The 56,061-nt window shown below is 50.2% G+C and carries 64 protein-coding genes (1 of these 64 only partly in view); 27 read left to right on the plus strand and 37 right to left on the minus strand.

Going from position 1 to position 56,061, the window contains the following annotated elements; genetic code table 11:
* Positions 1-163: 163 nt before the first annotated feature.
* The 8 genes from IE055_RS11715 to IE055_RS17865 all read right to left on the minus strand — a co-directional run bounded on the left by IE055_RS11715 (position 164) and on the right by IE055_RS17865 (position 5,869).
* Positions 164-559, minus strand: coding sequence for an HNH endonuclease (locus IE055_RS11715; RefSeq protein ID WP_189401246.1), 396 nt, complete (start codon positions 557-559; stop codon positions 164-166).
* A gap of 107 nt (positions 560-666) precedes the next feature.
* Positions 667-1,209 carry a hypothetical protein gene (locus tag IE055_RS11720; protein WP_189401250.1) on the minus strand — a complete coding sequence of 181 codons (543 nt, stop codon included), beginning with the start codon at positions 1,207-1,209 and terminating at the stop codon, positions 667-669.
* Positions 1,210-1,683: 474 nt separating this feature from the next.
* Positions 1,684-2,025: a hypothetical protein gene (locus IE055_RS11725; RefSeq protein WP_189401252.1), complete on the minus strand. Its 342-nt coding sequence runs from the start codon at positions 2,023-2,025 to the stop codon at positions 1,684-1,686.
* 95 nt (positions 2,026-2,120) lie between these two features.
* On the minus strand, positions 2,121-2,585 hold the full coding sequence (locus IE055_RS11730) for a hypothetical protein (RefSeq protein WP_189401254.1): 465 nt from the start codon (positions 2,583-2,585) through the stop codon (positions 2,121-2,123).
* A 338-nt stretch (positions 2,586-2,923) separates the two neighbouring features.
* Positions 2,924-4,297 carry a hypothetical protein gene (locus IE055_RS11735; RefSeq protein ID WP_189401257.1) on the minus strand — a complete coding sequence of 458 codons (1,374 nt, stop codon included), beginning with the start codon at positions 4,295-4,297 and terminating at the stop codon, positions 2,924-2,926.
* Between the two features lie 140 nt (positions 4,298-4,437).
* Entirely contained in the window at positions 4,438-4,965 is a 528-nt protein-coding gene (locus IE055_RS11740) for a hypothetical protein (RefSeq protein WP_189401260.1), read from the minus strand.
* A gap of 137 nt (positions 4,966-5,102) precedes the next feature.
* The gene (locus tag IE055_RS11745) at positions 5,103-5,378 is read right to left on the minus strand and encodes an FkbM family methyltransferase (protein ID WP_373299205.1); all 276 of its coding nucleotides are present in this window, start codon (positions 5,376-5,378) and stop codon (positions 5,103-5,105) included.
* Positions 5,336-5,869 (minus strand): FkbM family methyltransferase, encoded by a 534-nt coding sequence (locus tag IE055_RS17865; protein WP_373299206.1) that lies wholly within the window; start codon positions 5,867-5,869, stop codon positions 5,336-5,338. The genes IE055_RS11745 and IE055_RS17865 overlap by 43 nt, the downstream gene beginning before the upstream one ends.
* Before the next feature lie 168 nt (positions 5,870-6,037).
* On the opposite strand from IE055_RS17865, the gene IE055_RS11750 reads away from it, so the two are divergent.
* Complete coding sequence (locus tag IE055_RS11750; RefSeq protein ID WP_189401263.1) at positions 6,038-6,769, plus strand: helix-turn-helix domain-containing protein; 732 nt, start codon at positions 6,038-6,040, stop codon at positions 6,767-6,769.
* An 89-nt stretch (positions 6,770-6,858) separates the two neighbouring features.
* Here the strand turns inward: IE055_RS11750 and groL are convergent, their stop codons facing one another.
* From groL to IE055_RS11770, 4 genes are all read right to left on the minus strand, one after another.
* Positions 6,859-8,499 (minus strand): chaperonin GroEL, encoded by a 1,641-nt coding sequence (gene groL, locus IE055_RS11755; RefSeq protein WP_189401266.1) that lies wholly within the window; start codon positions 8,497-8,499, stop codon positions 6,859-6,861.
* A 73-nt stretch (positions 8,500-8,572) separates the two neighbouring features.
* A complete protein-coding gene (gene groES, locus IE055_RS11760; RefSeq protein ID WP_189401269.1) occupies positions 8,573-8,860 on the minus strand; it encodes a co-chaperone GroES in 288 nt (95 codons plus the stop codon).
* Positions 8,861-8,991: 131 nt separating this feature from the next.
* Complete coding sequence (locus tag IE055_RS11765; RefSeq protein WP_189401272.1) at positions 8,992-9,483, minus strand: FxsA family protein; 492 nt, start codon at positions 9,481-9,483, stop codon at positions 8,992-8,994.
* Between the two features lie 144 nt (positions 9,484-9,627).
* Positions 9,628-10,419, minus strand: a complete 792-nt coding sequence (locus IE055_RS11770) for a beta/gamma crystallin family protein (protein WP_189401275.1) — start codon at positions 10,417-10,419, stop codon at positions 9,628-9,630.
* 177 nt (positions 10,420-10,596) lie between these two features.
* Between IE055_RS11770 and hisC the strand changes: the two genes are divergently transcribed.
* Positions 10,597-11,655, plus strand: coding sequence for a histidinol-phosphate transaminase (gene hisC / locus IE055_RS11775; protein WP_189401279.1), 1,059 nt, complete (start codon positions 10,597-10,599; stop codon positions 11,653-11,655).
* Between the two features lie 14 nt (positions 11,656-11,669).
* Here the strand turns inward: hisC and IE055_RS11780 are convergent, their stop codons facing one another.
* Genes IE055_RS11780 through hisB form a run of 10 tightly spaced genes read right to left on the minus strand, consistent with a single transcriptional unit; the run spans position 11,670 to position 17,516 of the window.
* A complete protein-coding gene (locus tag IE055_RS11780; protein WP_189401283.1) occupies positions 11,670-12,563 on the minus strand; it encodes a bifunctional 5,10-methylenetetrahydrofolate dehydrogenase/5,10-methenyltetrahydrofolate cyclohydrolase in 894 nt (297 codons plus the stop codon).
* A 14-nt stretch (positions 12,564-12,577) separates the two neighbouring features.
* Positions 12,578-13,333: a twin-arginine translocase subunit TatC gene (tatC, locus tag IE055_RS11785; protein WP_189401286.1), complete on the minus strand. Its 756-nt coding sequence runs from the start codon at positions 13,331-13,333 to the stop codon at positions 12,578-12,580.
* 60 nt (positions 13,334-13,393) lie between these two features.
* Complete coding sequence (gene tatB / locus IE055_RS11790) at positions 13,394-13,708, minus strand: Sec-independent protein translocase protein TatB (RefSeq protein ID WP_189401289.1); 315 nt, start codon at positions 13,706-13,708, stop codon at positions 13,394-13,396.
* A 9-nt stretch (positions 13,709-13,717) separates the two neighbouring features.
* Positions 13,718-13,921: a Sec-independent protein translocase subunit TatA gene (gene tatA / locus IE055_RS11795; RefSeq protein ID WP_189401292.1), complete on the minus strand. Its 204-nt coding sequence runs from the start codon at positions 13,919-13,921 to the stop codon at positions 13,718-13,720.
* A 46-nt stretch (positions 13,922-13,967) separates the two neighbouring features.
* A complete protein-coding gene (locus IE055_RS11800; protein WP_189401295.1) occupies positions 13,968-14,309 on the minus strand; it encodes a phosphoribosyl-ATP diphosphatase in 342 nt (113 codons plus the stop codon).
* Positions 14,299-14,685 (minus strand): phosphoribosyl-AMP cyclohydrolase, encoded by a 387-nt coding sequence (gene hisI, locus IE055_RS11805; protein WP_189401298.1) that lies wholly within the window; start codon positions 14,683-14,685, stop codon positions 14,299-14,301. The genes IE055_RS11800 and hisI overlap by 11 nt, the downstream gene beginning before the upstream one ends.
* Before the next feature lie 19 nt (positions 14,686-14,704).
* On the minus strand, positions 14,705-15,487 hold the full coding sequence (gene hisF, locus IE055_RS11810; RefSeq protein ID WP_189401301.1) for an imidazole glycerol phosphate synthase subunit HisF: 783 nt from the start codon (positions 15,485-15,487) through the stop codon (positions 14,705-14,707).
* 26 nt (positions 15,488-15,513) lie between these two features.
* Positions 15,514-16,251 carry a 1-(5-phosphoribosyl)-5-[(5-phosphoribosylamino)methylideneamino]imidazole-4-carboxamide isomerase gene (gene hisA, locus IE055_RS11815; protein WP_189401303.1) on the minus strand — a complete coding sequence of 246 codons (738 nt, stop codon included), beginning with the start codon at positions 16,249-16,251 and terminating at the stop codon, positions 15,514-15,516.
* A 12-nt stretch (positions 16,252-16,263) separates the two neighbouring features.
* Positions 16,264-16,905: an imidazole glycerol phosphate synthase subunit HisH gene (hisH, locus tag IE055_RS11820; protein WP_229794266.1), complete on the minus strand. Its 642-nt coding sequence runs from the start codon at positions 16,903-16,905 to the stop codon at positions 16,264-16,266.
* An 8-nt stretch (positions 16,906-16,913) separates the two neighbouring features.
* Positions 16,914-17,516: an imidazoleglycerol-phosphate dehydratase HisB gene (hisB, locus tag IE055_RS11825; protein WP_189401305.1), complete on the minus strand. Its 603-nt coding sequence runs from the start codon at positions 17,514-17,516 to the stop codon at positions 16,914-16,916.
* 224 nt (positions 17,517-17,740) lie between these two features.
* Here hisB and IE055_RS11830 point away from each other — a divergent pair, with 224 nt between their 5' ends.
* A complete protein-coding gene (locus tag IE055_RS11830) occupies positions 17,741-18,004 on the plus strand; it encodes a hypothetical protein (protein WP_229794267.1) in 264 nt (87 codons plus the stop codon).
* Positions 18,005-18,020: 16 nt separating this feature from the next.
* The gene (locus IE055_RS11835) at positions 18,021-18,428 is read left to right on the plus strand and encodes a hypothetical protein (RefSeq protein ID WP_189401308.1); all 408 of its coding nucleotides are present in this window, start codon (positions 18,021-18,023) and stop codon (positions 18,426-18,428) included.
* Between the two features lie 381 nt (positions 18,429-18,809).
* Here the strand turns inward: IE055_RS11835 and IE055_RS11840 are convergent, their stop codons facing one another.
* The 6 genes from IE055_RS11840 to bufA1 form a co-directional block, all read right to left on the minus strand.
* Positions 18,810-19,670 (minus strand): fructosamine kinase family protein, encoded by an 861-nt coding sequence (locus IE055_RS11840; protein ID WP_189401311.1) that lies wholly within the window; start codon positions 19,668-19,670, stop codon positions 18,810-18,812.
* Positions 19,667-20,536, minus strand: coding sequence for a tRNA glutamyl-Q(34) synthetase GluQRS (gluQRS, locus tag IE055_RS11845; protein WP_189401314.1), 870 nt, complete (start codon positions 20,534-20,536; stop codon positions 19,667-19,669). Before gluQRS ends, IE055_RS11840 begins: the two co-directional genes overlap by 4 nt.
* Before the next feature lie 23 nt (positions 20,537-20,559).
* Positions 20,560-21,000, minus strand: coding sequence for a DoxX family protein (locus IE055_RS11850; protein ID WP_189401318.1), 441 nt, complete (start codon positions 20,998-21,000; stop codon positions 20,560-20,562).
* Positions 21,001-21,049: 49 nt separating this feature from the next.
* Positions 21,050-22,654, minus strand: a complete 1,605-nt coding sequence (bufB, locus tag IE055_RS11855; protein WP_189401320.1) for an MNIO family bufferin maturase — start codon at positions 22,652-22,654, stop codon at positions 21,050-21,052.
* Between the two features lie 5 nt (positions 22,655-22,659).
* Positions 22,660-22,950, minus strand: a complete 291-nt coding sequence (locus tag IE055_RS11860) for a BufA1 family periplasmic bufferin-type metallophore (RefSeq protein WP_189401323.1) — start codon at positions 22,948-22,950, stop codon at positions 22,660-22,662.
* A 149-nt stretch (positions 22,951-23,099) separates the two neighbouring features.
* A complete protein-coding gene (gene bufA1, locus IE055_RS11865; protein WP_189401326.1) occupies positions 23,100-23,501 on the minus strand; it encodes a BufA1 family periplasmic bufferin-type metallophore in 402 nt (133 codons plus the stop codon).
* Between the two features lie 117 nt (positions 23,502-23,618).
* On the opposite strand from bufA1, the gene IE055_RS11870 reads away from it, so the two are divergent.
* The 3 genes from IE055_RS11870 to IE055_RS11880 all read left to right on the plus strand — a co-directional run bounded on the left by IE055_RS11870 (position 23,619) and on the right by IE055_RS11880 (position 27,015).
* On the plus strand, positions 23,619-24,566 hold the full coding sequence (locus tag IE055_RS11870; RefSeq protein WP_189401329.1) for an MBL fold metallo-hydrolase: 948 nt from the start codon (positions 23,619-23,621) through the stop codon (positions 24,564-24,566).
* A gap of 89 nt (positions 24,567-24,655) precedes the next feature.
* Positions 24,656-26,398: an arginine--tRNA ligase gene (gene argS / locus IE055_RS11875; protein ID WP_189401332.1), complete on the plus strand. Its 1,743-nt coding sequence runs from the start codon at positions 24,656-24,658 to the stop codon at positions 26,396-26,398.
* Between the two features lie 23 nt (positions 26,399-26,421).
* Positions 26,422-27,015 (plus strand): SPOR domain-containing protein, encoded by a 594-nt coding sequence (locus IE055_RS11880; RefSeq protein ID WP_189401335.1) that lies wholly within the window; start codon positions 26,422-26,424, stop codon positions 27,013-27,015.
* On the opposite strand, the gene IE055_RS11885 is transcribed toward IE055_RS11880, so the two are convergent.
* The 3 genes from IE055_RS11885 to lpxD are packed head-to-tail and all read right to left on the minus strand — an operon-like array spanning position 27,012 to position 29,191.
* Complete coding sequence (locus IE055_RS11885; protein ID WP_189401910.1) at positions 27,012-27,485, minus strand: arsenate reductase ArsC; 474 nt, start codon at positions 27,483-27,485, stop codon at positions 27,012-27,014. The two genes, IE055_RS11880 and IE055_RS11885, sit on opposite strands and share 4 nt — an antisense overlap.
* A gap of 9 nt (positions 27,486-27,494) precedes the next feature.
* A complete protein-coding gene (locus IE055_RS11890) occupies positions 27,495-28,154 on the minus strand; it encodes a lysophospholipid acyltransferase family protein (RefSeq protein ID WP_189401338.1) in 660 nt (219 codons plus the stop codon).
* Positions 28,154-29,191 (minus strand): UDP-3-O-(3-hydroxymyristoyl)glucosamine N-acyltransferase, encoded by a 1,038-nt coding sequence (gene lpxD, locus IE055_RS11895; protein ID WP_189401341.1) that lies wholly within the window; start codon positions 29,189-29,191, stop codon positions 28,154-28,156. The genes IE055_RS11890 and lpxD overlap by 1 nt, the downstream gene beginning before the upstream one ends.
* Before the next feature lie 170 nt (positions 29,192-29,361).
* Between lpxD and IE055_RS11900 the strand changes: the two genes are divergently transcribed.
* From IE055_RS11900 to IE055_RS11920, 5 genes are all read left to right on the plus strand, one after another.
* Complete coding sequence (locus IE055_RS11900) at positions 29,362-30,390, plus strand: TAXI family TRAP transporter solute-binding subunit (protein WP_189401344.1); 1,029 nt, start codon at positions 29,362-29,364, stop codon at positions 30,388-30,390.
* A 1-nt stretch (position 30,391) separates the two neighbouring features.
* Complete coding sequence (locus IE055_RS11905; RefSeq protein WP_189401347.1) at positions 30,392-31,021, plus strand: carbonic anhydrase; 630 nt, start codon at positions 30,392-30,394, stop codon at positions 31,019-31,021.
* Between the two features lie 30 nt (positions 31,022-31,051).
* Positions 31,052-31,729 (plus strand): TIGR00153 family protein, encoded by a 678-nt coding sequence (locus IE055_RS11910; protein ID WP_189401350.1) that lies wholly within the window; start codon positions 31,052-31,054, stop codon positions 31,727-31,729.
* A 54-nt stretch (positions 31,730-31,783) separates the two neighbouring features.
* Positions 31,784-33,067: an inorganic phosphate transporter gene (locus IE055_RS11915; RefSeq protein ID WP_189401353.1), complete on the plus strand. Its 1,284-nt coding sequence runs from the start codon at positions 31,784-31,786 to the stop codon at positions 33,065-33,067.
* Between the two features lie 61 nt (positions 33,068-33,128).
* On the plus strand, positions 33,129-33,851 hold the full coding sequence (locus tag IE055_RS11920; RefSeq protein WP_189401355.1) for a DUF3581 family protein: 723 nt from the start codon (positions 33,129-33,131) through the stop codon (positions 33,849-33,851).
* Here IE055_RS11920 and IE055_RS11925 read toward each other — a convergent pair whose 3' ends face one another.
* Positions 33,852-34,148, minus strand: a complete 297-nt coding sequence (locus IE055_RS11925) for a hypothetical protein (RefSeq protein WP_189401358.1) — start codon at positions 34,146-34,148, stop codon at positions 33,852-33,854.
* Between the two features lie 80 nt (positions 34,149-34,228).
* Positions 34,229-34,687: an MgtC/SapB family protein gene (locus tag IE055_RS11930; protein WP_189401361.1), complete on the minus strand. Its 459-nt coding sequence runs from the start codon at positions 34,685-34,687 to the stop codon at positions 34,229-34,231.
* Positions 34,688-34,801: 114 nt separating this feature from the next.
* Between IE055_RS11930 and IE055_RS11935 the strand changes: the two genes are divergently transcribed.
* The 6 genes from IE055_RS11935 to IE055_RS11960 all read left to right on the plus strand — a co-directional run bounded on the left by IE055_RS11935 (position 34,802) and on the right by IE055_RS11960 (position 44,650).
* Positions 34,802-36,649, plus strand: coding sequence for a cation:proton antiporter (locus tag IE055_RS11935; protein ID WP_189401364.1), 1,848 nt, complete (start codon positions 34,802-34,804; stop codon positions 36,647-36,649).
* A gap of 109 nt (positions 36,650-36,758) precedes the next feature.
* On the plus strand, positions 36,759-38,219 hold the full coding sequence (locus IE055_RS11940; RefSeq protein WP_189401367.1) for a sigma-54-dependent transcriptional regulator: 1,461 nt from the start codon (positions 36,759-36,761) through the stop codon (positions 38,217-38,219).
* Between the two features lie 261 nt (positions 38,220-38,480).
* A complete protein-coding gene (locus IE055_RS11945) occupies positions 38,481-38,900 on the plus strand; it encodes a hypothetical protein (protein WP_189401369.1) in 420 nt (139 codons plus the stop codon).
* 137 nt (positions 38,901-39,037) lie between these two features.
* A complete protein-coding gene (locus tag IE055_RS11950) occupies positions 39,038-40,789 on the plus strand; it encodes a mechanosensitive ion channel domain-containing protein (RefSeq protein ID WP_189401372.1) in 1,752 nt (583 codons plus the stop codon).
* Positions 40,790-40,805: 16 nt separating this feature from the next.
* A complete protein-coding gene (locus tag IE055_RS11955; RefSeq protein WP_189401375.1) occupies positions 40,806-43,178 on the plus strand; it encodes a fatty acid cis/trans isomerase in 2,373 nt (790 codons plus the stop codon).
* 95 nt (positions 43,179-43,273) lie between these two features.
* A complete protein-coding gene (locus IE055_RS11960) occupies positions 43,274-44,650 on the plus strand; it encodes an NAD-dependent succinate-semialdehyde dehydrogenase (RefSeq protein ID WP_189401378.1) in 1,377 nt (458 codons plus the stop codon).
* Positions 44,651-44,655: 5 nt separating this feature from the next.
* Here the strand turns inward: IE055_RS11960 and IE055_RS11965 are convergent, their stop codons facing one another.
* Together IE055_RS11965 and IE055_RS11970 are read right to left on the minus strand one after the other, a co-directional pair.
* Positions 44,656-45,162 carry an arsinothricin resistance N-acetyltransferase ArsN1 family B gene (locus tag IE055_RS11965; protein ID WP_229794269.1) on the minus strand — a complete coding sequence of 169 codons (507 nt, stop codon included), beginning with the start codon at positions 45,160-45,162 and terminating at the stop codon, positions 44,656-44,658.
* The gene (locus IE055_RS11970) at positions 45,162-45,584 is read right to left on the minus strand and encodes a YqaA family protein (RefSeq protein ID WP_189401381.1); all 423 of its coding nucleotides are present in this window, start codon (positions 45,582-45,584) and stop codon (positions 45,162-45,164) included. Before IE055_RS11970 ends, IE055_RS11965 begins: the two co-directional genes overlap by 1 nt.
* A 183-nt stretch (positions 45,585-45,767) precedes the next feature.
* Between IE055_RS11970 and IE055_RS11975 the strand changes: the two genes are divergently transcribed.
* Positions 45,768-46,520 (plus strand): sulfite exporter TauE/SafE family protein, encoded by a 753-nt coding sequence (locus IE055_RS11975; RefSeq protein WP_189401384.1) that lies wholly within the window; start codon positions 45,768-45,770, stop codon positions 46,518-46,520.
* Positions 46,521-46,543: 23 nt separating this feature from the next.
* A complete protein-coding gene (locus tag IE055_RS11980) occupies positions 46,544-47,785 on the plus strand; it encodes an amidohydrolase family protein (protein WP_189401387.1) in 1,242 nt (413 codons plus the stop codon).
* Positions 47,786-47,792: 7 nt separating this feature from the next.
* On the opposite strand, the gene IE055_RS11985 is transcribed toward IE055_RS11980, so the two are convergent.
* Positions 47,793-48,497, minus strand: a complete 705-nt coding sequence (locus IE055_RS11985; protein ID WP_189401390.1) for a gamma-glutamyl-gamma-aminobutyrate hydrolase family protein — start codon at positions 48,495-48,497, stop codon at positions 47,793-47,795.
* Between the two features lie 4 nt (positions 48,498-48,501).
* Positions 48,502-49,539, minus strand: coding sequence for an amidoligase family protein (locus IE055_RS11990; protein WP_189401392.1), 1,038 nt, complete (start codon positions 49,537-49,539; stop codon positions 48,502-48,504).
* Between the two features lie 431 nt (positions 49,540-49,970).
* Between IE055_RS11990 and IE055_RS11995 the strand changes: the two genes are divergently transcribed.
* The 7 genes from IE055_RS11995 to IE055_RS12025 form a co-directional block, all read left to right on the plus strand.
* Positions 49,971-50,168 (plus strand): CsbD family protein, encoded by a 198-nt coding sequence (locus tag IE055_RS11995; RefSeq protein ID WP_189401395.1) that lies wholly within the window; start codon positions 49,971-49,973, stop codon positions 50,166-50,168.
* Positions 50,169-50,265: 97 nt separating this feature from the next.
* A complete protein-coding gene (locus IE055_RS12000; RefSeq protein ID WP_189401398.1) occupies positions 50,266-50,457 on the plus strand; it encodes a hypothetical protein in 192 nt (63 codons plus the stop codon).
* Between the two features lie 22 nt (positions 50,458-50,479).
* Positions 50,480-50,986, plus strand: a complete 507-nt coding sequence (locus IE055_RS12005; protein WP_189401401.1) for a Dps family protein — start codon at positions 50,480-50,482, stop codon at positions 50,984-50,986.
* Between the two features lie 123 nt (positions 50,987-51,109).
* Positions 51,110-51,703, plus strand: coding sequence for a superoxide dismutase (locus tag IE055_RS12010; protein WP_189401404.1), 594 nt, complete (start codon positions 51,110-51,112; stop codon positions 51,701-51,703).
* Between the two features lie 57 nt (positions 51,704-51,760).
* Positions 51,761-53,068 (plus strand): DUF2254 domain-containing protein, encoded by a 1,308-nt coding sequence (locus IE055_RS12015; protein WP_189401407.1) that lies wholly within the window; start codon positions 51,761-51,763, stop codon positions 53,066-53,068.
* Between the two features lie 12 nt (positions 53,069-53,080).
* Positions 53,081-54,850, plus strand: coding sequence for an autotransporter assembly complex protein TamA (locus tag IE055_RS12020; RefSeq protein ID WP_189401410.1), 1,770 nt, complete (start codon positions 53,081-53,083; stop codon positions 54,848-54,850).
* A protein-coding gene (locus tag IE055_RS12025; protein WP_189401413.1) for a translocation/assembly module TamB domain-containing protein crosses the window boundary here: on the plus strand, positions 54,847-56,061 show its 5' portion. 2,304 nt of this gene lie beyond the right edge of the window; the window shows 1,215 of its 3,519 coding nt (coding positions 1-1,215); its start codon is at positions 54,847-54,849; its stop codon lies beyond the right edge, outside the window. Before IE055_RS12020 ends, IE055_RS12025 begins: the two co-directional genes overlap by 4 nt.

Consider the following 56,061-nt stretch of genomic DNA (forward strand, 5'->3'; position numbering starts at 1 on the left):
TTTACCTCTCATAGTTAAGTTACATTATTTACTATGAAAAGTGTCGGGTAAACTCAGGCCTTACCAGATTACCTTCAGCTCGATGATGAAAACGAGGACTTACTGGAACGCAAAAATGGCCAGAATACTTGAGCTGAGATCATAATCTCTTGTTATATTTTTCTTAAATAGTGAACTCTCGGGTTAAATTTTTTAGCTCTTGAACAAGAGCTAAAGTTTCCTCTTTTTTAATTTTCCGTTTTGCTATAAGGGATTTAGCTAGGTCAATTTTTTCTTCTCTGCTGGTACAGAGGGCTAACTCGTCTTTTGCGCTGTGCCTTTTAGTGAAATTGCATAACTTACATGTTAAAGCTAAGTTATCAAAATCATTGTTTCCATCAGGAACAATATGATCTATTTGCCATGAATCATATGCGTCAATCGATTCCAGTAAATCCTTATCACAATATTCACACTTAAAACCTGCTCGGATTGCGATAGGTATCTGTGACTTGTCAAATCTGGTTTTTTGGATGATTTTTATTGCGCGATCAGCGAGGTTCAAATCCTCTAATTTCATATAAACCTCAACTTAATAAATATAACGCCTTTGCAAGGGGCGCGTTAAAAACGAGTCCCGCGCAGTGAGTGAAACGAACGAAGCAGATTTCGCAAACTTGTTATGCATTAGTTTATTTCGCCATTTTTGATTTTACTTAAATCAGACATCCACCATTCACACATATCCCAGTTGTCTAGCTCTGTGGCTTCATTACCCATACTTTTTCTGATCTCTAGTAGAAATTTACCAAGCAACTCCATTTGAGCTTTGAGCTGACCTTCTTTCTTTTGCTCTTCGCTGTTGTAAAAGTACTGCATCAAATTGTTGTAAGCAAAAACAACTCCATCTGAGCCAGTTAAAGACATTTTAAAGGCAATTCTTCGGTACTCAAGGGACAACATTTTTTTGGCCGCGTAATCCCCTTTATCTAAATTTTTAGTCTTTTTATCTGACTCCCATGCAGTATCAGACATGAATAGGATAATAAAAGGCTCCAGAAGTTTATTGTAGATATCAATTCTGTCGTCACGGAGTTTATTTTCTAGTTCGATTTGTCTCTCGAACTGCCTTTTGAATCTCCATCCTAAAGCTGAAAGAAGTAAAACTAGTATAGGTGTTGCAATGCTCCCTACTGCAGTTAAGTACTGAATCCAATTAGCACTGGTCATTATCGTTTTACCTCTGCTCTAAATATGCATAACGCCTTGCCAAGGGGCGCGCTGACAAGCGCGTCCCGCGGAGCCAGCTTGCTGGTGGAGTGAACTTTGGAAGCTTGTTATAACTCTGTTTCAATTCTTGACTTAATATATTGATTTAAAACACACACTAAAAGCGCAAATAAGAATATGACCAATGCAATTTTAGAATATATTAATAGAGAGTTACCTACGCCATAAAATTCAATGAATGCTAAGAGCTCCGTTGACTGACTTGCTTCATTAACAAGGACGTCGTTTTCATAAATATTCATTGGGGCAAAATCAATGAAAACAAAACAGAAGAAAGGAAATATAAGCCCAGACAAAATGCTAGTGAGTAAATTTGATTTCATTCAACTCTCTAAGTAGTTATAAAGCCCACATAAAAGGCGAGCGTTAGCGAGTCCAGCCCACGCTTTTTGTGGGCGATTTTTGATGTGCTTGTTATGTGTTTTCACCATGAAATTTTTCCCATGCTATCGATTCTATTTCGCCAGTTATTTCGTTTGAAGCCTCATCAAATAGCTTGTAGGTTATTTGATGCTGACTTATCGAAGCACAGCCATCAAGACCTAGTAAGATCGTGTATAGCGCATCTGTCAATGCTTCATCAACAATAGACTTTGCTACACTAATTTGAAATGGCGTAAACCCTGCTTTCTCAAGCCGCTTAATTCTGGATATATCTGATTCACTGGAGAAGTACTCTTCGACTAATGAATCTTTCAGCTCCTTAAATTCCTGCACGAAGACATCTGGGCTTATAGAAAAATCTTCTTCGCTCATCGGTATCCTTTACACATAACGCCTCTCAAACGGGCGCGTTGAAAACGCGTCCGAGCCGAAGGCGGTTTTCGTTTTGAGACTTGTTAGGTTTTTTACTAGGATATCCATTTCATTCTACTTTTAGTTACCAACCACCTTCCATTTTTCATTCTGGCTGTTGCTGTACTACCACTAGCGTTTACATTGCCTTTGTAATGACCCCAATCTACCTTTACTTTTCTCTGACTAATTATTTTTATGCCTCTAATCTGAATAATGGCCGCCGAACCGAGTTTTGAAATATGTGCCACAGTTCCATATGTATCATCATATTTAGATTTCGATACTGGGTGAATATTTACACCACTTTCTCTTAGCTCTTCAACGAGTTCTTTCGACGGGTCAGATCCATCAAGAGATAAAAAGAGATGATCCGCCTTACCAAGTGAGTCAAATCCTGTATTCAAGACATAAAGCACTAGTGCGGTTCTTACCTGATTTAGGTCTACTTTACTTCTATCCTTGGTATGGGCGCATCCGCATATGAGCACGACAACTAAAAATTGAAATACCAATCTCATAAGAATATACCTAACAGCTTAATATTGAGCGCGCTCGTTTACGTCCGAATTGATATTTCAAAACCTTTTGTACCTCTTTGTTTTAAAACAGGTTTTCCTCATTCCCTTTTTCTCCCTTGGTGTGAAAGTGTACGTGCGCAATATCAATCCTAGCAGTGCGCAATAACATTCTCAATAGACGATCTAAGCCCTTGATTTACTTTGCATTGTTTCATATCAAAAGTGGCAAAGTGTGCGCTTGGTGACGTTAAAGTTGCCCACTTTATAGCCTGCTCACTGATAAGCTGAACAGTTTGTCTAACTTAGCAGTGAGTTGAGGTTCAGTTTTTAGCGTCTGTTTACAGACAGAAGGCCACAACTTTTTCGCCGCTGGTTTTCACGACATAACAACTGCTTTCATCGCGGTATTCGATTGCGCCAATGTCGCAGGCAGAGCCCACTGGGCGGGGTTGATTGAGTTGATCTGGATGAAGATCGAAACTGGGTATCAACGTTTTAGACGTGCCTCGACACCCGGCATGCCAAACGCTAAAAACGTCGCCAGGAATGTATGTTCCGAGTGTACCTGTATCGACTGCTGGACTGGTTCTTGGTACTGGATGAAACGGCATACCCTGTTGTTCGGTTAAGGGTTGAATTATCTCATCTAATGCCAGCGGTGTAGCAGCGTCTGAGTATCCAAGAATATTTCCGTCTACACTGTCAACGATTGGGAATAACGAGTTATAGCCATTAATCACATTACTTGTTGCGTCACCTAGTAGATTGTTGTTTACCACGACGACGTCATCTAGAAGGGAGTAGGAAAAATACACATCGCTACGCGCAGCTCCGGTGCTGATGTTTCCTGCAATGATGTTATTTGCGATCCAGACCTTGCCGTTTCCGTCGCGCGATGTTCCACAAATTGCCCCTGCTAACGTTTTGGCGGTGTTACCAGAAAACGTGTTGTTTACCAATTCAACAAAGTTACTATTGCCATTCCACGCGATTGCTCCGCAGCCATCCGCCTCATTAGCAGAGAATGTGGAGTTGCGGATGACCAGTTCAAAGTAGTTTTGTATCTCGATTGCGGCACCAAGCGTTACCCTGGGAACCACCGGCGAACTCAATGCGCTATTTCCGACAAACGCTGAGCGATCCACACTCAACTTTGCTACTTGGTCACTGGCTGATCCAAACAAATTGATCGCGCCACCTGAAATATCGGCACTGTTTCCTTCAAATACTGTGTCTTCAAGCGTGACGATCAAGTCTCCTTGGCCGCGCACCACCGCGCCCTGCGAGAACGTATCATCTCGGACTTTAAAGTTGCTGAACTTAATGTTCTTAAGCGTCAACCGCGCTCCAGACACCAATAAAAACAAGCGTAGGTTTGGTGCAGATACATCACGCGTGATGGTCTTGATGGCGCCATCTCCGATGACGGTCAAATTATCTCTAATCACGGGGAGTGAAAGGTCTGGCGCTGCATGCAGGGTCGAAGCAACGTAGGGCTGAGACGAGGTTAGTAAAATCGTGTCATCGCCAAACACACCGGTGACAGACCCAGCGCATGGTCCCGTCCCCGCCGTGTCGTTCTCGGTGGCCGTTACCGCCTCAATCAAATTGCACCCTGGACCGTCAAACGATGTGGCCGTAAGCGTGGCTGCCCCCGCTTCTTGAATAAAGCTGCACAGGGTTATGAGCAATAGGTAGCGCGTTATTCGCATAGAAATAACCTCATTTATCTTTATTGCCGATGAGATTGAATTTGAGTGACGCCAGACAAGCATTCCTGCTTCACAGGCGCCATCACTACGCTGCGCCACCAGCGATTATGGATAGCCGCTGGTACGAGATCGTTGGTTACTTAATTTGCGAGCTTTGACACTAATTCGCCGAGTGTTTCAGAAGTTGGCGCTTTGCTTCCCGGTGCTCCGGTATACGCTAAGGACACGGCGTCCATCGTGCCATTGTCGGTGATCCAAACAAAACTCATTTCTGTGGTGTAGGTTGACTTGTCTTCACTCAACGCACCTTGTTTGCCACCCAGTGATTGAGCGGTATAGCTTAGTGTTTTGTTACCGACTTCATGGCCATCGCTGATCATTTGAGCCAGACGCTTATTAAAGAAGTCTGGATCGGTCACGTTCTTAGGCTGCCCGTTAATGCGGTAACTCACCGACACCGATACGCCATCTTGCTCAGCCACTCGCCAACTACAATGCGATGTGGCTCGTCGCTGGTATAACATTTCTTCCTGTACTTGATCAGCCGCAACACCAAAATGGGCCGCCATTTGCTCCGGCGACGATTTATCACAGGCGTCGCCCGCGTGTGCCACTCCAACCCCGTGCAGACTTAATACTAATGTGAATAGTGCGTGGTGTTTTTTCATCTTTTTATATCCAGTTTCAACCTTGTTTGTGATTCTCGCTCTCGCAGTGGCATAGCTTAAAACACGCCTGACGCGCTGAGTATCACCTAATCAGGGGGTTTTCTGAGCCACCTTGGCATGCAAACCGGATGAGCGAATCAACCGCGCAATTTGTCCGACTCTTTGGGGATGAAAAAGGTATTGTTGGTGCACTTGTCTTGTAATACCTGCCCTTGCTCGTCGAGGGCAACATACGCGTGACTGGAGAACAATTTGAGTATTTCATCAGCCACGTCGCTGCCAACCTCAACATAAAATATTGGACGAATATCACGCACGAGTTTGGTCGCACCTTGCAATGCCAACAGCTCGGCGCCTTCGACGTCCATTTTCACAAAATCAGGTGCAGGGAATGAAGACAACAAAGTATCCAACTTGAGTGTTGGTACAAACTGTTTTTCTCGTGTGCCCCCATGGTCGACCTGCCACCGACTTCGCGCAGCGCATTGCTCGCACGCCCGCGTGCAGCGACTAGAAATTCAGCGACTGCATTACTGTTTGAGGCCGCTGCGGGAACAATGGCGATATTCGTGTTGGTATGGTGTGGTAGCGCTGCTGTCCTTCGGAGCAAACTGGTTAACCATAAGTCGGGCTCCATTGCGACAACCATTCCCTTGGTCGCAATGGACGCCGCAGAAAACGTGAATACACCGACATTTGCGCCAATATCCCACACAATGCTCGACGTCGTCACATACGTCTGCGCAATATTAATCAGGTCTTGGTCAAATGCACCCTTGCCCAGTTTCAGATACTTGAGTTGTGCATCCGGCGAAAGAAAAAGGGGCACCGGTTGCCCATTCACACTAATGTTGCGCTTGATTATTCTCTGTCTACTCAAGCGCTCGACGATGGTTCGAATCATAGTTTCCTTGAATTTTTTAGTCCCACCCAAATGGAAACAGTCTACTCATCTGTTAGGCAGCGCTCGCCTTTCCTAGCTGATTACAATTTTGTTGACTGCTGTCAACTTCATACTAGCGGCTTCTTCGCCTTATAATCAATCCCTTCTATTAATTAATCGGTCGATGCCATGGCGCGCTCCTCTCAAATTATCGATGTGTTAAAACATGAACTACGGGCCCAAGGCATAAATTACCGTGAGCTTGCGGAGCGCTTGTCGTTGTCGGAATCGACCGTCAAGCACATGTTCTCGAGTAAAAATTTCAGCTTAAAACGGCTGGATCTAATCTGTGAAATTTTGGGTGTGGAGATCTCCGATCTGGTGCGACGTTATGAAGCACGTACACCGAGGATGGAGCAGTTGTCGCTGGAGCATGAAAAACTCTTAGTGTCTGACGCGCCGTTGTTACTCGTGGCGTACTGTGTGGTCAATCAGTGGAGCATTCACGACATTTTAAAGCGCTACAATTTGTCCGAGCCGGAGTGCATCCGGTGTCTGGCACAATTAGACCGTATGAAAATGATTGATCTGTTGCCAGAAAACAAAATCAAACTACTGGTGTCGAGCAATTTCACTTGGCATCGAAATGGACCGATTGAGCAATTTTTTCGGCGTGAAGCTCAGGACCGTTTTTTGAGTGGTTCGTTTAGCGGTGATCACGCCACACGGGTGGTAAAAATTGGCGATTTGTCAGAAAAATCGATTTTGCAGTTAATCGACCGCATTGACAATGTCGGCGAACTCTACGACGAACTAAGCAGCGATGACAGCAAACAACCGTTTGGTACGCGCCATGGTACCAGCATGGTGCTGGCAATTCGTAAATGGGAGTTTCACGCGTTTAAAGCGTTTCAACGTTAGAGTCGTTTGAATCACGCATAAAAAAACCCGGCACCAAAAGATGCCGGGTTTTTTGTTCGCGAAGTGCGAGATGGTTCGAGCAATCGCTCTTACATCATACCGCCCATACCGCCCATGCCGCCCATATCAGGCATTGCTGGTGCAGCTTCGTCTTTTGGCACGTCTGTGATCATGGCTTCCGTCGTAATGATCATGCTGGCGATAGACGCCGCGTGTTGCAGTGCCGTACGCGTTACTTTAGTTGGGTCAAGAATACCCATCTCGATCATGTCGCCGTACTCACCAGTACCTGCGTTATAACCGTAAGTACCTTTGTTGTTGCGAACTTCGTTCAGCACAACAGACGCGTCGTCGCCACCGTTCGCAACGATTTGACGCAGCGGCGCTTCGATGGCTTTCAGGATCGCTTTGATTCCCGCTTCTTGGTCTGCGTTGTCGCCTTTAACTTTAGCAACCGCATCCAATGTGCGAACCAGAGCAACACCGCCGCCAGGTACCACGCCTTCTTCAACTGCTGCACGTGTTGCATGCAATGCATCTTCTACACGAGCTTTCTTTTCTTTCATTTCGACTTCAGTCGCAGCACCCACTTTGATCAATGCAACGCCGCCAGCCAATTTAGCCACACGCTCTTGCATCTTCTCTTTGTCGTAATCTGACGTCGACTCTTCGATTTGCGCACGAATTTGGTTTACGCGCTCTTCGATTTGCTTTGCGTCACCCATACCATCGATGATGGTGCTGTTCTCTTTAGAAACTTGAACACGCTTAGCAGAACCTAAGTCTTCCAAGGTTACGCCTTCCAAGCTCATGCCCACTTCTTCAGAGATCACACGACCGCCAGTCAGGATCGCGATGTCTTCCAGCATAGCTTTACGACGATCACCGAAACCTGGTGCTTTAACCGCGCATACTTTCACGATGCCACGGATGTTATTCACAACCAGGGTCGCCAAGGCTTCGCCTTCTACGTCTTCAGCGATGATCAACAGTGGACGGCCAGATTTGGCAACAGCTTCCAGTGTTGGCAACAGATCACGGATGTTGGAAATTTTCTTATCGTGCAGCAGAACGAATGGATTTTCTAAATCAGCCACCATTGTCTCTTGCTTATTAGCAAAGTATGGAGACAGGTAACCACGGTCGAACTGCATACCTTCGACGACGTCCAGTTCGTTTTCAAGGCTTTGACCTTCTTCAACGGTGATCACACCTTCTTTACCCACTTTGTCCATAGCTTCGGCAATGATGTTACCGACTGACTCATCTGAGTTTGCAGAAACGGTACCAACTTGTGCGATTTCTTTGGCGTCTTCGCAAGGCTTCGACAAATTTTTCAGTTCTTCTACTGCTGCCACAACGGCTTTGTCGATACCACGCTTTAGGTCCATAGGGTTCATGCCAGCGGCAACCGCTTTCAAACCTTCTTTAACCATTGCTTGCGCTAGTACAGTCGCAGTGGTTGTGCCGTCACCCGCAACGTCGTTGGTTTTAGAAGCCACTTCTTTCACCAACTGCGCACCCATGTTCTCGAAGTTGTCTTCCAACTCGATTTCTTTGGCCACAGATACACCGTCTTTAGTCACGGTTGGTGCACCGAACGACTTGTCCAATACAACGTTGCGGCCTTTTGGGCCTAAGGTAACTTTGACCGCATCGGCCAAAATGTTAACGCCTGCCAAGATCTTGGTACGTGCGTCATCTCCGAATTTTACGTCTTTTGCTGACATTTCAAATTCCTCTACTTATTTGTTCAATTTAAAACTAGGGGTCATTAAGACCAAGAATGGGGAAGGGGAGTAATTACTCAACCACGCCAACGATGTCGTCTTCACGCATCACCAGCAACTCTTCACCATCAACTTTGACTTCGGTGCCAGCGTATTTACCAAACAGCACTTTGTCGCCAACTTTAACGTCCAACGGACGCACTTCGCCGTTGTCTAGAATTTTTCCATTGCCCGCGGCGATCACTTCGCCTTGGACTGGTTTTTCTTTCGCTGAATCAGTCAAGATGATACCGCCGGCTGACGTAGCCTCTTCTTCGTTACGACGAACAAGAACGCGGTCATGAAGTGGACGAATAGCCATTCGTTTTGCCTCCAAAATTATGTTTGCAATATGTAAGTGTTAGATAAGCGGGGTTTGCTCAATTTAGCACTCACCCCTTGGGAGTGCTAATAATATGGACGAGTTAGTCAAAGTCAACCCTTTGACCTAGATTATTTTTCCTCGTCAGGCGCATCAGTGTATTCACCGTCAATGACAGTGCCATTAACGCTGCGTGAGCCTTGTTGTCTCGTGTCCTGATTTGTTGTGTCTTGATAACTGGTGTAGCTGTAAACGACTTGACCGTTGGCAAAAACTTTCTGAGCAACAACGTTAATCAATGCCATACGCACCGGCGGAATCAGAAGCGCGAAACCGATCGCGTCGGTAATAAAACCTGGCGTCAGTAACACGGCACCTGCGATCAACAACGCGACACCTTCAACAATCTGCCGTGCAGGTACCCGACCGGCATTCGCTTCTTGCTGTAATTTTGCCAGTGTGGCAATCCCTTGCTGCTTAACGAGGTAAGCCCCTAATACGGCTGTGAACAGGGCAAAGGCGGCCGTATTCAAAATACCGATGTGACCAGCAACGCGAATCAGCAGGCTGATCTCCAAAATCGGCATCAGGATAAACAGGAAGACAAGTATGAAGAAAGGCATAGACTAATGTGTGGTGGCCGTGTGCCAGAATTCAAGTTCGACACCGCGCTTTTTACACTTTTTTTGCTTTACCAAGCCAATACTAAAAGGCCCCGCAGCATGATTACTGTGGGGCCTGGTTAAAACGGTTTTGAGATTCGAACCTTAGCGACCGACGCGTAAACGAACGTACTTTCGGTACCAGTTGTTCTTCAGCTCGTCTTCTTTCTCATTTGGCGCGAAGCGATAGCGGTTACCATCGATTTCAATCGTGACGCCAGTTGCGCGTTCGGTTTTGTTGATCTCCATGGTCAGTGCACCATTGTGGCAGATACGTGCACTGGCAGGCTTACGGTCAAACCGATAATAGTCTTCTTTGCCGTGAAAACGCAGCCCGCCATTTCCGCCATCCGTATAGGCACGGAAAGTAAAACACTCATTACGGATCGTGCGATTCTGATTATTGTTTGGTTGTTGCGTCTGACGTGGCTGCTCGTTGCGACGTACCGGCTTACCGCGATCATCATTACCAGCGCGTGGACCATAACCACGACGGTCTCGTTCACCAACCGGGCGTGTATCACGTTGATCGTAAGTCACACGCATTGAACTCACCTGATCATTCCAGTTGCGGTCAAAACAGGCAATGTCGCGATCGACTGTGGCATACGCACCACCATAATTGTCATGCTCAAAAATAGTCACGCTGAGACCTGGTGGCACTTTGATAGACGACATACGGTCATTGGCAAAACGCAGTGTTTTCAGGCTGCGGTATTCACCAACATCAACGTTTCGGCTATTGCCGCGAAAATCACAGTCCTCGTAGATGGTGACATAGGCATTGTTGGAACGGTAGTTGCTCTGAGCGTTGGCGACGGATGCGGTCATGGACACCGCGAATCCGGCAACCAACACACCTGCACTGATAATCGATGACAGTTTAAATTTTTTCATATTGCCCTCTTAACGTGGGAAAATTCATGTAAGTAGCGGATGCGACAAACTATACCAGCCGAATCATAGTCTACCCATATTAGGTGCGCCTCGACCAGCGCTAATTTGTCTGCACAGGCACACATTACCAGTGCTAGTATTAACGCACGCTGAATAACCCCTTTCTTGCTGAAAATCATGAGTCAATACTGGTCGGAAATCGTGCACGAACTCACTCCGTATGTGCCCGGCGAACAGCCCAAGCTGAACAACTTAATCAAGCTTAACACCAACGAAAACCCCTATGGACCTTCCCCTCGTGTGTTGGCCGCGATTCAGCAAGCGACCAGTCATGATTTGCGCAAATACCCCGACCCAAGTGCCAGCGTGCTCAAGTCGCAAATCGCGCAGTATTACAGTGTGCAACCTGACTGGGTGTGTGTGGGCAACAGCTCGGACGAAGTGCTGGCACACGCCTTTCGTGCATTATTGAAACACCCAAAACCGTTGCTGTTTCCCGACATTACTTACAGTTTTTATCCGGTCTACTGCGGCTTGTTTGATATTACGTATCAAGAAATTCCGTTGCGTACCGACTTCACCGTGGACCTGGATGATTACTACCAAGACAACGGTGGCATCATTTTCGCCAACCCCAACGCCCCAACCGGGATCAATGTTGGTCTGAGCGTAATTCGTGGGCTGCTTGAACGTAACCGCTATTCGGTGGTGGTGGTCGACGAAGCGTATGTCGACTTTGGCGGTGAAAGCGCCACCGCGCTCGTGCGAGAATTCCCTAACCTATTGGTTATTCAAACGCTCTCTAAGTCGCGCGGACTTGCTGGGCTTCGTGTCGGTTTCGCGGTTGGCGATCCCGGGCTTATCAGTGGCATGGAACGCGTAAAAAATAGCTTTCATCCGTATGCTTTGAGCGCGCTGGCATTGGCTGGCGCCAAAGCTGCGTTCGAGGATGACGCGTACTTTCAACAAACACGTGATAAAGTGATACAAACACGAGCAGAGTCAATCAAAGGACTGGAGTCGCTGGGGTTCGAAGTCTTACCATCCGCCGCCAATTTCGTGTTTACCACACACCCTAAGCACAGCGCCAAGTCGATGTTTCAGGCGCTGCGTGCACGCAATATTATCGTGCGTTATTTTGATCGACCACGCTTGAAAGACTATTTGCGCATTTCAATTGGTACCGACCAAGAGATGGCGATGTTGATTTCAGCGCTAACGGAGATCACCGCTTAGCTCAAACTCGCGACTTAACGTGACGCTAAGCCGTGAATCATACGCGCGGCTTTGGTGGTGTTTTTCATTAACATCGCCACGGTCATTGGACCGACTCCACCCGGGACGGGTGTGATTGCACCTGCAACGGGCGCAACCGAAGCATAGTCGACATCGCCGACCAGACGATAGCCGCGTGCGGCGCTGGTGTCATCCACGCGATTAATTCCAACGTCGATCACCGTGGCACCGGGTTTAACCATGTCAGCGGTAACGAACTCCGGTACCCCAATCGCAGCGATTAAGATATCCGCTTGCTGAGTAAATTGTTTTAAGTCCTGCGTACCACTGTGGCAACAGGTAACGGTGCAATTGGCTTTTTCGCCCTTCTGCACCAGAATGTTCATCATCGGTTTACCAACAATATTACTGCGCCCGATAACGACAGCATGCTTGCCCGACATGGCGATGCCGCTGCGCGTAATCAGTTCTGGAATACCGGACGGTGTACACGGCGTTAGGCAGTCGATACCAATGCTCAACTTACCGACATTTTCTGGGTGAAAACCGTCGACGTCTTTCGCTGGATCAATACGCTCAGTCACGCGATCTTCGTCCATCTGCATTGGCAGCGGCAGCTGCACTAGAATCCCGTGCACGCTGGCGTCTGAATTCAAGCGATCAATTTCAGTCATCAAATCTTGTTCGGACGCGGTGGCGGGCATCTCGATTTTGATCGATTTAATGCCGGTTTCCTCACACGCTTTCACTTTGCTGCCCACATAGGCTTTGGATGCCGGGTCTGCGCCAACCAACACCACAACCAGACAAGGCTGTACGCCTGCCTCGACCAACGCTGCAGCTTCAGCTTTGGCCTCATTACGAATTTCCTGTGCGATCTTCTTACCGTCGATAACCGTTGCGGACATGTACTTACCTTTAATTACGCTTCTTCGGATGCTGTCTCGGCTTGGCGCTTCTCCAGCCGACGAGCAAACAACAATCCAATTTCAAATAACAAACACACTGGCACGGCCAGCATGACTTGTGAGAATGGGTCGGGCGGGGTCATCAGCATACCAATAACGAATGCGCCGAGAATAAAGTATGGGCGTTGCTTGGCCACGCCTTCGGCAGAGATAACACCCATTCGAGTCAACAGCACAATAGCGACCGGCACTTCAAACGCAATGCCGAATGCAAAAAACAAACTCAGAGCAAAACTCATGTACGAGCCGATATCCGGCGTCAAGGCGACGCCTTCTGGCGTCATCTTGGCGAAGAATTCGAAAATAAGTGGAAACACCACAAAATACGCAAATAAAACACCGAGATAAAACAACACCGTTGAGGACACAATGAGCGGCAGAACAATCCGTTTTTCATTCCGATACAAACCCGGGGCCACAAAGGCCCAGATTTGATACAACACCCAAGGCACGCAAATTGCGAACGAGGCGGCAAACGCCAGTTTGAATGGAATAAAAAAGGTGCCATGCGGATCAACGGCAATCATATTGCCACCGTCGGGCAGACTGCGTAACAACGGTTCCGCGAACCAAGAATAAATCGTACTGGCAAAGGGTACTAAGCATATAAATACCACCAATACCGCACCCGATGCCCACAGCAACCGGTTGCGTAACTCAACCAAATGAGAGACGAACGATTCCTTATTTTGCTGTACTGGATCGGTCATGGTGTGGTCGGGGCGATAAACGTGTCGTGGTCGAAAGTGGCTAAATCAAAGTAGCTCAGCTCAAGATTCGGATTGGCTTGAACTGCCAGCATCATCTGGCTTGCTTGGTTTTTCGGCGGAATCGGCGAGGTCTCGACCGAACTGGCGGATATCGTTTTTGAAGTCCGCCATCTCGCGCTTGGCGTTTTCCAGATCTTCAAATGGTGTGCCTTCGATTTCTGACTGCATTTCGCTGCGTAGGCGATACATGCCTTGTCGCGCTTTGCGAATAAAGAAAGCTGCTTTCTGCGCTACTTCCGGCAGGCGCTCAGGGCCCATCACGATGATCAGCACAAACGCGACAACCAACAGCTCAAAGAAACCGATATCTAACATTGCGGCAACTTACTTGGTCTCGGCGTCCGACTTGTCAGTTTCGTCAACGGTTTCTTCTTTTTTTTCGGCGTCGTCATCCAAGGCCTTCTTAAAGCCTTTGACCGCACCACCAAGATCACTGCCCACGCCGCGTAGCTTCTTGGTACCAAAAATTAGCGCCACAATGACCAACACGATCAATAACTGCCAAATTGAAATTCCACCTAATCCCATGATTTATTCCTCTGTATCCAGCGTATGTCGACACATACGCGATTAACTATTTGTTCTGATTGCGAGCGTTTTTCTCATCTATACCACTGGTGCCCATTCTACGTGCCAGCTCGTCGATCACGGACTGTGGCGACTCGCCTTGTTGCACTAACAATAGCATGGTGTGAAACCAGAGGTCCGCGACCTCGTACACTACCTTTTTAGGATCACCATCTTTCGCTGCCATCACTGTTTCAGTGGCTTCTTCGCCAATCTTTTTAAGAATAGCATCTAAACCCTTACTGTACAGTGACGCGGCATAAGAAGAGCTCGGGTCTGCATCCCGCCGTTGCAAGAGTACCTCATGCAAGGCCGCCAACATATCATTCGATTCCGTTTTATCCACCATATATCTCTGCTGGGTCTTTAAGGATTGGCTCCACGGTTTGCCAGTCGCCGTCCTTGAAAACGCGGTAAAAGCAACTTTCACGCCCGGTATGACACGCAATGCCACCACGTTGCTCAACCTGAAGTTGAATCACATCCGCGTCGCAATCCAAGCGCAGCTCATGCACCACTTGATAATTTCCGGATTCCTCTCCTTTGCGCCATAAACGTTGCCTCGAGCGCGAAAAATATACAGCTCGCCCAGAGTCCGCAGTTTCCTGCAACGCATCGTGATTCATCCAGGCCACCATCAAAATTCGGCCGGAATTATAATCTTGTGCAATAGCTGGCACGAGGCCTTGTTCATTCCACTTTACTGCAGTTAACCAATCTGACATGACGCTATTCTCGGGTTCATTATAAACGCACTTCGATGCCGGCAGCGCGCATAGCGGCCTTGGCTTCGGGAACGGTGTACTCACCGAAGTGAAAAATACTGGCGGCTAAAACCGCATCTGCACCACCTAAAGTAATGCCTTCCACCAAATGCGTTAGTGTACCAACGCCGCCTGACGCGATTACCGGTATTGACACAGATTCACTCACCGCACGGGTCAATTTGAGGTCATAACCTGCTTTGGTGCCATCGCCGTCCATACTGGTAAGCAGGATCTCACCAGCCCCCAATTCGGTCATTTTTATCGCCCAGGCAACGGCGTCAATCCCAGTTGGTTTGCGTCCACCATGCGTAAAAATCTCCCAACGATCAGCCACATCACCACGCTCTATCCACGCGGTTTGCTTGGCGTCGATGGCCACCACAATGCACTGAGAACCAAAGTGTTTGCTGGCCTCACGCACAAACTCAGGCTTGAACACGGCCGTGCTATTGACCGCAATTTTATCCGCTCCGGCATTGAGTAATCGATGCACGTCTTTGAGCTCCCGCACACCACCGCCGACCGTCAATGGAATAAAGACCTCACTCGCCACATCTTCCACGACATGCAAAATCGTATCGCGATTGCTGGATGTGGCCGTGATGTCTAAAAAGGTAATTTCATCCGCGCCTTGTTGATTGTAGCGCTTGGCGACTTCGACCGGGTCACCGGCATCGCGAATACCAACAAAATTGACACCTTTGACAACGCGACCGTTGTCTACATCAAGGCAGGGGATTATGCGTTTGGCGAGCGGCATCGAAATTCTAACAAATAAACAAAGTATTAACTGGCACAGGAGTCAAGGTATGCCTGACCGGCTGCGAAGTCGAGTGAGCCTTCATAAATTGCACGCCCCGTAATCACACCGCTAACCCCAGACAACTCAATTTTTTGCAGCGCCACCAAGTCATCTAAATTCGTCACACCACCCGAGGCGATAATCGGAATCGACACCGACTCCGCTAAGGCTTGGGTCGCAGCGAGGTTGACGCCCTGCATCATGCCGTCACGTTCAATGTCGGTATAGACAATCGCTTGCACGCCGTCCGCTTCGAATTGTTTGGCCAGATCAACCACATTATGCTCTGTCATTGTCGCCCATCCATCAATCGCCACGATCCCGTTTTTCGCATCCAAGCCGATAATTAGATTGGGGCCATACTTAGCACCAATTTGGGCGATAAACTCGGGCTCTTGCGCTGCACGCGTGCCTATAATCGCGTATTGAACGCCAACATCAAGATACGCCTGAATGGTTGATTCGTCACGAATGCCACCACCAATTTGAATCGGCACCTCAGGAAACGCTTTGGCAATCTGATTAATCACTCCAGCATTGGCTGGTTTGCCGGCAAACGCACCGTCCAGATCAACCAAGTGCAGTCGTCGCGCGCCTAACTCGACCCATTTTTCGGCCATCGCAAGCGGGCTGTCGCTAAATACGGTAGAGTCTTCCATCAGACCCTGACGCAAGCGTACGCACTTGCCTTCTTTAATATCGATTGCTGGAATAAGTAACATTAAACGTGACCCTTAAGCGTGTGGATTCCATTGGGTAAAATTGGTTAACAGTTGAAGACCATCGTCGTGGCTCTTCTCAGGGTGAAACTGGACCGCAAATACATTACCGGCACCGACCGCCGCCACGTATTCATGTCCGTAATCCGCCAAACCCTGAACGTAATCCGCATCATGGCTTGGCACATTGGCGCAATAGCTGTGCAAAAAGTAAAAATGCCGTTGATCTGCGATACCGTGCCACATAGGGTGGTCTTGAGTCTGCTTGACTTGGTTCCAACCCATCTGCGGCACTTTGAAGCCAATTTTGGGTGTGTGAAATTGGTTAAAGTGGCGAACTCGTCCAGCAAACAAACCTAAACCATCAATGCCGCCATCTTCCTCACTGTGATCGAACATGGCTTGCATGCCCACACAGATGCCAAATAAGGGCTTTTGTGTTGCGGCCTCACGAATCGCTGCCTCAAGATTATGGAGACGCAATGATTCGAACCAGGTTTCTATCGCACCTTGGCCCGGCAATACAACACGATCGGCACGCCCCACCACCGAAGGGTCGTGCGTAATCTCAACCTGAGCATTGGGCGCTACTGTAATCAATGCCTGATGCACCGAGCGCAGATTACCTACCCCCAGATCAACGATTGCAATGTGCATGATGGGTACTACAAACTGCCTTTAGTGGACGGGATCACGTTCTCAGCGCGTTCGTCGTACTCCAGCGCCATACGCAAAGCACGACCAAACGCTTTAAAAATCGTTTCGGCAATGTGGTGTGCGTTCTTACCACGAATATTGTCAATGTGGACAGTCATGCGGGCATGGTTGACGAAACCATGAAAAAATTCATCAAACAGATCCACGTCAAAACCGCCGATCCGTGCACGTCGGTAATCCACACGGTGCATTAAGGTCGGACGACCAGAAAAATCCACCACGACACGACTCAATGCTTCATCCAACGGCACATAGGCATGGCCGTAACGTCGGATCCCTTGTTTATCGCCAATCGCCTGATGAACTGCCTGACCCAACGTAATGCCAATATCTTCAACAGTGTGATGATCATCAATGTGCAAATCGCCCTGACACGCAATGTCGAGATCAATCAGCCCATGACGGCCGATCTGGTCCATCATGTGCTCCAAAAAGGGCACGCCGGTTTTGAAACGGGTTTTGCCGGTTCCATCGAGATTCAATTTTATGGCGATTTTTGTTTCGCTGGTATCGCGCGAAACTTCCGCCATTCGATCTGGTCTTGAACTCATAGCTGGATAGTGAGTGGAGTGGTTTGCCGAGGCTATGTATTGTAATTCCCGAAATCGGACGCACATAGACTGTTAACTTAGGTCGCGAATTCTAACAAAGTTCCGTGGCTCGACCTATAACAAATCGCCCTACAATGTCGATATTTAAGTCATTACCATGATTCCGCCAGATTCGTGCGGCATACTATGTCTGTCGACCCGGATTGAAATGAGGTGGATTCAACATGAAAAATGCCGTTATAGTTAAATCAATGAAGCCGATCCCGTACGTCAGCGCCGTGCCGCGCAAATATCGAAGCTATATTCGAAATAAGGCCATCGATCGTGCCCGCACACGCATTATCGTCGCAGGCAATGACCCCAAGCTGATGTCGGCTGAAGACTTGGAAGTCGTGGTCAGAGAGGAAGAAGACAAAATCAAAAGCGCCATCCGCGACAAAGGTTTACTCGCCGTGCTAGCACTGCTAGGCCTGAACTTATTCAACTAGACGCTGGTACGCGCTCATGTTTAAACAGTTTTTTCGACTGGCCTTCGTTACGGTTATTTGGAAACAATACAAACAAGTTATCGTCTCCACACTCTTGTTGTTCATTTATATCTTCCTGGTGAGCAATATTCATGCGGATTTCCTGACGCATACTGAAATGCAAAAAGACACCACCGGCACCGGATTGAGCTTCATTGCCAAGTGGCTGGCGTATGCACTCGGTGTCGGCATGTATTTCGCCTACCATGCGTTTCGGGGGCGCGACAAGAAGTCAAAATCCAGTAAAAAATCCAAGCATAAAGTCTCTACCAACCCGAGCGTGATCGATGTTGATAAGGAATCAGATGAAAACGACCCGTTTGCTGAAATTCGCAAGCGTAAAACATTACGCAGTCGAGCCGATTTTCTAGAGGGCAAGGACTAACGAAAGAAAACAAGAAATTTGACTGGCATTAAAAAAGCCCGCTGGAGGGGTTGGGATCTCCAGTGGGCTGTGCGTTAGGGGCGTACTGTTCCGATGATACTTAAGAAACACGGGTTGGAGTTGTTTCCTAAAGCCTAATCATTTTTTCAATGAAACGTACCTTCAAGGTCGTCAAAGTCTAACGTTCGGCGCGGGTTGGGTGGACGCAGAAAGTAACTTATTTGTATGACGAATTTCCCCCTAGATAAGCACCATCACGAGTGGTTTGGGTGGTTCGTGACAATACCTTACACTTGACCGAGATTACGCCTCACTTACAGGGCTGTCAAGGTCCTGAAATAATAAAACACCTATATTTTATGCGGCATTCAAGCTTGTGTCTTAATTAAGACACCTGATAATCATTGGCAAATAGCCACTGCCAAAAAGATTGAAATGGTTAAGTGCATGATATAAATCATAAATTTTGCAATGCTTGGTGAAATTGTGGCGGCGCGGCATAAGCTCATGATAAGCCGAATAGAATGCGTGCGGAAAACCACCAAAAAGTCGAGTCATGGCGATATCCGCCATCGGGTCGCCAAAATAGGGCGCTGGGTCATAGAATATTGGCTTACCTTGGCGCGTAATGGACGCATTCCCGGCCCACAGATCACCATGCAACAACGCCGGACGCGCAACATCCACCTCAATCAGGCACGCCAGCTGGCTCATTAAATCGCGAACTTGAACCTCTACCTCGCGAGCCAACCCCCGTCGCACCGCCATCGTCAACTGCGGTGCCAACCGACGTTCGCGGTAAAATGTCACCCAATCTGCATGCTCGGTATTAGTCTGCGGCGTTCGCCCAATATGATTGTCTGTAGGCCAACCATAGTTGGCGGATGTGATCTGATGCTGTAGTGCCAGCAACTGACCCATCTGCGCGGCATTCTGGTCGTTTTCAGGTCGATGTAAATCGAGGTACTCAAGACACAACACAACGAAGTCACCATCCCGCTGCACCGTGATCGGTCGAGGATACCAATGCGCACCTAGTGCATGCAAAGCTTGCAGGGATGCGAACTCGGTTTCCAACGCTGCTGCACCGACCCCAACATTACATTTGGCAAACAACTGCTCCCCTTCGCCCACGGTCACCGAAAAAGCGTGATGTGAGTCACCACCCATCACTGGACTGATGGCGACCACAGTTTGACCCAAGCCCTGCTCGAGCAGCGCAGTTGCCAACTCAACGTTCATGCCAATACCACGTTGAGCTGCGGCAAAGTCAGCTCAGCGAGCAACTCCGCTGCTGAGATAGGCGCAGATACCGACGTTAAACCGAGCGCGTGAACCAATGCACCAATCACGGATTCCGGGCTCTGCCCTTGTTCGCGGACCTGTCGTAGCGAGTGTGAGCCATCACGCTTGGCCATTCGATGCCCACTGGCATCCTTCAGCAAAGGGGCATGATGGTACTGCAATGCGACGTGTTGCGGTGCAAGCAACGATGCGAGATAGCGTTGACGATCCGTGCTGTCAGCAAGGTCTGCTCCCCGAACAACGTTGGTTACCTCTTGGGCCAGATCATCGACCACGACGGCCAACTGATAAGCAAACAACCCATCAGCACGACGCACGACAAAATCGCCGCAGCAATCTGCGAGCGTCACGGGAACCCGCACCCTAATCGCGGGCGACTTGTGTCTGGCTTTGGCCGCTTGTTGCTCGGCGTTCAGGCCACGACAGGTTCCGGGGTAGACTCCAACATGTCGATGCGGTGCACTGGCTGCAGAAAGAATATCTTTGCGCGAACAATAACACGCGTAGGTTAACCCTTGTTCGGATAACCAATCCAGCGCATGCTGGTAGTGCGCTGTCCGCGCCGATTGGTAGACCACCTGACCATCCCAATCTAGGCCCAACCACTCCAGGTCATGCAGTATGGACATATCACTCCCCGGTACCGTTCGAGGCGTATCGAGATCCTCCATTCGCAACAAAAAGGTGCCCTGATGCAAGCGCGCATGTAACCATGCCAACAACGCTGTTTGTACATTACCCAGATGGAGATCACCCGTTGGAGAGGGCGCGTATCGTCCCACGTAGTTTGCCGCATTTTGCATGCGGCAAGAATAGCAAATCCGATCTAAACTGCGTAGCGCGGACTATCTAAATTGGTTTGACGAAATAGCCAGTAATCCAGCGAACAACGCGAACCGCCTTCGCTTAACAAAAAACCAAGCACCAGCATCCACCAATAGTGCAGGTGGTCCGGCAACACCAAAAACTGAATCATGGCCGTCATGATCAACAAACCCAGCGCGCTGATCCTCGCGCCCAAGCCCAAAACCAGCATGACCGGCAATATAAGCTCTCCCGCAGTTGCCAAGATCGCCGCCGGCATCGGAGCCAAGAAGGGAATCGCCCAGTCATCCGCAAAAAACTCGACCGTACTCTCAAAGTCATCAATCTTTACCAGCCCGGAACGAAAGAATACCCAGCCAATATAGATCCGTGCAATGAGATTAATTAGGGGGCCTAATGCGTGAGTACAAAATGCATTGAATTTGGAAAATAGAAGAAACATAGCGCCTCGAAGGTGGTGCCCGCACCCAGCTGCCTGCTGAGCGGACGTGTTAGCCGTTAACCAACAAATCCTGGTCGAAACAGAACCCCAGAACTGTGGCCAACGTGTGTTCTTCTATAGACCCGTGCAGCGCCTCAATAGCTTGCAGCAAATGGGTGGATTTTTTCAGCTGCTTGAAAAACAGTGTCTCGTGATCCTCAAGGCACCGATCCACGACCTGACCCCGGCACTTGTAAACGAGCACCGTATCCTGACTCTGGCCTAAATGAATCGACACAGGATCAGCGTAGTCAGGCAGCGACTGACGACGAATCTCGAAGATCGGAAACGCTGATTCGATCAAGTGGACACTGGCATTTAGCTTAACCGGTATAGTCAAAACCTCGTCCTGAGGCATCGCATGGGCATTCAGAGTGTTGTCTATGGATGCAAAGTAAGCACGATGCAGCGCCCATTCATAGGCAATCAAGTCACGCAGATATGGCATCGATGCCATACCCTCAATGTCCAAGTCGCCCAGTGCTGAGCCGTAACGATGAATGTCACCGTTTGCGGGCGGCGACAACACGATGGTTGCCTGCACCAGAGTCCGAAAGAATCCTTCTCCGACCACGCCCAAGGTTGCTGGGAAAACCTCTGCCAGATAGTCGTGTACGGCTGCCTGCACATTGTTTCGATAGATAGTCACCCGATGTTGGTGGCTCAGATCGACACCCGGTGCGCCCCGATCGCCACCCAATAAGGCGTCAAGGAATTGAGTTTGGTGCGCACCCAGCGACACCGGTGACGAGGCGACTGGCGCGGAATTAACATTAGGACGTTGCGTTACCGTAGCAACCGATCGTTGTACTGCATCCGCTTTATCGCACTCCGCACACAATTGCCCCAACGGCGGCAGCGCCGAGTCCCATTCGATCAAGGTTGGCTTGTGTCCCAGAACCGTCAGACTGTACCGATACAGAGCCCAAACATCGTCCGTAATGGTGTGATCATGGGTATCAATCAACATGGTTTCCGACCCGTCGCCCGTATCACGGGTAACCACGGTATGGCCCGCCAGATGATACTGCTGCACGCAGTCCGGGTTCAATGTCGCCAGATACGCCTTGGGGTCGCGTTGCATATTGGTTGCTGAGACGTAAACATTGTTCACGTCTACCAGCAAGCCGCAACCCGTACGCGACGCCAACTCGTTTAAAAACTCAGCTTCTGGGATTTGCAGATAATCAAACAACAGGTAGTTAGATGGATTTTCAATCAGCACCTGTCGACCAAGCACCGACTGCATTTGATCAATATGCTCGCACATTATCCCCAAAGATGATTCGGTCAATGGCAGAGGCAGTAAATCCGGAACATGACGATGCGCGTAGGCACTCCAAGCCAGATGTTCTGAGACCAACAACGGATCAACATCATCGGCTAGGCCTTTTAGTGCTCGCAGGTGAGCCCGATCTAACTCATCTGCGCGGCCAAGTGACAACCCAACCCCGTGCAAGGAAATTGGGTAATCCTGGCGCAGCTGCACGAGTGCGTCACGCGCTGGGGAAGAGCCAAAATAATTCTCTGAATGGGCTTCAAAAAACCCAAGGTCGGGTTTAGTTTCCACCACTGCCTGAAACAGCGGCGCGCGGATGCCTAAACCCGACTTCACAAAAACTAAGAGTCCGCTTTGGCGTCAGCTTTTTTCTTAGGCGCTTTCACCACACCGCCAACAATTTTCTCGCAGGTGCCTTTGGGCAAGTAAATCCACTCATTCGCATCGCCATCGGTTTTGGCCATACCAGCACAACCGTGGCCGTTCGCGCCACAATCATTCATACCGGCCTTGGCGACACCTTGACATTTTTCGTAGCCGTCTTTGCCTGCGTGCGCCAAATTGGCGTTAGCACTCAGTGCGACAGCCAGTACTGATGCTGCCAGCGCGGTTGATTTTGTATTTCTATTCATAATATTGCTCCTTATCTCGGTTTGGGGTTTGTAGGTAGTTTTGCTAACTAAGCCACGGATCTACTGCACGGCAAATACCGGCAGCATTTGAACCACGGGAACGTTAGTGTGCCATAGCCTCTGTGAGCATCAAGCACCGCAATCCGCGGTTAAATCGATTCACCGAATTTGTCGACCAGTCGACCACCAACGATCGATGCATCTTCCTGCTCGGCAATACGCTTACAGGATTTGGCCAGGCGTTTCTCATCGGTGCCAATCGGTGCGTTTGCGTCGCCGGCGCAGATCGCAACGATATTGCCGCAGGTTCCCGCGGGCACTTTGATCCAAGCACCGCGCGTATTGTCGTGTGGTGCCGAACCCTGACAAGAGGTGCCCAATGCTTTGATCGCACAGTCATTTTTACCACCTTTAACCACGTCAGCACAACGCTCTGTCGACGATCCAGCCTGAGCTAGCGGCGCAGCAGTCATTAACGCTGCAGAAAGAATCGAGCTGGCGATTGCGGCATTGAAACCTGCCGTGGTGATTTTGTTACGTTTGGCTTGCATAGTGAGCACACTCCTAATTGTAGTTACTTATCAAATGTTACACTTCATAAGAACCGCAAGCCCGGCGGATGCTTACACCTTTCTTTCCACAATTCCATTTTTATCGAGCGAACCAACATGTCTAAACATCAACCGCACGCCGAGATTGTCACACTCGATGCGCTTTATTACGAACCTGAGCTGGCTTCGATTCACCTATTGCGATCTGATAACCGCATCGCCATCATTGATACCGGCACCGTGTTTTCGGTACCTCAAGTTGAGACAGCTTTACAAACACAAGGGCTGACATTTGAACATGTCGATTTAATTATTTTGACGCATATTCACCTAGATCACGCCGGCGGCGCCGGCGCTTTGATGCAGCGCTGTGCCAACGCCACACTGGTGGTTCATCCTCGCGGTGCCCGCCATATGGCCGACCCCGGCAAACTGATCGCTGGTGCAACTGCCGTGTACGGTGAAGCTGAGTTCGCCAAGCTGTACGGCGAAATCATCCCGATTGATGCGAACCGCATGTGGCAACCAGAAGATGGAGAATCACACGATTTTAATGGTCGCAAATTGACCTTTCTGGATACCCCAGGCCACGCCAGTCATCATCATTGCATTGTGGATCACAACAGCAACAGCATATTCACTGGCGACACTCTGGGCATCGCATACCCTGCGCTGCGAACAAATGGTAAGGCATTTATGATGCCAACCACCACACCGGTACAATTCAATCCTGAAGCATTGCATGCATCCATCGATAAAGTCATGGCCTATCAGCCAGAAACCTTGTATTTGACGCACTACGGCGCCTTGCAACCAACACCCGCGCACATTGCCGGGCTGCATGAACAAATCGACGACTACGTTATGCTGACACAACAAGCGGCAGAAGCCGGTGACAATTTCGAAGCTGACCTCAGCGACCGCTTACTGGATTACTTGGTACGTCGCTGTTTGAACGAGGTTCCCGAGGTTGGGGAATCAACCGCACGCCACTGGCTAAAGCTGGATGCCGGCTTGAATGCACAAGGGTTAGCGTTCTGGTGGCAACACAAACGCCGCGCGTAAAACCGGGTTTGAAGTCTGTCTTATCCACGCGCAACGGGTTAAAATCGCTGCCTGAAATTTTAGGCTACCTTGCCAACTGAGAAACGCCCTTGAAAGACCAATTACATACGCTGTTCAGTCACGCTATTGACCAGCTCAAAGCAGACCAAGTCATCCCCGCGGACCACCAAGTTAATTTGATGTTCGAGCGGACTCGGCAGCGTGAACACGGCGATTTTGCCACCAATGTCGCCATGACCCTAGCCAAGCCCGCACGTCGCAACCCGCGCGAACTGGCCGAACTCGTCGTGGCTGCGCTACCGGCGGATGATCTGATCACTAAAGTCGACATTGCCGGCCCAGGATTTATCAATGTGTTTCTGGATACCAGCGCCCGGTATGCTGTACTAAACGATGTACTGGCAGCGGGCGACCAGTACGGTTTAGCCCGGCCTGGATCTGGCCAGAAAGTAATGGTTGAGTTCGTGTCGGCCAATCCGACTGGCCCATTGCATGTCGGTCATGGTCGCGGCGCCGCGTACGGTGACGCACTTGCCCGCGTTTTGAGTGCTGCCGGACACACCGTGGCACGCGAATATTACGTAAACGACGCCGGACGCCAAATGGACATACTGGCCGTAAGTGTGTGGATCCGTTACTTACAGGCCAACGGGATCGACGCAACCCTGCCAGAGAACGCGTATCAAGGCGATTACGTGACCGATATGGGGAACCAGTTGGCGGCAGAGCACGGTGATGCTTACGTCGTTAGCGCCGAGGACATAATCGCAACCCGCGCTGAATTAGAACTGGAGGCCGCCCTGGATGCGGTGATTGCGCTCGCCAAGAACAGGCTAGGCGAAACTGGCTTTGGCGTGTTTTTTGAGCTGGCTCTGGAATCAATTCTAAACGACATTCGCCAGGATTTGGGCGAGTTTGGTGTGCACTACGACACGTGGTTCTCAGAGCGTTCACTGTACACCAGTGGCAAAGTCGATGCGGTGATCAAAAAGCTACAGGCCTCCGGTGATATTTATGAAAAGGGCGGTGCGCTGTGGTTCAAAACCACAGCCTATGGCGACGAGAAAGATCGCGTGGTGGTACGCGAGAACGGGCAGCCAACCTATTTTGCTTCGGACATTGCCTACCACGCAGACAAGTTAGAGCGCGGCTTCGACTTGGCGATCAACGTTTGGGGCTCGGACCATCACGGCTACATTCCCCGCGTGGTCGCCGCCTTGCAAGCACTCGGCTTAGAGCCAGAAAAACTCAAAGTGCTGTTAGTGCAGTTCGCCGTACTGTGGCGCAACGGCGAAAAAGTACCGATGTCGACGCGTAAGGGGGAATTCGTCACACTGCGCGATTTACGTGATGAAATTGGGTCTGACGCTGCACGTTTCTTTTATGCGCAGCGCAAGTCAGAGCAGCATATGGATTTTGACCTTGACCTTGCAAAATCGCACAGCAACGAAAACCCAATGTATTACGTGCAATATGCGCATGCTCGGATCTGCCGAATTTTCGATACCGCAGCCGAGCGCGACATTCAGTTTCAGGCCGCAAATAACGATCAGCTAGCACGGTTGGACGGCGAGCATGAGATTGCCTTGTTGACTTTGCTGGCACGCTTTCCAGAGATGATTCAAAGCGCTGCGGCGAGTTATGAGCCACATCAAATCAGCTACTACCTACGCGACGTCGCTACGGCATTTCACGCATATTACAATGCCAGCAAGATCCTTGATGCGGAGCCAGAAGCGCGGCAAGCTATGCTCACTTTGTGTGCAGCAACACGACAGGTTTTGCGCAACGGATTGAGCGTGCTTGGTGTTGGTGCTCCCGACTCAATGTAATTTTAACTGGGTTCCCGCTTGCCATGCCTCAAGCACGACGTATTAAAAAGAAACCTGCCAAGTCCACCCGACGCAAATCCAAACCACGTAATATCCCGTGGGGATTGCTGGTGGTGGTATTGGTGACAGGGGTCATCTTAGGAAAACTACTGTCTGGCGCGCAGAATAACGATTCGGGGCTAGGTTCGGGTTTACGTGCGCTGGTGAACAATTTCGACGCCGATCCGGTTGACGACGACGAAGCCATCGCCGAACTGGTTGAGAAAGAGAGCACCGAGAAAGAGTTCGACTTCTACTCCGTGTTACCAGACATCGAACAAGTCATGCCAGACGATCTACCCGAAGCCGCACCATCACGCACGGACTCTGATTTGATCTATTACGTGCAGGCTGCGTCATTTCGACACCAGGCCGACGCTGAAAAGCTTCGTGCGCGCTTGGCACTCAAAGGGTTTAAGTCTATTACGCAGGTCCGCACATCACCCGAAACCGGCACCTTCTATCGCGTGCGGCTTGGCCCGTACCCTGACCGCCGAAAGGCCAAAACGGCTAAAAACCAGCTGCAGCGGGCGGGCGTGCGGCCGATGGTTTACTCGGTCAAGAGTTCAGCCGGTTAAGCGGGATGCTGCGCGGCAATCGCCAGCAATCGCTGCTTTAACGCGGCACTATTTTCAGCGACATCAAACGCACTCAAAGCCTGAATCCGCCGAGCCAGAACATCAATGGTGTGATTAAACGCATTTTTTTGAGCGGCTGGCTCAATCTGTTTGGACGGATCGGGGATACCCCAATGCACCTGAGTAGACTCACCAAACCATACCGGACAAGACTCCTTTGCTGCTGAATCACACAAAGTTAAAATGGCATGCGGCTTAAAATCCTCAAACTCATGCCAGGATTGACTGCTTAGCCCCGTGGTTGTTAAGCCATGCTGCGCCAGGAATGCCAGCGATAACGGGTGAACCTCGCCTTGTGGCGCACTGCCGGCGCTGGCAGCAAGCAATCGACCACCACTGCGCTGGTTGGCAATGGCCTCAGCGAGAATACTGCGACAGCGATTATGGGTACAAATAAATAGAATACGTATCGCCATACCCTACTGTGCCGCAGCCTGCTTCAGAGCATCAACGTTTCGCATCATGGCGACCCGTACTTTCTCTGCCGTGGCCTCTGGGTCTTGCTTAAACTCGTCACGGCTCACCAAAACCGGATCACCCATGCCAATATGAATGGTTGAAAAAGGCTTTGGAAACCGGTGATTGTCCCAGCTATTTAGCACCCATTGGCGACTGGCTTCGATGTGAAACGGCACAATCGGCGCATTGCCCGCCGTTGCCAGCCACAGCACACCCTGCTGCACCTGATACTTGGGACCACGCGGACCATCTGGGGTCAGTGCCACCGCCTTGCCACGACGCAAGAGCTTTAACACGGCTCGAGTTGCCCCAGAGGACCCTTTGGAACTTGAACCACGCACCGTGTCGTGCCCAAATAAAGCGCCAAGCCGGGCCACGTACTCACCATCTCGACTGGCGCTCACCATGCAGGTCAAGCCACGGTTACGCATTGCCCAGGGCGCAAAAGTTGAACAGTTGTGCCACATACTTAGAATCCAAGCCTGCTGCTGTTCAGTCAGTTGATCCAGCACCGCCTTATTGTGCCAACGAACGCGACAGGTCCAAGTGATCAAGGTCATGACCAGCTTGATCAAATACGGAACGAGAATAAATTTTAACTCAGTGTTACGTTCAGCCATCAGTCCGGGGCATCCAGCTGCGCCTGCAGTTTCCGTAATTTCTGCTCCAATTTCGCGACCTTTTTGGCGAGAGTGATAGTACGCACATACTCCTTGAGCGGCTGTGCCGGTGTGCCAGCATATTTGCCGCCAGTTGGTATGTCTTCAGTGACACCGGCACGGTGTAATAGAATAGTGTGGTCAGGTACGGTTTTATGGTCGAGAATACCGACCTGGCCCGACGTAATGACATGGCGACCAATACGACTGGAACCGGCCACACCCGTCTGCGCAGTTAACAACGTGTTCTCCCCAACCTGCACGTTATGCGCCACATGCACCAAATTGTCGATTTTAACCCCAGCGCCAATTTCAGTGACGCCATACGTGCCGCGATCGATACAAGTATTGGAACCAACGTGCACATCGTCATGTAACCTAACGTATCCGGTATGAGGTACTGGCTGATAACTGCCTTCTTTATTCGGCACAAAACCATAGCCTTCACCGCCGATTATCGCGCCGGCTTGAATATTCACGCGCTCACCGATCTGTGACTTGTAGCCGATGTTGACGCCGGTGTGTACGACGCTATCTCGTCCAATGCGCACATCATGCTCAATAACCGCATTCGCGCGAATGATCACGTTTTCATCTAATTCACAGTCTGCACCAATCACCGCGTTAGGACCGATTCGACAGCCTGACGCGACCTTGGCGCTGGCATGGATAACGGCGCTCGGGTGAATGGCCTCCCATTCGGTGTCAGCGCTTAAATACGGGTCGAACCTGCGTTTCATCAACGCCTGCGCCAGACGCACATCGTCGACACTCACTACCAGGGCACGCGTCACAGGCGCTACCTGCAGCGCAACGCGTTCTGAAGTCACCACGACCGCCACTTGATCGGGCAGGTCTTCGGCCTTCTGTAAAAAGATCAAGCTGGTGGGCCCAGCAGTATCCGGGCTGTCAGTACGCTCAAAATAGCCGTGCTCACCGGCGCTGGCTAACACAATGTGCTGAAACTCAGACACTAATTCTTGGGTGGAAAATCTCATGCCGCACATGATACGCCACAGCGATTATTAACGTCCATCCCTGCGAATAAACGATTCTTCACCACGAGGTACAACACCGACCTCATTTAATCGGCGGCTCCCTAGAGTTGGACTGCGAAGTTGGCTATAGTACCTTGTTACGATAACTCTCGTTGACGAGCGGCCTAGCCATGCCCAACTCTGCCAAATCGGCAACCATTCTATTACTCATTGCCAGCTTATTGGCTTGCGACCAGGTGACTGAAACCGCCGAGCCGACCAATGAACAAGCCACCTCTCTGCTGGCTGCACCGGACCGTTCACTGACGCATTTATTCATAGGTACCGGCAGTGTGCAGGGCGTTTACTTTCCAATCGGAGGCGTAATCTGTCGGCTGCTTAATCGGCATAAAGAACGCCACCGCATACGTTGCTCGCTGGAGAGTACAGGAGGATCTATCTACAATCTGCATGAGTTGCGCGCGGGAAATTTTGATTTGGTTTTTGCGCAATCCGATTGGCAATTTCATGCCTATCACGGCACCAGCACCTTCGAAAAAACCGGCCCCAACCAAGACTTAAGAGCGGTATTTGCACTGGAAGCCGACCCGGTAATTCTGCTGGTTAGAGAAGACAGTGATATTCAACAAATCAACGATTTACAACAGCGGACTGTCAGCTTCGGTTACACGCGTTCACTACAGCACCGCATCATGAACGACTACCTAACCGTCAAAGGCTGGAATCAGGACAGCTTTAGTGCGGTAGTCCCCATGAGCGACACCCGGCAATTAAGTCAGTTATGTGCGGGCAAGATCGATTCCGCGTTGTTGCTGTCCAGCAGTTTGACAGACCACTTGGCAACGCTCGATGCGCAGTGTAAATTGCGCATGGTCTCGATTACCGACGACGCGGTGTCGGCGGTGATAAATAAGCACCCATACTACCGTACCGGATTGATCCCCAAAGGCCGATACTTAGACGCACCGCAAGACACGCGCTCATTTGGGCTCGGTGCAACCTTTGTGGCACTCGAATCCACCTCACCCAAAGCGATCTATCATGTGGTGAAAGAAGTGGTGGAGAACTTTCGTGACTTTAAATCCCTGCATCCATCGCTATCGGAATTGGATAAAGAAGAACTATCCAACGCCGGGATTTCCATCCCTCTGCACCCTGGTGCAGTTCGTTATTACAAAGAAGCCAGACTGCTAAACTAAGATGATTGATTCAGAACTCGCACTACAAAAACTTATCGAAGGGAATAAACAATTCGTGGCCGCCACCGCGGGTACCGACGTGGCCGAAATCACCACCACGCTCAAACGCACCTCCATCCAGGAAGGGCAAAAGCCCTTTGCGATCATTCTGGGATGCTCGGACTCGCGGGTTCCAGCGGAGTTGGTGTTTAACTGTGGTTTGGGCGACTTATTCGTGATTCGCGTGGCAGGTAATATCGTTGCACCGTCGCAAATCGGCAGTATCGAGTTCGCCTGCCAGCAATTTAATGTGCAGCTGGTGGTGGTACTTGGGCACTCTCATTGTGGCGCAATTAATGCGACGGTACAGGCACTGACTGAAGACCACGATGCGATTTCACCCAATATCGCTTCTATTGTAGATCGTGTCACACCAGCGGTTCTACCGGTCGTCAACGCGCATAAAGACTGTGGCCACGCGGAGCTGATTCATCGAGCCATGCGCGCCAATGTCGAACAGTCGGTCAACGGCTTAAAACTTCGCTCCAGACAATTACGCCAACTTGTTCGCAACAACAAGTTGAAAATCGTTGGTGCGGAATACTCAATCGAAACCGGTGAAGTCGAATTTTATCTAGATGATGAAGTTTAAACTTAAAGCAACACGTTAGAGGTAACACTCATGGTCGGCAGTCCGTTTACTAATCTCTTTGGTCAATCTCCGATTCGGCCCATTCAAGAGCATATCGGTCACGCGCACCAATGTGCCGTGTTGCTGCAGCCATTCGTTGAAGCCGCGATAAAAAATGACTGGGACTCGGCCAATGCTTTGTATAAACAAATATCCGATCTTGAACACAAAGCGGACGAGGCTAAAACCAAACTGCGCGCCAACTTGCCCAGCAGCCTGATGATGCCCGTTGATCGTGGCGATCTATTATTGATGGTCAGCAAACAAGACAAAATAGCCAACCACACCAAAGACATCGCCGGCATTATGGTTGGGCGTCAGATGCAGATTCCATTAGAAATCAGCGAGTCGATGCGCAAATTTGTCGAAATCGCCATCGAGACTTCGGCACAGGCAGTCAAAGCGGTGAACGAGATGGACGAATTGCTGGAACTCGGTTTTAAGGGTCGCGTACTCGAGGTGGTTGAAAAACTGATCGAAGAACTGAACCGGCTAGAACATGAGAACGATGAATTGCAGATTCAGGTTCGCAGTGAACTGTTCCAAATTGAAGATTCGTTATCACCCGTCAATGTCGTCTTTCTTTACAAGGTCATTGAGGGGATCGGAGCCTTGGCTGACGCGGCACAAAGTGCTGGCGGTAAGCTGCAATTATTGATCGCGCGCTGAGTGCTCTTTCGCGTGCACAACACCTCACAAGCCACTAAATTGGGGAAAGACTGAATGGAAATACTTGCTCAGCATGGCCACCTGTTACTTATTATCGGCTGCATCTTTGCTTTCTTCATGGCCTGGGGTATTGGCGCCAACGATGTCGCCAACGCTATGGGGACATCGGTTGGCTCGCGCGCGCTCACAGTCAAACAAGCCATTTTCATTGCCATCATTTTCGAGTTTGCTGGCGCGTATTTTGCCGGTGGCGAAGTAACGTCGACCATCCGCAAAGGCATTCTTGATCCGGATCTAATAACTAATCAGCCGGAGCTGTTGGTGTTCGGAATGATGGCTGCACTGCTGGCTGCCGGTTGCTGGTTATTGATTGCCAGCATCAAAGGTTGGCCAGTCTCGACCACGCATTCTATTATTGGTGCTCTGGTCGGCTTTGCCGCCGTTGGCATCTCCGTCGATGCCGTAAATTGGGGCAAAATCGGCACCATCGTAGCCAGTTGGGTGATCTCGCCGCTACTAGCCGGTACGATCTCCTATGCACTATTTACCAGCGTTCAACGCTTGGTTCTGGACACAGAGAATCCGTTTCAAAACGCCCGTCGGTACGTCCCGATTTATATCTTTTTTGTCGGCTTTATGATCGCGATGGTGACCCTGTTAAAGGGTTTGAAAAATACCAGCTTGAATCTCGACTTTGGCTTCGAAAGCAAATTTCTAAACAGTATGCCACTGGCGACCGCGGTCGGTATTCTGGTCGCGATATTCGGCGCGTTACTGTTACGCCGTGTCAGCGAAAAACAACCTGAAGGCAACCAGAACCGTTATGCGAACGTCGAAAACCTATTTGCGATTTTGATGATTTTCACTGCTGCTGCAATGGCCTTCGCCCACGGTTCGAACGACGTCGCTAACGCGGTTGGACCTTTAGCAGCCATAGCCAGCGTAATCGAATCAGGCGGAGAGATTGTCAAAAAATCCGCTCTGCCAAGCTGGATTCTAATCCTCGGTGGAGTCGGTATTGTGGTCGGCCTGGCAACGTATGGATTTCGCGTGATGGCCACCATTGGTCGCAAAATTACCGAATTGACGCCAAGTCGCGGTTTCGCTGCTGAGTTAGGTGCAGCAACTACGGTGGTCTTTGCTTCTACTTGGGGCCTGCCTATTTCCACCACACACACATTAGTCGGTGCCGTACTTGGGGTAGGGCTCGCACGGGGCATCGGTGCGCTTAACCTTAAGGTGGTTGGCAGTATTTTCATGTCATGGGTCGTGACATTGCCGGCAGGCGCCGGTTTTGCCATCATCTTTTTCTTTATTTTGAAAGCCATTTTCGGGTAGAGTCGCCCCTATCCAACATACGGCAAATACACAGCCGACCGAATTTAGAACCCAACCAACCATGAAGTTACTGCAACCATACAACACACCAGTCGACGACCATCGTGTTCAAATCAGCGCGACACAAGGCAGTCAGTTTGCGAAACAAGTCGCCGGTGATTACAACCCCATACACGACCCTGAATCCAGTCGGTTCTGTGTGCCGGGAGACTTATTATTCGCACTGGCTTTATCTCGATACGGCGCTCGACAGTCGATGCAATTTCAGTTTCTGGAATTGATCGCTGGCGACTCGGTGCTGACGTTTCCTGTGTTGGGTGATGATGGTGGGGCAGTCGACATTGTCAACGATCGAAATAAGCCGGTGATGGCCATGCAAGCTGGCGGCGATGTAATTCGCGATACCGATAAAATTGAAGCCATTGTGCAAGAGTATGTCGCGTTTTCGGGGCATAATTTTCCGCACATTTTACTGCCACTAATCCAACAGCATAACGTGATGGTAAACCCCAAACGTCCACTGGTGATTTATGAGCGTATGGCGTTCGAGCTCGCGCACACGAATTTCCAAACGCTTACACTTGAACTCACCAACTCACAACTCGATATTGAGGGTAAGCGTGGTCGCGCTACGCTAGAATTTGAATTCAAAGATAAAGACAAAGTGATTGGCGCCGGGTCCAAGGCATTGCTCTTAAGCGGCTTACGCCCTTACGATGCAGACGTGATGAACAAGGTTCGTGACGATTATCTGGCGCGTGTCGCTGCCGACCGGGCCGACTGATCACATTGACAGACTCGCGTTGTGAAACCGCAAGGCGTCGCGCGCGAACTGGGCCAAACTGGACGGCTGTTCTGTCTGCACCTCATCTTCCAAGGCGAGCAAAAATAACGAACGAAGTAAATCGCGACAAGCTTGCGGGGACTCGAAGCACAATGATCTGGCACAGACCGATTCATGCCGGATCAGGATTTTCACCAGTTCACGCTGGCACGGCACAACCCAACAACCCGAGCCGGTGTTGAACACCAATTCTCTTGCTTGCCTGCCAGACTCAGCATGCCTATGGTTGGAAGCCATGATAAGACCTTCCTCGACGCTCAAATGATAATGATTCTCATTCTCATAAAATACCGGCAACTTGTCAACGCTCGAAAACACTATTCATCGTGATCCGTGCCGGTATTTTGCTCGACCTCTTTTTTTACCCGACCAACGACCTTAAAACAGATAAAAGTCATTACACTCAGGGCCAACGCAATCTCTAACCGACCTAGGCCCACAGCAATCCCCACGGCACCGGTAGACCAGATCGCAGCGGCGGTTGAGGTTCCGAATACCGAGTCCTTCTGTTTTAAAATGGCGCCGCCACCGATAAATCCGATGCCGGTCACCACACCGCCAATAATGCGCCCCTGCGCCCCGGGATCATCAAACATCGTCACTCCAAGAATGGTAAAGCTGCAAGCCGCCATGGACACCAATGGAAATGTCCTCAATCCAGCTGAATGGGATTCCGACTCACGCTCCCAAGCGGTCATTAGCGGTAGCACGAAAGCAATCACTAATTGCAACAAATTAGAGAAAAACAGGGTATGATCAATTTCAAACAATGACATTATCTAGCATCCAGGGTACGGGTAACTTTGGGTTATTGTGTCAGAATCTGTGTTAGTGTGCAGCGCGGCTAGATGCGCAACATGGAATACTAACTTCGTTTTCAGAGATCAATCATGTCGTCTTTGCTACTGCTTGGCCTTATCGGCTTCGTCGGCTTTCTTTGTCAATGGCTTTCTCACAAAGTCAAACTGCCAGCGATCCTGTTCCTGTTAATCACCGGGATCCTAATGGGTCCGGTGTTTTCTATTTTAGACCCCAACACCTTATTTGGTGAACTGCTGTTCCCATTTATCTCGCTGTCAGTCGCGGTCATTCTGTTTGAAGGTGCGCTGACGCTCAAACGCAGTGAGTTAAAGGAAATAGGACGTCCAGTCAGACGCATGGTGACGGTCGGCGTGTTAGTTAATTCTGTGATCATGGCGACTGCCACACACTATCTATTGGGCTTGAGCTGGTCACTTTCAGCGTTGTTTGGCGCCATCATGGTGGTCACGGGGCCTACGGTGATAATGCCAATGTTGCGAACTGTTCGTCCGCAACCCAAAATCGCCGATGTGCTGCGCTGGGAAGGCATTGTGATCGACCCTATCGGAGCATTGATTGCGGTGCTGGTTTTCGAGTGGATTATCGTGCAGCAATCAGCGGCTGAGTTTCGAGAAATATTTTATGTTTTCGGCGGCACTGTGCTGGTTGGTTTGGCCACCGGTTTATTGGCTGGCTACATTTTTGGTTTGTTACTGCGCAACCACATTGTGCCAGAAAAACTGCACAACTTTGCTGCTCTGGCATTGGTGTGCCTGGTTTTCGCTGCCTCGGACACGCTGATGCATGAATCCGGCTTACTTGCCGTCACGGTGATGGGCATGTTATTGGCGAATATGCGCGGTGTTCATATTCACTCCATTCTTGATTTTAAAGAAGACCTCACAGTGGTGTTCGTGTCGGCCTTATTTATTGTTTTAGCCGCGAGACTCGACGTAGATGCATTCCTGTCACTCGGTTGGGGCGCACTGCTCTTATTGCTGGTTATGCAATTCATTGCTCGACCAGCGAAGGTCGCTTTGTCGTTTTTACGCTCAGATTTCAACTGGCGCGAAAAAGCCATGGTCTCGTGGATTGGTCCACGCGGGATCGTGGCAGCAGCGGTGTCCGCCGTATTTGCATTGCGACTGGAAGAGCTCGGACTGGAAGGCGCAGAGAAAATGGTGCCGCTCGCTTTCTCGATCATTATTGGCACCGTGGTATTTCAAAGTCTCACTGCACGCCCGATGGCACGCCTGCTTAAGGTTGCGCTGCCCAAAACCCATGGTGTATTAATCGTTGGCGCCAATCCGTTTTCTATCGCCTTGGCCAAGGCGTTTGCGAAAGCTGACGTGGAGACCATTATTTGTGACTCAAACTGGGATTCACTGCGGGCCGCACGCATCGATGGCATTAAAACGTACTATGGCAATCCCATTTCAGATCACGGTTTGATGCACCTGAACACATCGACTTACGGGTATATGTTAGGCCTGTCAAACCACTTCGAATACAACGTCACGCAAGCGAGCGGCTTCCGTGAAGAATTTGGCGGACGCAATGTGTTCCTACTGCCGCCAAATCAGTCTACAGAACGTTTCAAGCGACACATCGCGAGTGCGCAAAACAGCGGTCGCATTCTGTTCGATGAAGCCATGGCCTACAACAAACTTAAAGCACGGATTAACGCCGGTGAAGAAATCCGCGTGACCGATCTGAGCGACGAATATCGTTATGCTGACTGGCTCAAGGATAATGGCAACGCCGTGTTACTTTTCGCCATAAAACCCAATGGCGATATCACTTTCAGCACAACCGAAGGCAAGCCCTTCGTTGAGAGCGGCTACAAGTTATTTTACTTAAGCGCCAAACCCAAAAAGAACGGTAAGTCGTCCGAGCCCAAGGCAAACGACAACGCCGCGAATAACGCCGACATCTAACTCTACATTTAATATCGACTCTGAGTCCGCCGGTAAAAGTCGTGTTTTTAAGACGACTTGCTAAATTTCGGTGTTAGAATCGACGAGAATCCTACAATTGACGATCACCATGGCTAGTACTCTTCTCTTTATTCAAGATCAGCACTCAGACAATAAAGAGTTGCTACCCTACCTTGAAGATCAAGCATTTAAAGTTCGACATGCCGCTTCTGTTGCCGAAGCGTTGCAGCTCATTGACGACCACGGCTACCAACCGGATGCAATTCTGGTCGATGTGGACGATCTGAATGAAACTCAGATCCAACAACTCGAAGAGATCGAGGACACTCTCGGAATCCACGAATGGGTGTTCTTGGATCGCGAATTAGCCGAAGACTTAGCGGATCGTGTGGATGAACTGAGTTTTCGCTCACTGCGCGCGCCATACTCGGTGAAACGCATCACAGTCACTGTTCAAAAGGCGATGCGCTCCACCCGAGTCCGCCGTCGCCTCGCCGAGTACTCAGCCTCATCACACAAAAAATCGAGCTTTGAATCCATCGTTGGGCAAAGCGACGTGATCAAGGAACACCGTCGCGTACTTGAAGAACTTAGCCAAGTGCCCATGAGTACGCTTATGATTCACGGTGAAACCGGTTCGGGTAAGGGCCACTCAGCCGGAATTCTGCACAGCAATGGTCTGCGTCAAGACTTCGCCTTTATTGAGATGAACTGTGCGGCCATTCCTCAGGAGTTAGTCGAATCGCAACTATTCGGGCATGAGGCAGGTTCATTCACCGGCGCTAAAGGGCGTCATCGGGGTCTGCTTGAGCAAGCCAATAATGGCACCTTGTTTTTAGATGAGATCGGCGAGATGCCACTCGAAGTGCAAGCTAAGCTGCTCAAAGCCATCGAAGAGCAGTCTTTTCGGCGTGTTGGCGGTGAACACGAAATTTCAGTAGACGTACAAATATTTGCCGCCAGCAATCAAGACTTACAGCAGATGGTGGTTGATGGCGAGTTTCGAGAAGATCTCTACCATCGTCTCAATGTATTTGAAATTGAAGTTCCACCACTCCGTGATTACAAATCCGACCTGACCGAGTTAGTACCGATGCTGGTATCCGAGTACAGCGCAAAATCAGGCAAGAAAGTCACCTCGATACCCGATGAAGCGTGGAGCGAACTGCTTGCTTATAACTGGCCGGGCAATGTGCGTGAATTACGCAATGCGATCGAGCGATCTGTGCTGCTATCACGCGACGGCGAGCTCAACGCAAACTGGCTAAACCTCAACAATACGTTGCTTGAAGATCAACTTGATGAGCCAGAAGCGACGTCTGAAAGCACCGACCCTGAATTGCAAATTGACAACGTTGCTTCGCTTAATGTCGTGCAAAACGACGTACTCACATTCAAATTGGATGGCAGTATGACGTTAGAAGAAATGGACAGGCAAATTATCGAGAAGGCATTGCAGATAACACAAAATAACATCACCAAAGCAGCTCAGTTGATTGGCGCAACGCGCGAGACGCTGCGCTATCGCATCCAAAAATACGAGTTGGAAGTTGGCGCTGAATCAGCTTGATTCAGGCATCCGCAATGCATTGGGGTAATGCCACCAATGGGCGGGGGAAAACAACCGACCAAGCTTTGATATATTCTATTCTGCCCACCATGCACCCATAGAGCAACTCAGAAATAGCTGCCTAAGTTATTGATAACTATACAAGTATAAAGACATATTGCCTGCCAGCCTGCAACACTGGCACTGAATTTGCTTGATCCCCTGCAAGACGATGCTCAGCTGACGCTGGCCATTTAACGTTTAATAAAACACAGGAGAATCATGAGCAAATTTGATTTAGAAGACCCACAAACATCCTTTGGCGCGTTCAAACCCGTTGGGAATGTCGTCGCCGTATTCAATGACGCCGATAGCGCTGCCAGAGCAAGAACGGACTTAGAAGCAGGCGGTTACCAACCAGACGAAGTGACGTTGATGCGCAGTGTGGAATTTACGCAGCTACTAGACGAAATGCGTGAGGATCAACATGCGATCGCACTGCTTGGCTCTGAATTACGTAAAACCGATGAGTTCCGCGACCATGCGGACCGTGGTGCCACGTTTTTGGTTATCTATGCACCGTCGGATGAAGAAACCAAACGTGCAATGCGTGTCGTAAGTCGTTATAACTATCATTTCGCACTGAAGTATGGCCACCTGTTAATTGAGCGCTTTGACCCGGCACACCCGGCGAATCACTAGGATCGTGCTTTTTGACCAGAGGACCATGATTGTTAGCGTGTGGACTCATTCGGATTTCAGGCGCGATCGCACACATTCTTGGGGTACGTGTTTGCGTACCCCGACGTAAACTATTCAGCTTAACTACGGTAGCACGTATGACCACACACACTCGGTTTACACTCGCTCTTTTTACCCTGCTCACAACATTGTGCGTGGCTAGTACAGCGCCTGCTCAAGCTGACGTTGCCGACTCAACTGAGTTAGCGCCGGTCGAGGCACTTACCAAGGAGCGGGCTAAAGAACAGGTCGCTGCCAAAGTCAATGCCGAAGCCATCGAACAACTACGTGACATTCAGATATCTCTGGACGTTAAGAAAGCCGAGCGAGAAAAGTTACGTGCCAAGATTAGCAAGGCTGGCGAGAACGTTCCACCCGAGCTTACTCGTGCCTTGGATGAACTCAATTCGGAAATCACACTACTACGCGAAACCTTCGAACAAATAGCGATTGGCGGGGTTGATTTGTCCGTATTCGGGGTTGAGGAATCACAGTTTGACTGGCGTGAGGAATTGGTCACTATCGTTAAACCGCTGCTTGAAAATGTCAAAGATCTGACTGAAAAGCCGCGCAAAATAGAGAATCTAAGACGCATTATTGGAGAGAAACAGGCTGCGATTGCCGCTTCCGATGAAGCACTCGCGTCGATTGATAAACTACAAGAAGCAGCAAAAGACAAAAGCGTAATTGCCGACTTGACCAGCATTGAACAGCAGTGGACCAGCCGTCGCGCGGATCTTCAACGCGCCGTACAACTGGCGGAGTATCAACTGCATAATCTCGAAGGCAAGGATGTCGCGTGGTTTCATGTTATGGCAAGCTCCACCAAGGAGTTCATACACGGTCGCGGGCTGACATTATTACTCGTAGTTCTCGTGTCATTATGTATCTGGGGTTTCACACGCGCTTTGCTGTGGTTAGTTCGCAGACGTTCAGCCAATAACGATGAACAAGAGGTTAAAACGCATTATCGTGTTGCTGCCTACGGCTATAAGATTTTCACCATCATCCTAATCGCCATTGGTGCCATGATGGTGCTGTATTTCCGTCAAGATCTTTTATTGCTTGCAATTATGGTGGTGGTTTTTATCGGGGCAGCGTTAGCACTCAAAAACCTGCTCCCGAGGTACATCGCTGAAAGCCGCTTATTGCTGAACATCGGCAGCGTCCGTGAGCGGGAGCGCATTATGGTGAATGGCGTTCCGTTTCAGGTGCTCCACATAAATATGCATACTCGACTTGCCAATCCGGAATTGTCTGGCGCACTGCGCTTGCCACTTTATCAACTGCATGAGATGAATTCACGCCCACTTCGCGGTGATAACACTTGGTTTCCGAGTCGCACGGGCGACTGGGTTCTGGACGACGATGGTCAACCACTGGAAGTCTTGGAGCAGTCTATCGAAACGGTGAAAGTACGCGATGTCGCATCCATGACGCATCTGATTCCGACCGCAGACTACTTTGCCGCTGGGTATCGAAACCTATCGACACCCGATGGGTTCCGTGTGTCCACGGTTTTCGGCGTAGACTATGAACTCCAAACCACACCGCACCAAGAGATCAGTCAGTTGTTCAAAGCTGGGCTAGAAAACTGTATCCAAGAACAACCCTATGCCGACGATGTTGTGGCGATCAATGCTGACTTTCATTCAGCCGGTGACTCGTCACTGAATTACCTCGTGTTTCTCGAACTCAAACCCGAAGCGGCAAGTCACTATAACCGTATTCGACGCCACCTCCAACAAGCTTGCGTTACAGTGTGCAACGAGCAAGGTTGGAGTATTCCATTCCCACAACTTACCGTACATCAACCTAATCTGGTTACCCGCCAGTCCAAAGACAGCTAATAAAGAATATATAACCATGACACTACGGAAACCAATCCAGATATTGATGCTGTGCCTGCTAACGGCCTGTAACTCGAACGACCCAGAAGTTGTGACGTTAGGAGTACTGCCCGACACCGGCATTACCGGTGAGGCGATCAGCTATAGTCAGGACATTAAGCCCATTCTTGAGACACGCTGCGTCGCCTGCCATGCCTGCTACGACGCTCCTTGCCAACTTAAGCTCACCGCTCATGAAGGCGTCACACGCGGTGGCTCCAAAGAGCGCGTCTATAACCACAAAAGTTTACGTGAAGGCAAGCTAAGCCGACTGTTTTTCGATGCGCAGTCAGAAACAGAATGGCGCGACCAAGGTTTTCATTCAGTGCTTGCAGACGCAAACTCAACGACCTCAAACCCAGTACCAAGTTCCACGCTTACCGGCTTACTCGACCTCAAATCTGAATACCAAAAACGGAACCCAGAGGCGCGCTACGATGAGCTTCCGATCGACGATCAGACCACGTGGCAGTGTGCCGCTGATCGTGGTGAATTTTTAAACTATGCCGACGATTATCCAGAGCGTGGCATGCCCTATGGTTTGCCAGCCCTAAGCAAGTCAGCACAAACACAGATCACTCACTGGGTCACACGTGGCGCCATGGACGACACGGACTACAGTCTGACCAAGGCAGAACAGAAACACGTCGACAGGTGGGAAAGTTGGTTGAACTCTGACGACAAAAAGCAGCAACTGATCTCACGATACATTTATGAACACTTATTCCTGGCCAATCTGTATTTTAGTCAGGAAGCCGCTGCTGACCGTCGCTACTTCGAGCTGGTTAGGTCGAGCACACCGCCAGGCCAACCACTGGCTGTGATTGCTACCCGCCGCCCATTTGATGACCCCGGCATTGAACGCGTGTACTACCGGCTGCGCCTGGACCGGGAAACACCGGTTGCCAAAACGCATATGCCGTACCCATTGAACGAGGAAAAAATGGCTAATTGGGTTCGCTGGTTTGTCGATCCCGATTACGACGTGGATCACTTGCCGAGCTATGCCATCAAAGCCGCCTCGAACCCATTTAAAACTTTCGCGCAGCTGCCACCGGATGCGCGTTATCGCTTTATGTTGGATGAAGCAAACTTTATAGTGCGCGGTTTTATTAAAGGGCCGGTCTGCAAAGGCCAAGCGGCCGTAAACGTGATCAACGAACACTTCTGGGTGTTTTTCGTAGACCCGAAGTATCAATCGGGACCCGAAATGAAAGCGTACCTGGCAACCGTGCAAGACGAACTCGACTTACCCGCGGAAAAGGAAGACACCTTGCGCTTATTTGATTCCTGGAACGAATTCGCCAAATTAGAGAAAAAATTCTTAACTCAGCGCCACGATTTCATTGGTACCAAATTGGCCACCAACGACACCCTGCCGATGGACCGCATCTGGGATGGTGATGGCACCAACCCGAACGCGGCGCTGACCATTTTTCGGCATTTCGACCATGCCAGCGTACAGCAAGGACTGAACGGGCAACCACCGAAGACCGCCTGGGTCATTGACTATCCATTACTGGAACGAATCCACTATCTCTTAGTGGCTGGCTATGACGTTTACGGCAATGTCAGCCACCAACTTCTGTCCAGAATTTATATGGACTTCCTGCGTATGGAAGGGGAATCGCTGTTCTTGACCACGTTACCGGAGGAAACGCGCAGTTCACTGCTCGCGTATTGGTATCGTGGGGCTGACCAACGGATCCACAAATTTATGTCGCTGACCTTCACAGACATTGAGCGCAAGACTGAAAAACAACGTTACGGAAAAGACCATAAACCTTCGCCGCAACAGGTGGAAGAAAAGCTTGCCGTGTACAGTGCACTGGAACAGCATATTGGCGGAGCACTCTCGACCACCTATGATTTAGAGCACCAAAAAGACAACTACAGCACCATGTTGTTCGAGCAGATTCAAGCCGTGCAATCAATCGCTAATGAGGGCTTTAAACGCTTGCCTGAGGTCAGTCTGCTGGCGGTCAATAACTCGGAGGGGGTCAACTATTTTACGTTGATTAAGAATCGCGGCCTGTTGAACAACACATCGATTCTGCTTGAAAACTTAAACCAAGTACCTGAAGAAACCACCGTCTCCATCATTCCCGGTTTTATCGCGTCACGACCCAACACCTTCTTGCGCGTTAACGAAGTCAATTTTCCAGAGTTTATTCGTGATCTGCAAACGATGGATGATAAAGAGTCGTACCATGTCTTTTTGCGCAACTATGCGGTGAGTCGACGAGATCCGCAATTCTGGACGCATTACGATGCCTTTCAAACCGGCTTCAAACAGTTCAGCCCGGTCGATTACGGTGTGCTGGATTTGAACAAACTAATTACTCATTAATTCCACTGGGATAAGCTCAGTCGATTTTGAATATAAGCGACGCAAACCATACTTAAACCGTATACTCAGGAAAATTTGCTTTCGGATAACACGCCATGCAATCCATCAACCCAAAGAATAGCTCAGTCATCGCCAACTACACTGAACTGGATGAGACCGCTCTGAACCAAGCAATTGAACAATCACACCTTGCTTTTCGTCGCTGGCGGAAAACCTCATTCGAAGCGCGTGCCGCTGTACTGCGTGCGGCAGCCGATGAACTCGAACGGCGTAAACCCTCTTTGGCGAGATTGATGGCAGACGAGATGGGCAAACCGCTGGCAGAAGGCGAGGGCGAAGTAGAAAAATGTGCCTGGGTATGTCGCTATTATGCCGACCACGCTGCGGAGCAGTTGGCCGACAAACATATTGAAACCGATTACTTAGTGAGCAAGGTCAGTTACCAGCCAATTGGCTGCGTGTTTGCCGTGATGCCTTGGAACTACCCACTGTGGCAAGTATTTAGATTCGCCGCACCAACTTTGATGGCAGGCAACACAGGATTACTCAAACACGCTGAAAATGTCTGTGGCAGCGCGCTGGAGATTCAAGCCATTTTCGAAGCTGCGGGCTTACCCAAACATGTATTTTCTACCCTATTAGTCGATCGAGAGCAGGCTAAAACGATTATTGAACATCCTCGGGTGCGGGCGGTGACCCTCACTGGCAGCACCCGTGCGGGCAAAGCCGTGGCCGCCACTGCCGGTGCAGTACTCAAAAAATGCGTGTTGGAACTCGGCGGCAGTGATGCCTATTTAGTACTGGAAGACGCCAACCTAGAACTGGCAGCGAGCAAATGTGCGCAAAGCCGCTTATTGAACGCTGGTCAGAGCTGCATCTCGGCCAAGCGGTTTTTAGTGCATAAAAATGTGATTACGCAGTTTACCGAGTTGCTAATGACAAAATTCCAACAGCAGGTGATGGGGGATCCGCTCGAAAAGCAAACAACCATCGGCCCGATGGCTAGAATCGACCTGCGCGATGAACTGCATTCCCAAGTACAGCGCTCTATCGAGGCGGGCGCAACTCGCTTACTGGGCGGCGAGGTGCCGGACTTGGCCGGTGCGTATTACCCGCCGACCATTCTGAGCAATGTTCAACCGGGGATGCCCGCGTTTGATGAAGAACTGTTTGGACCCGTAGCCGCTATTATTGCCGTGGACTCTCTGGAACAGGCAATCGAATTGGCGAATCAATCCGACTTTGGACTTGGCGGCGGTATCTTTAGCGCCGACGTCGCAACCGCAGAGCAGATTGCTAGCTCCGAAATCGATTCCGGAGCCTGTTTCGTCAATGACTTCGTCAAATCCGATCCACGCCTGCCATTTGGCGGCGTAAAAGACAGTGGTTACGGTCGCGAACTCAGTGAGCAAGGCATTCACGAGTTTGTCAACGTCAAGACCGTCTGCGTTCGAGCCAGCGACGCGTCGTAAGCGGTTTACTCTGGACGCGAGAGCTGGCATTGCCAGTAACCAACATCGACCCATTCAGCAAACTTAAAACCGACTTGCTCAAAATGCGCGACCTTGTGCATACCGAACTTCTCATGCAGCGCGATGCTGGCTGGGTTTGGTAAAGAAATACCCGCAATCGCCACATGATAATCCAGCGCGGTCAATCTGGCGAACAGTGCAGCATACAGCTTTGAACCCCATCCAGCTGCGGTGCGCTTGGCATCCAAGTAGACAGTCACTTCGACGCTGTAGCGATAAGCACAGCGTCCTTTCCATTTACTTGCATACGCATAACCGATCACCTCATTCTCGACCTCACAAACCAGCCAAGGCAACCCTTGCTGCTCCGTCTCTATAATTCTCAGTTCCATGTCATTGGCTTCGACCAGCGACTCCTCAAAGGTCACTACGGTGTGTTCTATGTAGTGGTTATAAATTGCCGCAATCTGTGCGGCATCCGGAGTCACGGCGTCACGAATTTTCATCGTCATTATAAGACACTCATAAGAGTCAAGATCACCACAGCATAGCGCAGCCCTTTGCCAATACCAACCAGGATCACAAACAGCCACAAGGGCACGCGCAGGATCCCAGCGATCAAGGTCAATGCATCGCCACCAACTGGAAGCCAAGCAAGGAGCAATGTCCAAACCCCATATTTATTGAACCAACGCTGTCCCTGATCCAACTGATTTTGTTTGAATGGAAACCAACGTCTGTCTTGAAAATGCAACAAATAACGACCCAATAGCCAATTGACCACGGCACCGGCGGTGTTGCCGATACTTGCGACCAACCAGATCATCCACGGATCCGCACCTTGCTGTAGCCCTGCTGCCACAGCAATCTCCGAATAGAAGGGCAAGATTGTCGCGGCGCCGAACGCGCTGATGAAGATCAGCCAGTAGCTCATGAGTTGCCCCGCATGATTCGTTCGTGATTCTGGTGCGCTATAGTCATACCCGTACTATACCGGCCATCATGCAAGAACCGTTGAAAAGAAAACAAACACGTTCAACGTAATACGGATCGCGCACGGCTCAAAACAACTATGGTAATCTGTGACACTACCCATCGCCTTTAAGTAGTACAACACATGATTGACCTGCTCGGTTTTAGCCTCTCCTCACTCGATCTGATACTGTTGCTCGGTGCCGCAATCTTGGTAGGCATGGCCAAGACCGGCGTTCCCGGCACAGGAATGATCGCCGTACCACTGCTCGCCATCGCCTTTGGGAGCAAAGAGTCTACCGGTCTATTACTGACTATGCTCATTTTTGCCGATGTGTTTGGCGTCTCGTACTATCATCGTCATGCCAATTGGCAGCACCTTGTGCGCCTGCTTCCTTTTGCACTGTTCGGCGTGCTGGTAGGCACAGTATTCGGTGACCTCATCAATGATGATGCGTTTCGCCTATCCATGGCTATCATCATTTTTTTTTCGCTTGCGCAAATGTTGTGGCAGGAAAAACAGAGCGAGGTGCCTTTACTTAATTCCGGCTGGTTTATCGCGATCATCGGTATTCTAGGTGGATTTACCACCATGGTCGGCAACCTCGCGGGGCCGGTCATGAGCTTGTATCTGTTGGCAATGCGTTTCCCAAAAAATGAATTTATTGGCACTGCGGCCTGGTTTTTCCTATGTATCAACCTGTTCAAGATCCCTTTTCATATCTGGGTATGGGGTACAGTTAATTGGCAAAGCACCGCACTCACGGCGATTCTCATTCCGGTGATTGCGCTTGGCGCTGCCATCGGAATCTGGCTGGTCGGTAAAATTAATGAACATTGGTTTCGCCGCTTTGTGATCGCAATGACCGCAGTCGCCGCGGCAGTAATGTTGTTTTAGTCGAAAACCGCTACACTGACGCAATGAAAAGGACGCGATATCGTGCACCACGCCGGCAGTTTCTCCGCTCAGCAGTGGCTACATCAGGCGCCGCGTGGTTAAGCGGCTGTACCGAAGAACTTCCGCCGGAACGGTATACAACAGCGGATCAAGCAAAACTGTCAACGCAACAACAACGCGACCTTGAGTTGTCTGGCAGCAGTCGATTTGGTGTGCATCGGTATCAAGGTTACCGCGGTCTGGCCAAACTACCTTGGTTTGATCTTGACGCGCAGAATAACCTGATTTGTAGCGATGAGCGGGTACCGCACGCGATTGATATCCACTGCCATCTTGGAATGTCGGTTTTATTCCGTCCTTATCTGGATTTAAATCGACCATGGCCCAGAGTGGAGCACCTGTTGGATTGCGATCACCCTAAGCAGCCGTGCGAGCTCGACCTCGATGTCTACGCAAATGGCAACTTTTCACCTCAGGCACTGGAACAATTACATTCTGAAATACGGGCACAAGGCTTATGGGGAAGCCGAGCAGCGCGCACTCAGACGATCCCAAACTTAATTGCTGAGATGGACCGTATGCGCGTAGACCAAGCAATTTTGCTGCCGATCAAAGTGGGCCTCTGGTTTGGTGACAATTTGACCGAGCAATGGCGCAGGAGCGTGCTAAAAGCAGAAATGGAGCACCGTTTACGAGTCGGATTCTCGGTCAATCCACACGCATCCAGTTGCTTGCAGGATTTTGATGCCGAGGTGGCGCGCGGCGGCCGCGTGGTGAAATTGCATCCGACGGTACAGCGTTTTTTCCCCGATGACCCGAAGGCCATGGCCATTTATCAGCGCGCACGCGAGCTGGGGGTTATTGTGTTCTTTCACGGCGGTCGCGCTGGGATCGAACCGGTCGATAATCAACCTTATGCTTTACCTCGTCATTACACGGCGGCGCTCAGTGAATTCCCCGAAGTACAGTTCATTTTAGGGCATGCTGGCGCGCGCGACCATCAGGACATGTTGGCCATGGCGCTGCGGCACTCAAACGCTTGGATTGGGATTCACGGTCAAAGCTTGCGTAATCTCGATACCATGATTAACCTTACTGGTGGCCGACAACTCCTGTTTGGCACGGATTGGCCGTTCTACCACATCGGCATGTCGTTAGCGAAAGTGTTGATCGTGACTGACTCCGAATCCCGCTTAGCGGTTCGCCATGCAATTTTACGGGGGAATGCGACGCGCTTATTCAGTCATATCAGCAAAATGGCGTAGCGCTGCATCAGGCTAGATCGAGGCTTGGTCGGTTCGAATCAAATTCGTGCACTCCGGCGGCGAACGCCTTGAACAAGGTTAGGTGGCGCGACTTCCATAGCAAGTACTCCGGGTGCCATTGCACACCAATCAAAAACGGTTGATCTGACGCCTCAATAGCTTGGACAAACCCGTCTGCATCGCGCGCGGCGACCGTTAAGCCGCCACCTAGATTCCGCACAGCCTGACTGTGTAAGCTATTTATCGCCAGTGGCCGTTCACCCAGAATAGATGCCAAGCGACTGCCCACCTCCAACTCCGCATGCTTAATCGGAAATAGACTATTGCGGTTCGGTGTATGTCTTCGTAATGGTCGTATGTCTGTATATAAGTTGCCACCATGAACGACATTCAGCAGTTGGGCGCCGCGGCAAATGCCCAACAGCGGCCAATGGTGCTTCAATGCGTGGTTGATAGTGTCGATCTCCAGCTGGTCACGCGCAGCATCGTAATTCACGCCTGCAGTGCCAGTCAAACCATAGTGGCGCGGATCGATGTCATCGCCGCCGCCAATAATGACGCCCGAGACATTGTCTGGCAACTGCGGACGATTTGGTGTGACGTAGACCGCTCGAATACCAACGCGCCAAAGCTGCAGACGCGCAGCCCACCAGCCGAATGTCAACCGCTTATCTGGCCCGGTAACGACGACCAAAGGCGTATTGTCAGACATGTCGCTAGCTCCCCAGGTTTGCACTGTGTGGATTTGGTAATGGCAGGAGCTCTTGCAGACGCTCGGTCCAGTCGTTGCCAAGCCCCGAGAACAGACTATTAAGCTTTGCACTGTATTCAGCGCACACTTCCGTCAATCGGTCGTCCTGTGCCAATTCTTCGACCGCCATCCACAGTTCGACGCTCCGGTTCAGGTTCCAATCCGGGTTATCAATTTCACAATTTGGCAACCGGTAATGAAAGGTCGGTCGCGGATTAATTCGATTGTCGTCGACCACGGAGCGAACCAAATCTTCGTCGATATACGCAAACATGGGTAGCATATCCAAACTCCGGTTACGGGTCGGATTCGCGTCCAAGTAGTCGGTTATCAAAGACTGCATTGTTGGCTGATAGCTTTTATCCAGCACCTTGAGTATGTAGTCCTGATCAAAATGGTTGATATAGGGTGTGATCCGTCGTGAGAAATCCACGTCGCCAACTTTCAAAATCCATTCATACAAGCAAAAGAAAGCCTTCAAGTGCCGCACAAGATACTCTACAGACAACACACAGGGCTCCGGATTCAAGTGCACGCCGAACGCGTAGTGCATGGCAGCGCGTGTACCACGTGCGCCAGCGGCACGCAGGTCGGCTACCAGCGGGTAGAGGCGGTGGTAATCATCCAGGGGCAGTGGTGGCGTTACGATTTCCCATGGTACTAAATTGCCTGCCAACCGCGAGACCGTTTCGATATAGGTCTTCTCCAACCCATCGGCAGCATCGACCGGGTTACCGGGAATACCCGACTTGGTACCGAGCTCCTGAATCTGTTTGGAGTCCATCTCCAACTTAAATGTACCAAGCCTTTCGGTTTCTAAGGTCACCACAAACGGAGATTGCCACTCGATTTCGCCGCCCATATTTGTTTGCATGATTTTCGCGATCTGTTGCGCGTCCATACCCGCGAATTCCAGCTCAACGCCGATTCGTCGCGGTTCACCGTTGTGGTTGGTCGCGCGGGTCAAGCATGCCTTGGCGAGCAAGTTTGCAGAAGTAGACATAATTCGAGTTCTCCATAGTTCTGTCTGAGGTTTGCAGTTCACACAGCAATATCTGTACCAGACTACTGAGCTGCTTGTGGCATCTAGGTGAAATAGCCTAACCCATTGGAAAATCAACCGATTATGCGGTCACGCTAACACTACTGCGCGTTATAAACATCGTTCAAATCTCATGGCTGGGGCTTATCCCCACCACCTTGGGGGATTGCAACCACTGGGCCGACTTTGAACTCAATAAAGCAATGAGGAGAGATCGAGATTCAGCCTGCCTATTTTAAATTGACCTAAATAAAACAAGTACTTAGAAACCAATCATCGACACTAAAACTAAACTTGGCACGGTTTCTGCTGAGTGCAAGTCACTCAAGCTTGATAGCGGTTGCGTACCGCCCGATCAGGCTTAAATACTAACCAACGATCAGGAGTTAAAAATGAATTTAGACCAACTTAAAGGCAATTGGAAACAGTTGAAAGGTGACCTGAAAAGTGAGTTCGGCAAGCTAACCGATGATGAAATCATGCAAGCCGAAGGTGAAGCGACCGTGTTGCTCGGAAAAATTCAGGAGAAATACGGTGTCACCAAAGAGCAGGCTGAAGAAAAGCTGGACGATTTTCTGGCGCGCCACTAAGCACTGTCGAGATCAACTGAATAAGTGGGATCAGCAAAGGGTTGATCCCCAAACAACGTATCACTTTAAACACGCTGCAATCTGAAACGGAGCAACCATGTTTATTAGAGCAATTACGTCACTCATTATTACCATCACAACCGGCGCAATCGAAGTATTTCGGTTAGCCGATATCGCACCCGAGATCTTGTATCTGGTGTTTGTAATAGGGTTGGCCAGTTCGCTCTTCTATCTGCTCCCGTCTCGGCACCTTGAGGCTCGCTTGGAGCCAAAATCATTACGCAGCTAACACACGACTATTAGGAGAAACAATGAGTAACGAAGTACTAGACATTAACGCAACTGAAACTGACAGTAACAACGGCATAGAGCGAGACAACCGTAAAAAGCTGGCTGAAGAACTCGGTCTGATTTTGGCGAACTCGTATGCACTGTATGCCGAAACACAGGGTGTGCATTGGAATATTGTTGGCCCCATGTTCTACAGCGTTCACAAGTTGACCGAGGCACAATATGAAGATCTGGCAGAGTCAATTGATGAGCTGGCAGAGCGCATCCGGGCGCTGGGCTTCAAGGCACCAGCCGGACTCGGTGCCATGCGTGAGCTCTCTTACATCACGAGTGACATTGACTACACCAATGCACGCGAGATGCTTGAAGCGTTGATCGAGGACAACGAAACCCTCAGCCGCAAAATGCGGGAGGTTGTTGAGATTGCCGCAGACGCTGGCGACGTTAAAACCGAGGATTTGTTAACAGAACGCATCGGTCAATTGGAAGAAAACGTCTGGATGCTGCGTGCAGTTGCTGCTGAGTAATTGATCTGCGAGAGTTATTCGCTACGAACGCACGGCAGTCACCGGACTGACCAAACCACGAAAGCGAGGCGCTTCGGATCATCGGGGGCCTCGCTTTTAGGCTGTGTTCCAGCGCCAACAACAATGTCCATTCAACTGAAATCACTGCCGTACCGCTATCACGAGCTAGAACCATTCGTGTCAGCTGAAACACTACGTATTCACTACGAGCAGCATCACAAGAGGTACGTAGATAATCTCAATAGTGACATTGAAAATACCGCTTTAGACGAGAAGGGGTTACATGAGATCATTCGTGATGCTGAGGGGCGCGTGTACCAAAACGCTGCGCAAGTTTGGAACCATAATTTCTTCTGGCAATGCCTCACTCCGCATGGCGGCCAATATCCCAAAGGGGGGCTGCTAACAGCCATTGAGGACGAGTATCATTCGTTCGCTAATTTTCAACAGTTGTTTGAGCACAGTACTGCACGACGCTTTGGCGCTGGCTGGACCTGGTTGGTCCAATTGTCTAACGGCCGACTACAAATCATCAACACACGCGATGCCGACACACCGGCCACTGACCCAAACACACAACCATTGCTGGTGATTGATGTTTGGGAGCATGCCTACTACATTGATTACCATTATCGACGAGCGGATTATGTACGTCAGTTCTGGTACTTCGTGAACTGGGAGTTTGCTGCACGCAACTATTCGCAGGCCGTATCGTAGCCACACAGTTATACTTCACGGACAGATCCGTACAAAACACCATTTAGCGAGGCCGTTATGAAACTTTGGTTGTTTCAAATCATGTTCAATATTCGATACAGCTATTGGTTCATACCTGGCGCTATGTCGGTCGGTGCGATTATGTTGGCGGCCGGATTAGTCGCAACCGATATCTATTTGATGCCCGACATCCCGCCCTCGTGGGAATGGCTATTCAACAGTAATCCAGACGGCGCGCGTGCGCTCCTATCCACCGTTGCCGGTTCAACCATTACCGTGGCTGGTGTGGTGTTTTCGATGACCATTCTCTCGGTGTCGCATGCGACTGCCAATTACGGCTCGCGACTGTTACTGCGCTTTCTGGAGGACCGTCGCAACCAGTTCACGCTGGGCATGTTCACCGCAACCTTCATCTATTGTCTGTTGGTACTGCGCACGGTGAGCAGTGGCGATGGAAATCAAGCGACGGATTTTGTACCGCACCTCGCTATTCTGATGGCGGTCACCCTATCCGTCATCAGTGTCGCGGTACTCATAGCATTTATTCACCATGTTCCAGATACCATCCACATTGGCGAAGTGACGGCTGATCGCGGCAAAACGCTGATTGGACGCTTGGAACACCTATTCCCCAATACAACACCACCGCAATCTGCAGATCTGCCCATTAATCCTGATTTGGTGCTGGGCAGCAAAGGCTATGGTTACATTCAAGCCATGGACATCGAGGGAATCCTAAAATACGCCACGCGCAGCAACCTCTGTGTCACCGCACGCAAGGGACCTGGCCAATTTGTCAGCACCAACGAGTCGTTATTCGAAGTAGCCGGGGAATTTGAAGACCGCGACACAGTGCGTGATCGTTTGTCTGGTTTTTACAATTTAGGCGCAGAGCGAACGCCGACACAAGACGTTCGCTTTTTGATTGAAGAACTGGTACAGATTGCTGCACGCGCTTTGTCGCCGGGGATTAATGACCCATACACAGCGAACACCTGTATGGACTGGCTGGGTAACGGCGTGGCCGCCAGCATAAATCAGACGCATCGAGGTGGCGCTTTAATGGATGAAGATGGGCGTATTCGCGTGCGAGTACCAACGTTCACGTTCGTTGATTTATGTGAATCTATTTTTAGTTCGATGCGACCTTACGCAACGACTGACTATAATGCCACGCGGCACATGGCCAAGGTCTTCCAAAGCATTCTGGACTGTGCAAACGAAGGCGACAACAAACAGTGTGTGTTATCACATGCTCGTGCTTTTTTGACCGATGCCTTGGACCAGCACACCAGCACTCGGAGTCGAGATGAGATACGCCGTGCTTACACTCAGTTCAATACCAACCACGACAGCACGAGCTAACAACGTTTCACAGTGAAAGCATTCCCCATCATTTTCAGTATTATTCTGGCTGTAAGCGCACCGACGGGCGCTCTGCGAGCCAACGATTCCGTACGGCCAAAGCTTGAGTTCCGAGGTATCGAAGACCCTCTACTCGAGAACGTCAGGCGCAATGTACGGCTGGCAACCCGCTTGCAAGACCCGAGCCCCATTACCACCGGTGAGATGCGTCGCCTGCAACGTCGTGTCACCAACGAGATCAAGCAAGCACTACAACCTTACGGTTATTACAACCCGACAGTGCGTAAAGACAGCAGCGAATCAACGGATACCTTGGTCTACCAAATCGAACTCAATGCGCCAGTCCGTATCAATACCTTGAACTTATCACTACCGGAACCTGGCCAACAGCAAATCGAGTTCGCAAATTGGCGTGAGACCTATCCGTTGCAGGTCGGTGACATTCTGGTACAGCCGGTGTACGACGCACAAAAAAAGAGCCTATTGTCCACCGCGCTGCGTCTAGGCTATTTTGACGCGCGCTTTACCGAACATAAAATCACCATCAACGCGCAACGTACACAGGCCGACATCGCCTTAGTGTTTGACAGCGGCATCCGCTACAAAGTCGGCAACATCTCCCTCATCTGGTCAACCGAGCAGCGGATTAGACAAAAGATTGACGACGACGTCCTCATGCCGCTAATCACAACTACGCCAGGCAAGGATTATGATGCGGATGCATTAAGCAAAACACAGCGTGAATTGGCAGGCACCGGTTACTTTTCCAGCGTCAATGTACAAACCGGCGACCCCAACAGTACCACCGGCGAAGTGCCAATCGATATTATTCTGACACCCAGTAAAAGTCGCGTTTATCATGCTGAAGTCGGTGCCGGAACTGACACCGGATTACGCGGCGGCATCGGCTTCGAAAATCGACGACTCAACCGTAAGGGCCACAGCCTCAACCTCAGACTGGGCGGGTCTGAGATTAAGCGTTCTGCCATCATCAATTATCGGGTGCCTTTGCCCCGCGATAAACTCGATAGCTTGAACTATTTTGGCTCCCTGGAAGAAGAAATCGGCGACACTCGTCAATATCAACTTACCCAACTCGGGACCGAGCTCTCCGTCGCCTGGAATGATGCGTTGCTTAATTTTGGACTCACTGCCAGTCGCGAAAAATATACGCGCCTAAACCAGCTGAGTATTGCCCAAGAGCAAACTACGGACCTGTTGATGCCCAGTATAGAATGGTCTCGCACAGTGCGCGACGACCTCTATTATCCCACTCAAGGCTGGAGTGCTTCAATTCTGCTGCGCGGCGCCGATCAACGCCTTGCGTCCGACATTGACCTTGCACAAATCATCATCGATGCCAAAAGTTTGCACAGCATTGGGAACGGCAAAATCAAAACCCGCGTTAAACTCGCGGGCAGCTTGATTGACGAAGCTGTGAGCCTACCCGAATCACTCGGATTCCTTGCTGGTGGTGACGACAGCATTCGCGGTTACCGCTATGAAAGCATCGGCGTGGAGCGGAATGGCGTCACCACGGTTGGTAAGAACCTTGTCGTTGGCAGCCTTGAATACCAACACCCTATTAAATCAAACCTTGCCTGGGCAACCTTCATTGATGCTGGTGATGTATTTGACGGCCACGCTCGCTATAAAAAAGGCGCAGGAATTGGTTTACGCTGGCGACTACCATTCGGTGCGTTGCGCCTAGACCTCGCGTCGGCACTTGACCGAGCGGGCGACCCAGTCCGAGTACATTTTAGTTTCGGGACAGATTTATGAAGATTGTTCTAAAATGGGGTCTTTACATACTGCTGGCACTGATTGCCAGCATGTGTCTGCTCGTATTCTGGCTGGCGAAAACCGAATCTGGACTGAACTGGCTGGTACATCGGTTGCCTCAAGTCAATGAGGTACGAGGGCTAACCGGAGACTTAAGTGCATTTTCGTTCGAAGTACTGCACCTTGACCTAGGCACCGGCCATGTCACGGTACGCAACGGGAAGCTGCAGTGGGAACCAACCGCACTGCGGCATCGCCAGATATTGATAGGCACAATCGAAGCTACTGAAGTTGCAATTGCCTTGCAACCAGTACAACAGAAAACACCTTTCAAACCCTGGCAAGGAATCAGCATTCCGGCCACCATTCAAGTTCAACATGCACACATTCAAAATCTAACGCTGCGTGACATACAGAGCAGTCAGAGTGGGTTGGAGATCGATGGAATCAAGGCGCAGGTCCAGGTCGAAAACAACCAACTTCGGCTTGCAAAACTCGAGATCGACGGCTTGATGGGGAACGCCAAGAATCAGGTCGACATCACCGGCACTGTTGACCTGCGCGCACGATCTCGCGGGCCAGTCGACCTACAAACACAGCTTCAATGGCAACTTGGTGAACACCAACTCCGCACGCACGGCAGGCTGCATGGTCAATGGCAAAAACTGGCACTGTCTCAAACCGTTACCAGCCCGCTACAAACAACAATCTCTGGACAGATAGAAGATCTACTGAGCACCGCGATACGCTGGGAAAGTCAACTTCAAAGCCAATCCATCCCTGGCCAATCGTTGCTCGGCAAACCCGTTGCTCTCCAGCCTGGCAAACTTAACTTTGAGGGCAGCTTTCAGCCGGATAAAGGGCTAGCCGGTCTTACCGCTACCTTACGAGGCAGCGCGCTTGGTGGGAATGAAATGCTGTCATTTTGGGCCTTAGATGCAGACCTCGCGTATGCGCAAGACCAACTGACCGTGCAGCATCTGAAACTCAAACAGCAAGGTAACGAATCGCCAATGACGGCCCAAGTCTCGGGCTCGGTTTCTCAATTAAGTCAAGGTATGCAAAATTCTATCGTCGCCTTGCAGGGGAATATTGAGGATGCCACCTGGCCCTTACTCGAAGCAAGTCCGATACTCACCGCTAACGCAAACTTCAAGCTCACCGGTCGGTACGGGGAATACGCGTTATTGACCAATGCTCGTGGTGACCTT

The sequence above is a fragment of the Arenicella chitinivorans genome, from assembly GCF_014651515.1.
GTDB lineage: Bacteria > Pseudomonadota > Gammaproteobacteria > Arenicellales > Arenicellaceae > Arenicella > Arenicella chitinivorans.

What these genes read in the sequence shown, in the direction of transcription:
- IE055_RS11715 (WP_189401246.1), bottom strand. Translation starts at nt 559, where the DNA reads ATGAAATTAGAGGATTTGAACCTCGCTGATCGCGCAATAAAAATCATC.
- IE055_RS11720 (WP_189401250.1), bottom strand. Translation starts at nt 1,209, where the DNA reads ATGACCAGTGCTAATTGGATTCAGTACTTAACTGCAGTAGGGAGCATT.
- IE055_RS11725 (WP_189401252.1), bottom strand. Translation starts at nt 2,025, where the DNA reads ATGAGCGAAGAAGATTTTTCTATAAGCCCAGATGTCTTCGTGCAGGAA.
- IE055_RS11730 (WP_189401254.1), bottom strand. Translation starts at nt 2,585, where the DNA reads ATGAGATTGGTATTTCAATTTTTAGTTGTCGTGCTCATATGCGGATGC.
- IE055_RS11735 (WP_189401257.1), bottom strand. Translation starts at nt 4,297, where the DNA reads ATGCGAATAACGCGCTACCTATTGCTCATAACCCTGTGCAGCTTTATT.
- IE055_RS11740 (WP_189401260.1), bottom strand. Translation starts at nt 4,965, where the DNA reads ATGAAAAAACACCACGCACTATTCACATTAGTATTAAGTCTGCACGGG.
- IE055_RS17865 (WP_373299206.1), bottom strand. Translation starts at nt 5,869, where the DNA reads ATGATTCGAACCATCGTCGAGCGCTTGAGTAGACAGAGAATAATCAAG.
- IE055_RS11750 (WP_189401263.1), top strand. Translation starts at nt 6,038, where the DNA reads ATGGCGCGCTCCTCTCAAATTATCGATGTGTTAAAACATGAACTACGG.
- groL (WP_189401266.1), bottom strand. Translation starts at nt 8,499, where the DNA reads ATGTCAGCAAAAGACGTAAAATTCGGAGATGACGCACGTACCAAGATC.
- groES (WP_189401269.1), bottom strand. Translation starts at nt 8,860, where the DNA reads ATGGCTATTCGTCCACTTCATGACCGCGTTCTTGTTCGTCGTAACGAA.
- IE055_RS11765 (WP_189401272.1), bottom strand. Translation starts at nt 9,483, where the DNA reads ATGCCTTTCTTCATACTTGTCTTCCTGTTTATCCTGATGCCGATTTTG.
- IE055_RS11770 (WP_189401275.1), bottom strand. Translation starts at nt 10,419, where the DNA reads ATGAAAAAATTTAAACTGTCATCGATTATCAGTGCAGGTGTGTTGGTT.
- hisC (WP_189401279.1), top strand. Translation starts at nt 10,597, where the DNA reads ATGAGTCAATACTGGTCGGAAATCGTGCACGAACTCACTCCGTATGTG.
- IE055_RS11780 (WP_189401283.1), bottom strand. Translation starts at nt 12,563, where the DNA reads ATGTCCGCAACGGTTATCGACGGTAAGAAGATCGCACAGGAAATTCGT.
- tatC (WP_189401286.1), bottom strand. Translation starts at nt 13,333, where the DNA reads ATGACCGATCCAGTACAGCAAAATAAGGAATCGTTCGTCTCTCATTTG.
- tatB (WP_189401289.1), bottom strand. Translation starts at nt 13,708, where the DNA reads ATGTTAGATATCGGTTTCTTTGAGCTGTTGGTTGTCGCGTTTGTGCTG.
- tatA (WP_189401292.1), bottom strand. Translation starts at nt 13,921, where the DNA reads ATGGGATTAGGTGGAATTTCAATTTGGCAGTTATTGATCGTGTTGGTC.
- IE055_RS11800 (WP_189401295.1), bottom strand. Translation starts at nt 14,309, where the DNA reads ATGGTGGATAAAACGGAATCGAATGATATGTTGGCGGCCTTGCATGAG.
- hisI (WP_189401298.1), bottom strand. Translation starts at nt 14,685, where the DNA reads ATGTCAGATTGGTTAACTGCAGTAAAGTGGAATGAACAAGGCCTCGTG.
- hisF (WP_189401301.1), bottom strand. Translation starts at nt 15,487, where the DNA reads ATGCCGCTCGCCAAACGCATAATCCCCTGCCTTGATGTAGACAACGGT.
- hisA (WP_189401303.1), bottom strand. Translation starts at nt 16,251, where the DNA reads ATGTTACTTATTCCAGCAATCGATATTAAAGAAGGCAAGTGCGTACGC.
- hisH (WP_229794266.1), bottom strand. Translation starts at nt 16,905, where the DNA reads ATGCACATTGCAATCGTTGATCTGGGGGTAGGTAATCTGCGCTCGGTG.
- hisB (WP_189401305.1), bottom strand. Translation starts at nt 17,516, where the DNA reads ATGAGTTCAAGACCAGATCGAATGGCGGAAGTTTCGCGCGATACCAGC.
- IE055_RS11830 (WP_229794267.1), top strand. Translation starts at nt 17,741, where the DNA reads ATGAAAAATGCCGTTATAGTTAAATCAATGAAGCCGATCCCGTACGTC.
- IE055_RS11835 (WP_189401308.1), top strand. Translation starts at nt 18,021, where the DNA reads ATGTTTAAACAGTTTTTTCGACTGGCCTTCGTTACGGTTATTTGGAAA.
- IE055_RS11840 (WP_189401311.1), bottom strand. Translation starts at nt 19,670, where the DNA reads ATGAACGTTGAGTTGGCAACTGCGCTGCTCGAGCAGGGCTTGGGTCAA.
- gluQRS (WP_189401314.1), bottom strand. Translation starts at nt 20,536, where the DNA reads ATGCAAAATGCGGCAAACTACGTGGGACGATACGCGCCCTCTCCAACG.
- IE055_RS11850 (WP_189401318.1), bottom strand. Translation starts at nt 21,000, where the DNA reads ATGTTTCTTCTATTTTCCAAATTCAATGCATTTTGTACTCACGCATTA.
- IE055_RS11860 (WP_189401323.1), bottom strand. Translation starts at nt 22,950, where the DNA reads ATGAATAGAAATACAAAATCAACCGCGCTGGCAGCATCAGTACTGGCT.
- bufA1 (WP_189401326.1), bottom strand. Translation starts at nt 23,501, where the DNA reads ATGCAAGCCAAACGTAACAAAATCACCACGGCAGGTTTCAATGCCGCA.
- IE055_RS11870 (WP_189401329.1), top strand. Translation starts at nt 23,619, where the DNA reads ATGTCTAAACATCAACCGCACGCCGAGATTGTCACACTCGATGCGCTT.
- IE055_RS11880 (WP_189401335.1), top strand. Translation starts at nt 26,422, where the DNA reads ATGCCTCAAGCACGACGTATTAAAAAGAAACCTGCCAAGTCCACCCGA.
- IE055_RS11890 (WP_189401338.1), bottom strand. Translation starts at nt 28,154, where the DNA reads ATGGCTGAACGTAACACTGAGTTAAAATTTATTCTCGTTCCGTATTTG.
- lpxD (WP_189401341.1), bottom strand. Translation starts at nt 29,191, where the DNA reads ATGAGATTTTCCACCCAAGAATTAGTGTCTGAGTTTCAGCACATTGTG.
- IE055_RS11900 (WP_189401344.1), top strand. Translation starts at nt 29,362, where the DNA reads ATGCCCAACTCTGCCAAATCGGCAACCATTCTATTACTCATTGCCAGC.
- IE055_RS11905 (WP_189401347.1), top strand. Translation starts at nt 30,392, where the DNA reads ATGATTGATTCAGAACTCGCACTACAAAAACTTATCGAAGGGAATAAA.
- IE055_RS11910 (WP_189401350.1), top strand. Translation starts at nt 31,052, where the DNA reads ATGGTCGGCAGTCCGTTTACTAATCTCTTTGGTCAATCTCCGATTCGG.
- IE055_RS11915 (WP_189401353.1), top strand. Translation starts at nt 31,784, where the DNA reads ATGGAAATACTTGCTCAGCATGGCCACCTGTTACTTATTATCGGCTGC.
- IE055_RS11920 (WP_189401355.1), top strand. Translation starts at nt 33,129, where the DNA reads ATGAAGTTACTGCAACCATACAACACACCAGTCGACGACCATCGTGTT.
- IE055_RS11925 (WP_189401358.1), bottom strand. Translation starts at nt 34,148, where the DNA reads ATGGCTTCCAACCATAGGCATGCTGAGTCTGGCAGGCAAGCAAGAGAA.
- IE055_RS11930 (WP_189401361.1), bottom strand. Translation starts at nt 34,687, where the DNA reads ATGTCATTGTTTGAAATTGATCATACCCTGTTTTTCTCTAATTTGTTG.
- IE055_RS11935 (WP_189401364.1), top strand. Translation starts at nt 34,802, where the DNA reads ATGTCGTCTTTGCTACTGCTTGGCCTTATCGGCTTCGTCGGCTTTCTT.
- IE055_RS11940 (WP_189401367.1), top strand. Translation starts at nt 36,759, where the DNA reads ATGGCTAGTACTCTTCTCTTTATTCAAGATCAGCACTCAGACAATAAA.
- IE055_RS11945 (WP_189401369.1), top strand. Translation starts at nt 38,481, where the DNA reads ATGAGCAAATTTGATTTAGAAGACCCACAAACATCCTTTGGCGCGTTC.
- IE055_RS11950 (WP_189401372.1), top strand. Translation starts at nt 39,038, where the DNA reads ATGACCACACACACTCGGTTTACACTCGCTCTTTTTACCCTGCTCACA.
- IE055_RS11955 (WP_189401375.1), top strand. Translation starts at nt 40,806, where the DNA reads ATGACACTACGGAAACCAATCCAGATATTGATGCTGTGCCTGCTAACG.
- IE055_RS11960 (WP_189401378.1), top strand. Translation starts at nt 43,274, where the DNA reads ATGCAATCCATCAACCCAAAGAATAGCTCAGTCATCGCCAACTACACT.
- IE055_RS11965 (WP_229794269.1), bottom strand. Translation starts at nt 45,162, where the DNA reads ATGACGATGAAAATTCGTGACGCCGTGACTCCGGATGCCGCACAGATT.
- IE055_RS11970 (WP_189401381.1), bottom strand. Translation starts at nt 45,584, where the DNA reads ATGAGCTACTGGCTGATCTTCATCAGCGCGTTCGGCGCCGCGACAATC.
- IE055_RS11975 (WP_189401384.1), top strand. Translation starts at nt 45,768, where the DNA reads ATGATTGACCTGCTCGGTTTTAGCCTCTCCTCACTCGATCTGATACTG.
- IE055_RS11980 (WP_189401387.1), top strand. Translation starts at nt 46,544, where the DNA reads ATGAAAAGGACGCGATATCGTGCACCACGCCGGCAGTTTCTCCGCTCA.
- IE055_RS11985 (WP_189401390.1), bottom strand. Translation starts at nt 48,497, where the DNA reads ATGTCTGACAATACGCCTTTGGTCGTCGTTACCGGGCCAGATAAGCGG.
- IE055_RS11990 (WP_189401392.1), bottom strand. Translation starts at nt 49,539, where the DNA reads ATGTCTACTTCTGCAAACTTGCTCGCCAAGGCATGCTTGACCCGCGCG.
- IE055_RS11995 (WP_189401395.1), top strand. Translation starts at nt 49,971, where the DNA reads ATGAATTTAGACCAACTTAAAGGCAATTGGAAACAGTTGAAAGGTGAC.
- IE055_RS12000 (WP_189401398.1), top strand. Translation starts at nt 50,266, where the DNA reads ATGTTTATTAGAGCAATTACGTCACTCATTATTACCATCACAACCGGC.
- IE055_RS12005 (WP_189401401.1), top strand. Translation starts at nt 50,480, where the DNA reads ATGAGTAACGAAGTACTAGACATTAACGCAACTGAAACTGACAGTAAC.
- IE055_RS12010 (WP_189401404.1), top strand. Translation starts at nt 51,110, where the DNA reads ATGTCCATTCAACTGAAATCACTGCCGTACCGCTATCACGAGCTAGAA.
- IE055_RS12015 (WP_189401407.1), top strand. Translation starts at nt 51,761, where the DNA reads ATGAAACTTTGGTTGTTTCAAATCATGTTCAATATTCGATACAGCTAT.